Origin of the sequence: Streptomyces muensis (assembly GCF_021474425.1) — a bacterium.
Taxonomy (GTDB): Bacteria; Actinomycetota; Actinomycetes; order Streptomycetales; family Streptomycetaceae; genus Streptomyces; species Streptomyces muensis.
In genome coordinates this window covers 1-57,285 of record NZ_JAKEIP010000012.1, presented here as the reverse complement: position 1 = coordinate 57,285, position 57,285 = coordinate 1, and the positions used below count along the sequence as shown (strand labels likewise).

At 71.9% G+C, this 57,285-nt stretch carries 50 protein-coding genes; 26 read left to right on the top strand and 24 right to left on the bottom strand.

Features of this window, described 5'->3' with window-relative positions; all coding sequences use genetic code 11:
- Positions 1-189 precede the first annotated feature (189 nt).
- The 8 genes from L0P92_RS05700 to L0P92_RS05665 all read left to right on the top strand — a co-directional run bounded on the left by L0P92_RS05700 (position 190) and on the right by L0P92_RS05665 (position 9,518).
- Entirely contained in the window at positions 190-2,316 is a 2,127-nt protein-coding gene (locus tag L0P92_RS05700) for a hypothetical protein (protein WP_234761405.1), read from the top strand.
- A gap of 48 nt (positions 2,317-2,364) precedes the next feature.
- On the top strand, positions 2,365-3,906 hold the full coding sequence (gene pelF, locus L0P92_RS05695) for a GT4 family glycosyltransferase PelF (RefSeq protein ID WP_234761404.1): 1,542 nt from the start codon (positions 2,365-2,367) through the stop codon (positions 3,904-3,906).
- Positions 3,903-5,318, top strand: a complete 1,416-nt coding sequence (locus L0P92_RS05690; protein ID WP_234761403.1) for a hypothetical protein — start codon at positions 3,903-3,905, stop codon at positions 5,316-5,318. Before pelF ends, L0P92_RS05690 begins: the two co-directional genes overlap by 4 nt.
- Before the next feature lie 94 nt (positions 5,319-5,412).
- Entirely contained in the window at positions 5,413-6,414 is a 1,002-nt protein-coding gene (locus L0P92_RS05685) for a GDP-mannose 4,6-dehydratase (protein WP_234761402.1), read from the top strand.
- A 31-nt stretch (positions 6,415-6,445) separates the two neighbouring features.
- Positions 6,446-7,159 carry a nucleotidyltransferase family protein gene (locus L0P92_RS05680; protein ID WP_234761401.1) on the top strand — a complete coding sequence of 238 codons (714 nt, stop codon included), beginning with the start codon at positions 6,446-6,448 and terminating at the stop codon, positions 7,157-7,159.
- Positions 7,160-7,165: 6 nt separating this feature from the next.
- On the top strand, positions 7,166-8,080 hold the full coding sequence (locus L0P92_RS05675; RefSeq protein ID WP_234761400.1) for an NAD-dependent epimerase/dehydratase family protein: 915 nt from the start codon (positions 7,166-7,168) through the stop codon (positions 8,078-8,080).
- The gene (locus L0P92_RS05670; protein WP_234761399.1) at positions 8,077-8,739 is read left to right on the top strand and encodes a spherulation-specific family 4 protein; all 663 of its coding nucleotides are present in this window, start codon (positions 8,077-8,079) and stop codon (positions 8,737-8,739) included. The genes L0P92_RS05675 and L0P92_RS05670 overlap by 4 nt, the downstream gene beginning before the upstream one ends.
- Complete coding sequence (locus tag L0P92_RS05665; RefSeq protein ID WP_372497205.1) at positions 8,736-9,518, top strand: endo alpha-1,4 polygalactosaminidase; 783 nt, start codon at positions 8,736-8,738, stop codon at positions 9,516-9,518. The genes L0P92_RS05670 and L0P92_RS05665 overlap by 4 nt, the downstream gene beginning before the upstream one ends.
- 56 nt (positions 9,519-9,574) lie before the next feature.
- Here L0P92_RS05665 and L0P92_RS05660 read toward each other — a convergent pair whose 3' ends face one another.
- Entirely contained in the window at positions 9,575-10,426 is an 852-nt protein-coding gene (locus L0P92_RS05660; protein WP_234761398.1) for a phosphotransferase enzyme family protein, read from the bottom strand.
- 11 nt (positions 10,427-10,437) lie between these two features.
- The gene (locus L0P92_RS05655) at positions 10,438-13,143 is read right to left on the bottom strand and encodes a SpoIIE family protein phosphatase (RefSeq protein ID WP_234761397.1); all 2,706 of its coding nucleotides are present in this window, start codon (positions 13,141-13,143) and stop codon (positions 10,438-10,440) included.
- A 126-nt stretch (positions 13,144-13,269) separates the two neighbouring features.
- On the opposite strand from L0P92_RS05655, the gene L0P92_RS05650 reads away from it, so the two are divergent.
- A complete protein-coding gene (locus L0P92_RS05650; protein ID WP_237695268.1) occupies positions 13,270-14,403 on the top strand; it encodes a PP2C family protein-serine/threonine phosphatase in 1,134 nt (377 codons plus the stop codon).
- A 15-nt stretch (positions 14,404-14,418) separates the two neighbouring features.
- On the opposite strand, the gene L0P92_RS05645 is transcribed toward L0P92_RS05650, so the two are convergent.
- Both L0P92_RS05645 and L0P92_RS05640 read right to left on the bottom strand, forming a co-directional pair.
- Positions 14,419-15,084: a class I SAM-dependent methyltransferase gene (locus L0P92_RS05645; RefSeq protein WP_234761395.1), complete on the bottom strand. Its 666-nt coding sequence runs from the start codon at positions 15,082-15,084 to the stop codon at positions 14,419-14,421.
- 280 nt (positions 15,085-15,364) lie between these two features.
- On the bottom strand, positions 15,365-16,705 hold the full coding sequence (locus L0P92_RS05640) for a hypothetical protein (protein WP_234761394.1): 1,341 nt from the start codon (positions 16,703-16,705) through the stop codon (positions 15,365-15,367).
- Between the two features lie 114 nt (positions 16,706-16,819).
- Here L0P92_RS05640 and L0P92_RS05635 point away from each other — a divergent pair, with 114 nt between their 5' ends.
- Positions 16,820-18,058, top strand: coding sequence for a molybdopterin-dependent oxidoreductase (locus L0P92_RS05635; protein ID WP_234761393.1), 1,239 nt, complete (start codon positions 16,820-16,822; stop codon positions 18,056-18,058).
- Between the two features lie 316 nt (positions 18,059-18,374).
- On the opposite strand, the gene L0P92_RS05630 is transcribed toward L0P92_RS05635, so the two are convergent.
- The 3 genes from L0P92_RS05630 to L0P92_RS05620 are packed head-to-tail and all read right to left on the bottom strand — an operon-like array spanning position 18,375 to position 20,514.
- Positions 18,375-19,139: a class I SAM-dependent methyltransferase gene (locus tag L0P92_RS05630; RefSeq protein ID WP_234761392.1), complete on the bottom strand. Its 765-nt coding sequence runs from the start codon at positions 19,137-19,139 to the stop codon at positions 18,375-18,377.
- The gene (locus L0P92_RS05625) at positions 19,136-19,822 is read right to left on the bottom strand and encodes a TIGR04282 family arsenosugar biosynthesis glycosyltransferase (RefSeq protein ID WP_234761391.1); all 687 of its coding nucleotides are present in this window, start codon (positions 19,820-19,822) and stop codon (positions 19,136-19,138) included. The genes L0P92_RS05630 and L0P92_RS05625 overlap by 4 nt, the downstream gene beginning before the upstream one ends.
- A complete protein-coding gene (locus tag L0P92_RS05620) occupies positions 19,819-20,514 on the bottom strand; it encodes a glycosyltransferase family 2 protein (protein WP_234761390.1) in 696 nt (231 codons plus the stop codon). Before L0P92_RS05620 ends, L0P92_RS05625 begins: the two co-directional genes overlap by 4 nt.
- 122 nt (positions 20,515-20,636) lie before the next feature.
- On the opposite strand from L0P92_RS05620, the gene L0P92_RS05615 reads away from it, so the two are divergent.
- Entirely contained in the window at positions 20,637-21,380 is a 744-nt protein-coding gene (locus L0P92_RS05615; RefSeq protein ID WP_234761389.1) for a response regulator transcription factor, read from the top strand.
- Positions 21,373-22,485, top strand: coding sequence for a sensor histidine kinase (locus L0P92_RS05610; RefSeq protein ID WP_234761388.1), 1,113 nt, complete (start codon positions 21,373-21,375; stop codon positions 22,483-22,485). The genes L0P92_RS05615 and L0P92_RS05610 overlap by 8 nt, the downstream gene beginning before the upstream one ends.
- Positions 22,486-22,516: 31 nt before the next feature.
- Here L0P92_RS05610 and L0P92_RS05605 read toward each other — a convergent pair whose 3' ends face one another.
- A complete protein-coding gene (locus tag L0P92_RS05605) occupies positions 22,517-23,518 on the bottom strand; it encodes an NAD-dependent epimerase/dehydratase family protein (protein ID WP_234761387.1) in 1,002 nt (333 codons plus the stop codon).
- A gap of 124 nt (positions 23,519-23,642) precedes the next feature.
- Between L0P92_RS05605 and L0P92_RS05600 the strand changes: the two genes are divergently transcribed.
- The 3 genes from L0P92_RS05600 to L0P92_RS05590 all read left to right on the top strand — a co-directional run bounded on the left by L0P92_RS05600 (position 23,643) and on the right by L0P92_RS05590 (position 26,155).
- Positions 23,643-24,374, top strand: a complete 732-nt coding sequence (locus L0P92_RS05600) for a flavodoxin family protein (protein WP_234761386.1) — start codon at positions 23,643-23,645, stop codon at positions 24,372-24,374.
- A gap of 89 nt (positions 24,375-24,463) precedes the next feature.
- A complete protein-coding gene (locus tag L0P92_RS05595; protein ID WP_234761385.1) occupies positions 24,464-25,147 on the top strand; it encodes a HEAT repeat domain-containing protein in 684 nt (227 codons plus the stop codon).
- A gap of 3 nt (positions 25,148-25,150) precedes the next feature.
- Entirely contained in the window at positions 25,151-26,155 is a 1,005-nt protein-coding gene (locus tag L0P92_RS05590) for a MerR family transcriptional regulator (RefSeq protein WP_234761384.1), read from the top strand.
- 100 nt (positions 26,156-26,255) lie between these two features.
- Here L0P92_RS05590 and L0P92_RS05585 read toward each other — a convergent pair whose 3' ends face one another.
- Positions 26,256-26,978 carry a dienelactone hydrolase family protein gene (locus tag L0P92_RS05585; RefSeq protein WP_234761383.1) on the bottom strand — a complete coding sequence of 241 codons (723 nt, stop codon included), beginning with the start codon at positions 26,976-26,978 and terminating at the stop codon, positions 26,256-26,258.
- A 318-nt stretch (positions 26,979-27,296) separates the two neighbouring features.
- Between L0P92_RS05585 and L0P92_RS05580 the strand changes: the two genes are divergently transcribed.
- Entirely contained in the window at positions 27,297-27,671 is a 375-nt protein-coding gene (locus L0P92_RS05580; protein WP_234761382.1) for a VOC family protein, read from the top strand.
- A 135-nt stretch (positions 27,672-27,806) separates the two neighbouring features.
- Positions 27,807-28,550: a hypothetical protein gene (locus L0P92_RS05575; protein WP_234761381.1), complete on the top strand. Its 744-nt coding sequence runs from the start codon at positions 27,807-27,809 to the stop codon at positions 28,548-28,550.
- A 7-nt stretch (positions 28,551-28,557) separates the two neighbouring features.
- Here the strand turns inward: L0P92_RS05575 and L0P92_RS45400 are convergent, their stop codons facing one another.
- The gene (locus tag L0P92_RS45400) at positions 28,558-31,146 is read right to left on the bottom strand and encodes a CHAT domain-containing protein (protein ID WP_308289624.1); all 2,589 of its coding nucleotides are present in this window, start codon (positions 31,144-31,146) and stop codon (positions 28,558-28,560) included.
- Between the two features lie 68 nt (positions 31,147-31,214).
- Between L0P92_RS45400 and L0P92_RS05565 the strand changes: the two genes are divergently transcribed.
- Both L0P92_RS05565 and L0P92_RS05560 read left to right on the top strand, forming a co-directional pair.
- Positions 31,215-33,053, top strand: coding sequence for a glycosyltransferase family 4 protein (locus L0P92_RS05565; RefSeq protein ID WP_234761380.1), 1,839 nt, complete (start codon positions 31,215-31,217; stop codon positions 33,051-33,053).
- A gap of 83 nt (positions 33,054-33,136) precedes the next feature.
- On the top strand, positions 33,137-34,066 hold the full coding sequence (locus L0P92_RS05560; RefSeq protein WP_234761379.1) for a hypothetical protein: 930 nt from the start codon (positions 33,137-33,139) through the stop codon (positions 34,064-34,066).
- Between the two features lie 41 nt (positions 34,067-34,107).
- On the opposite strand, the gene L0P92_RS05555 is transcribed toward L0P92_RS05560, so the two are convergent.
- The 3 genes from L0P92_RS05555 to L0P92_RS05545 form a co-directional block, all read right to left on the bottom strand.
- Entirely contained in the window at positions 34,108-34,683 is a 576-nt protein-coding gene (locus L0P92_RS05555; RefSeq protein ID WP_234761378.1) for a dihydrofolate reductase family protein, read from the bottom strand.
- 131 nt (positions 34,684-34,814) lie between these two features.
- On the bottom strand, positions 34,815-35,894 hold the full coding sequence (locus tag L0P92_RS05550; protein ID WP_234761441.1) for an endonuclease/exonuclease/phosphatase family protein: 1,080 nt from the start codon (positions 35,892-35,894) through the stop codon (positions 34,815-34,817).
- Between the two features lie 23 nt (positions 35,895-35,917).
- Positions 35,918-36,520 (bottom strand): M15 family metallopeptidase, encoded by a 603-nt coding sequence (locus L0P92_RS05545; RefSeq protein ID WP_234761377.1) that lies wholly within the window; start codon positions 36,518-36,520, stop codon positions 35,918-35,920.
- A gap of 129 nt (positions 36,521-36,649) precedes the next feature.
- On the opposite strand from L0P92_RS05545, the gene L0P92_RS05540 reads away from it, so the two are divergent.
- The 4 genes from L0P92_RS05540 to L0P92_RS05525 all read left to right on the top strand — a co-directional run bounded on the left by L0P92_RS05540 (position 36,650) and on the right by L0P92_RS05525 (position 39,789).
- Positions 36,650-37,345 (top strand): response regulator transcription factor, encoded by a 696-nt coding sequence (locus tag L0P92_RS05540; protein WP_234761376.1) that lies wholly within the window; start codon positions 36,650-36,652, stop codon positions 37,343-37,345.
- A gap of 10 nt (positions 37,346-37,355) precedes the next feature.
- On the top strand, positions 37,356-38,462 hold the full coding sequence (locus tag L0P92_RS05535; protein ID WP_237695272.1) for a sensor histidine kinase: 1,107 nt from the start codon (positions 37,356-37,358) through the stop codon (positions 38,460-38,462).
- A gap of 67 nt (positions 38,463-38,529) precedes the next feature.
- Positions 38,530-39,006 carry a plasmid transfer protein KilB gene (kilB, locus tag L0P92_RS05530; protein WP_234761374.1) on the top strand — a complete coding sequence of 159 codons (477 nt, stop codon included), beginning with the start codon at positions 38,530-38,532 and terminating at the stop codon, positions 39,004-39,006.
- 51 nt (positions 39,007-39,057) lie between these two features.
- A complete protein-coding gene (locus L0P92_RS05525; RefSeq protein WP_234761373.1) occupies positions 39,058-39,789 on the top strand; it encodes a hypothetical protein in 732 nt (243 codons plus the stop codon).
- Between the two features lie 51 nt (positions 39,790-39,840).
- On the opposite strand, the gene L0P92_RS05520 is transcribed toward L0P92_RS05525, so the two are convergent.
- The 5 genes from L0P92_RS05520 to L0P92_RS05500 all read right to left on the bottom strand — a co-directional run bounded on the left by L0P92_RS05520 (position 39,841) and on the right by L0P92_RS05500 (position 45,830).
- Positions 39,841-40,611, bottom strand: coding sequence for a DUF4328 domain-containing protein (locus tag L0P92_RS05520; RefSeq protein ID WP_234761372.1), 771 nt, complete (start codon positions 40,609-40,611; stop codon positions 39,841-39,843).
- Between the two features lie 129 nt (positions 40,612-40,740).
- On the bottom strand, positions 40,741-41,703 hold the full coding sequence (locus L0P92_RS05515; RefSeq protein ID WP_234761371.1) for an alpha/beta fold hydrolase: 963 nt from the start codon (positions 41,701-41,703) through the stop codon (positions 40,741-40,743).
- Positions 41,704-41,770: 67 nt separating this feature from the next.
- Positions 41,771-43,747 carry a glycoside hydrolase family 97 protein gene (locus L0P92_RS05510; protein WP_234761370.1) on the bottom strand — a complete coding sequence of 659 codons (1,977 nt, stop codon included), beginning with the start codon at positions 43,745-43,747 and terminating at the stop codon, positions 41,771-41,773.
- A 182-nt stretch (positions 43,748-43,929) separates the two neighbouring features.
- Positions 43,930-44,952: a zinc-dependent alcohol dehydrogenase gene (locus L0P92_RS05505; RefSeq protein ID WP_234761369.1), complete on the bottom strand. Its 1,023-nt coding sequence runs from the start codon at positions 44,950-44,952 to the stop codon at positions 43,930-43,932.
- A gap of 53 nt (positions 44,953-45,005) precedes the next feature.
- Positions 45,006-45,830, bottom strand: coding sequence for an IclR family transcriptional regulator (locus L0P92_RS05500; RefSeq protein ID WP_234761368.1), 825 nt, complete (start codon positions 45,828-45,830; stop codon positions 45,006-45,008).
- A gap of 47 nt (positions 45,831-45,877) precedes the next feature.
- Between L0P92_RS05500 and L0P92_RS05495 the strand changes: the two genes are divergently transcribed.
- Positions 45,878-47,593, top strand: a complete 1,716-nt coding sequence (locus tag L0P92_RS05495; protein WP_234761367.1) for an IlvD/Edd family dehydratase — start codon at positions 45,878-45,880, stop codon at positions 47,591-47,593.
- A gap of 105 nt (positions 47,594-47,698) precedes the next feature.
- On the opposite strand, the gene L0P92_RS05490 is transcribed toward L0P92_RS05495, so the two are convergent.
- A complete protein-coding gene (locus L0P92_RS05490) occupies positions 47,699-48,193 on the bottom strand; it encodes a peptidylprolyl isomerase (RefSeq protein WP_234761366.1) in 495 nt (164 codons plus the stop codon).
- Between the two features lie 82 nt (positions 48,194-48,275).
- On the bottom strand, positions 48,276-49,265 hold the full coding sequence (locus L0P92_RS05485; RefSeq protein ID WP_234761365.1) for an alpha/beta fold hydrolase: 990 nt from the start codon (positions 49,263-49,265) through the stop codon (positions 48,276-48,278).
- A gap of 222 nt (positions 49,266-49,487) precedes the next feature.
- Here L0P92_RS05485 and L0P92_RS05480 point away from each other — a divergent pair, with 222 nt between their 5' ends.
- Entirely contained in the window at positions 49,488-50,048 is a 561-nt protein-coding gene (locus L0P92_RS05480; RefSeq protein WP_234761364.1) for an AAA family ATPase, read from the top strand.
- Between the two features lie 66 nt (positions 50,049-50,114).
- Positions 50,115-51,611, top strand: coding sequence for a HEAT repeat domain-containing protein (locus L0P92_RS05475; protein ID WP_234761363.1), 1,497 nt, complete (start codon positions 50,115-50,117; stop codon positions 51,609-51,611).
- A gap of 12 nt (positions 51,612-51,623) precedes the next feature.
- Here L0P92_RS05475 and L0P92_RS05470 read toward each other — a convergent pair whose 3' ends face one another.
- The 4 genes from L0P92_RS05470 to L0P92_RS05455 all read right to left on the bottom strand — a co-directional run bounded on the left by L0P92_RS05470 (position 51,624) and on the right by L0P92_RS05455 (position 57,249).
- Positions 51,624-53,090: an APC family permease gene (locus L0P92_RS05470; protein ID WP_234761362.1), complete on the bottom strand. Its 1,467-nt coding sequence runs from the start codon at positions 53,088-53,090 to the stop codon at positions 51,624-51,626.
- A complete protein-coding gene (locus L0P92_RS05465) occupies positions 53,087-54,658 on the bottom strand; it encodes a GMC family oxidoreductase (protein ID WP_234761361.1) in 1,572 nt (523 codons plus the stop codon). Before L0P92_RS05465 ends, L0P92_RS05470 begins: the two co-directional genes overlap by 4 nt.
- 73 nt (positions 54,659-54,731) lie before the next feature.
- Entirely contained in the window at positions 54,732-56,198 is a 1,467-nt protein-coding gene (locus L0P92_RS05460; protein ID WP_234761360.1) for an aldehyde dehydrogenase family protein, read from the bottom strand.
- 163 nt (positions 56,199-56,361) lie between these two features.
- Positions 56,362-57,249: a DMT family transporter gene (locus L0P92_RS05455; RefSeq protein WP_234761440.1), complete on the bottom strand. Its 888-nt coding sequence runs from the start codon at positions 57,247-57,249 to the stop codon at positions 56,362-56,364.
- Between the last annotated feature and the right edge of the window lie 36 nt (positions 57,250-57,285).

Sequence of the window (57,285 nt, the reverse complement as noted above, 5' to 3'; positions counted from 1 at the left end):
CGCGTCGCGCACCTGCGTTTTTCCGTCAGGTTCCGCAGCAAGAGCACGAAAGCTCCACAGATACATCACTATTTGACGCGACGGATGGGTCGACGACCGGTGGCCGAGGGGGAAGCCGGCGTCACGCGCGGGGGTGCGTCCGCTCAGCGGAGCCGTACTCACCCCTGCCCTGGGAGGGGACAGCACCGCATGAAGCGGACCTTAGGCACCACCTTGCTCACGACGGGCGCGCTCATAGCGGCGCTCGGCGCACCGGCCGCACACGCGGCGGACCCGCCGCCGCCCCGGATCGATCTGCGGGTGCTCGTCGTCAGCGACGGCGGCCCGGCCACCGACGCCATCGCCGCCGAACTGGACACCGCGGGAACGCCGTACACGGAGATCGACCTCACGCGGCCGGACCGCCCGGTGATCGACGCCGGCTACCTCGCGGACACCGTGGACGGCCGGGACCGCGCCAGGTTCCAGGCCGTCGTGCTGCCCAACGACAACCCGTTCCCGGCGAACTCGCCGGAGATGGCCGCCCTGGCGGCGTACGAGCAGACCTACGACATCCCGCAGGTCGACGCCTACACCTACGCCCGCCCCGAGACCGGGCTGCAGTACCCGGTGTACGGCGGGTACTCGGGCAGCGTCGACGGCGTGCGGGCCCAGGTGACCGACGCCGGGCGGGCGGGCGCCTTCGGCTACCTCGACGGGCCGGTGCCCTTCGAGGACAACTCGCCGACCGTGGGCGAGAGTTACGCCTATCTGTCGACCCCGATGGCCGGTGCCGACTTCACCCCGTACGTGCAGGCGCCGATCCCGGGCACCGCCAAGCAGGGCTCGCTGGTGGGGGAGTACCGGCACGACGGGCGGCGTGAACTCGTCGTCACCTTCGTCTACAACCAGTACCAGCAGCAGTTCCGGCTGCTGGCCCGCGGCATCGTCGAGTGGATGACCGGCGGGGTCCATCTGGGCGCCTCCCGCAACTACTTCGCCGTCCACGTCGACGACGTCCTCGCGGCCGACGACCGCTGGAACTCCACGCTCAACTGCACTCCCGGCGACGTGGACTGCACGGACCCGAACGCCACACCCGACCCCATCAGGATGACGGCCGCCGACGTCGACCACGCCGTCACCTGGCAGCGCGAGCGCGGCTTCACCCTCGACCTCGCCTACAACGCCGCCGGCAGCGTCGACCACCGCGAGGACAACAACGGCGCCGACCCGCTCGCCGACCGGTTCCTCGCCGAGCGGGCCGAGTTCCGCTGGATCAACCACACCTACACGCACGCCTTCCTCGGCTGCGAACAGGACACCTCCGTGGTGCCCTGGCGGTGCGCCACCAACGCCGACGGCAGCACCAAGTGGGTCAGCCGCACCGACGTCGCCGACGAGATCGCCCACAACAGCGCCTGGGGCCGGTCGGCCGGACTCCCGCTGGACGAGGACGAGTTGGTGACCGGCGAGCACTCCGGGCTCCGGGTGCTGCCGCAGCAGCCCACGGACAATCCCAACCTGGCGCTCGCCCTCGCCGACACCGGCGTCTCCTGGCTCGCCTCGGACAACTCCCGCGAACCCGACCAGCGGCAGGTCGGCCCCGCCACCACCATCCCGCGCTATCCGATGAACGTCTTCTACAACGCGGGCCGCGCCGCCGAGCAGGTCGACGAGTACAACTGGATCTACACCAGCCGCGCCCAGGGCGGCAGCGGCATCTGCGAGGACAACCCGGACACCACGACCTGCCTGCCCGAGCCGCTCGACACCGCGACGGGCTACGACCGGCACATCGTGCCCCTGGAACGGCAGATCGCCCTCGGCCACGTCCTGGGCAACGACCCCAAGCCGCACTTCATCCACCAGTCCAACCTGGCCGAGGACCGCATCGCCTACCCGGTCCTGGACGGCGTCCTCGACACCTACGGCACGCTGTTCGCGCAGAACACACCGCTGGTCAACCTGAGAATGAAGGACATCGGCAACGAGCTGAAGCGGCGCGCCTCATGGCGGAGCGCGGTGAACGCCGGTCAGGTCACCGCCTACCGGATCGGCGACACCGTCACCGTCGAGAGCCCCGCCGGCGTCGACGTCCCCGCCACGATGCCCGAGGGCACCACACGGGACGGCTCCGCCTTCGGCGAGGCGTACGCCGGTGAACGGTCCGCGTGGACCGCCGCGACCGCCACCGCGCTCACTCTCACCCTGCCGCAGTCCGCCGCCCCTTCAGTTGGCACCGGCACGGGCGCGTCCGCGCCGGTCACCGCCCCGGCGCCGGACGCCCGGGTGCCCGAGGGCGTGGCCGAGCCCGTCTCTCCCACGGGGAGTTGACCGGCGCGACCGGCACCCCCGCCCGCACCTCGTCCGTGGAGCACATCGATGCACGTTCACCACGGCGCGCGACGCAACCACAGCGCGCGCGTCACCCTGCTGACCGAAGGCACCTACCCACACAGTCATGGCGGTGTGAGCGTCTGGTGCGACCAGCTCGTCACCGGCATGCCCGACATCGAGTTCGACGTCATCGCCGTCACCGGCACCGGACGGGAGCCGATCGTGTGGGACCTGCCCGACCATGTCAGCGGCGTCCGGTCCGTCCCCATGTGGGGCGCCGCACCCGAGGGCCGCCCGCCCCGCGGCCGGTCCCGCAGGCGGCTCGCCGACGCCTACGAGCAGTTCCTGACGGCGCTCGTCGACCCCGGCGCCGAGCACGGCTTCGCACCCGCACTGCACACCCTGGCCCGGGCCGCGGAGAGCGGCGAACTCAGCGCGCTGCTCCGGGGCGACACGGCGATCAGCATCCTGACCGCCGTATGGACGCGTCCCGGGCTGGCCGTGCGCGAGGCGCGGCCCACCCTGCACGACGCGCTCACCGCCACCGCGCTGCTCGAACACGCGCTGCGCCCGCTGGCCGCACCGCCCCCGCGGCAGGGCGTCGCGCACGCCGTCAGCGGAGGCGTCGCCGTCCTGCCGGGGCTGGCCGCCCGCGAACGGCACGGCGTTCCGCTGCTGCTCACCGAGCACGGCGTCTACCTGCGCGAACGCTACCTCGGCTATCGCACCGCGCCCTACCGCTGGCCGGTCAAGGCGGTGATCCTGGGCTTCTTCCGGCTGCTGGCGGAGGAGAGCTACCGCAAGGCGGCGCTGATCACGCCGGGCAACCGCTACAACCGGCTGTGGGAGGAACAGGGCGGCGCCGACCCCGGGGCGATCCGCACCGTCTACAACGGCGTCGACCCCGCCGCCTTCCCACCGGCCGGACCGGAGCCGGGGACCCTCACCCTGAGCTGGGCCGGGCGGGTCGACCCGATCAAGGACCTGGAGACCCTGATCCGCGCCTTCGCTCTCGTCCGGCACCGACTGCCGGACGTCCGCCTGCGGTTGTTCGGCGGCACACCCCGGGGCGGCGAGGCCTACCGGGAGCGCTGCGAAGCCCTCGCCGCCGAGCTGGGGCACGGCGACGCGGTGACCTTCGAAGGCCGCGTCGACGACATCAAGGACGCCTACGCGGCCGGGAACGTGGTGATGCTGTCCAGCATCAGCGAAGGCTTCCCGTTCACGCTGATCGAGGCCATGTCGTGCGGCCGGGCGACCGTCTCCACCGACGTCGGCGGCGTGCGCGAAGCCGTCGGCGACACCGGGCTCGTGGTGCCGCCGCGCGACCCGGCCGCGATGGCCGCCGCCGCGCTGGAACTGCTTGGGGATCCCGTCCGGCGCCGGGCCATGGGCGAGGCGGCCCGGCTGCGGGTCATCGAACAGTTCACCCTGCGCCAGACCATCGACACCTTCCGCGCCATCTACCACGAACTGGCCGCAGGAAAGGCGGAGTTGCCCGCCAGAGTCGTGCTGCCCGCGTCGACGGTCAGTGCTTCGGGGGTCAGCGGCCCGGCGGTCACCGGCACGGGGAGTCTGACCGGATGAGCGGCCCGATATCCCTCGAACCCGGCGACGCGGGACAGGACACCCTCGCCCTGCGGCTGGCCGAACCCCGCCCGCCGCGCCGCCGCCCGCGCTGGGCCCTGGACGACGCCACGCTCGCGATCCGACTGCCCGGTCGCGGCCCCGACGAGGAGGCGGTCAGTACCCTGGCCGCCGAACTCGCCGACGCCATCGGACCCGCCGTCCATCCCTACGAGGTGGCGGCGCTGCTGGAGGCCGAGGGCCTGTCCGCCTCGGTGATCAAGGAGCGGTACGGCCACCCGAACCTCTTCTCCCTGGCGACAGCGCTGTACGAGCGGGTGCCCCGGACGTTCCCCGAGCCGCCCCGCGCCGCCGACCCGTGGCGGCCCGACACCGTGCGCTGCCTCCTGCGCGGCGTCCTGTTCGCGTTGCCGGCCCTGGCCTACCTGCTCACCGCGCCCCTGTGGGCCGTCGAACGGCACGCCCCCGTGCTGATCGTGGCGGGCATCGCCTCCTGGGCGTGGGGGCAGGCACTGGGCCACCGCGCGCATCTGCGCCTGGTGACCGGGCGCCGGGAGGCATCCGGCACGCTGCTGACCGGGTCCCTGCTGGGCGCGGCGGCGGCCACGGCCCTCGCCGCGCTCCCCGGGGGCGGCCCGGTGGCGCTCGCGGTGGCGGCCGCCCAGTCGCTGTACCTGGCCGGCGCGAGCGTGCTGCTGGTCCTGGCCCGGGAGCGGCTGTTGCTGGCCGCGCTGAGCCCGCTGATCGTGGGCGCCGCGGTGCTGCCATGGTGGGAGCCGGGACCGGAACTGCGGGTCGGATTGCCGCTGTTGGCATTCTCGGCCACGTTAGGCGCCGCCGGGTGGGTCCTGCGGCCGGGGCGCGCCGGACCGGCCGCTCCCGACGCCGCGCGGCCGCCGCTTCGCGCGTCCCTGCCGTACGGGCTGTTCGGGCTCGCCGCCGCCGTGCTCGTCATGCTGGAGGGCCGCCGGCAGCCGTACGCGGTGATCGCCCTGACGCTGAGCATGGGCCCGGCCGAGTGGCTGCTGTACCGCTACCGCGGCTGGTCGGTCGCCGCGCTGCGGGTGAGCGCGACCCCGGCCGGATTCCTGCTGCGCTCCGCCGCCGTCCTCGGCCTGTGCCTGACCTGCTACCTGTCCCTGCTGCTGCCCGCGGCACTGCTCACCGGCTCCGACCCGGCCACACCGCTCCTGCTCGCGGCCGTCCTGTGGACCGCCCTGCTGCTCCAGGCGTTCGGGGTGGCCTGGCCACCGGCCGTGCTCTGCCTCGCCGCGGCCGGCACAGCCGGGGCGGTGCTCCTGACGGACCTGCCACCAGGGCAGGCCGTACTGCCCTGGGCCTGCGGCGTGGCCGCCGTCTGTCTGGCGGCCGTCGCGATCCGCCTGCTCGGCCGGCCCTCACCGCACTCCTGACCACGCGCACCACCCGCACGACCCATCGGACCGCAGACCCGCGCCCGTCCGCGCCGGGTCCCCCGTCCGACGACCACGACGAAGGGACCAAGAGTTGACCTCCGCACCGCTCGCCGCCGTCACCGGAGCCGAGGGCTTCATCGGCTCGCATCTCACCGAGGCGCTCGTCGCCTCCGGCCACCGCGTGAGGGCCATGGCCCAGTACAACTCCTTCTCCTCCTACGGCTGGCTGGAGACCCTGCCCTCCGACGTCCTGGACCAGGTCGAGATCGTCCTCGGCGACGTACGCGACCCCGGCTCGGTGCGCGGCCTGCTCGACGGCGCCGACTGCGCCTACCACCTCGCCGCGCTGATCGCGATCCCGTACTCCTACCAGGCCCCGCACAGCTACGTGGACACCAACGTCACCGGCACGCTCAACGTGCTGGAGGCGGTGCGCGCGCTCGGCACGCCGCGGCTGGTGCACACCTCGACCAGCGAGACGTACGGCACCGCGCGGACCGTGCCGATCACCGAGGACCACCCCATCAACACCCAGTCGCCGTACGCCGCTTCGAAGGCGGGCGGGGACCGGCTGGCCGACAGCTACCACGCCAGTTTCGGCACGCCCGTGGTGACCTTGCGGCCGTTCAACACCTTCGGCCCGCGCCAGTCGATGCGCGCCGTCATCCCCACCGTCATCGGCCAGGTGGCGGCCGGGCAGCGCACCATCACCCTCGGCGATCTGCGGCCCACCCGCGACTTCACTTTCGTCGAGGACACCGCGCGGGCGTTCCTCGCGGTCGGCACGGCCGCGGCCGAGCAGGTCGTGGGCCGCACCTTCAACGCCGGGACCGGCGGTGAGATCTCCGTCGGCGACCTGGTCGCGCTGATCGGCAAGGTGATGGACGCCCCGCTCGACGTCCAGGAGGACTCCGCGCGTCTGCGGCCCGCGGCCTCCGAGGTGATGCGGCTCGTCGCCGACGCCACCCGGCTGACCACGGCGACCGGCTGGCGGCCCGCGAGCACGCTGGAGGAGGGACTCGCGCGCACCGCGCGGTGGTTCACCGACCCGGCGAACCTGGCCCGCTACAAGACCGGCATCTACAACATCTGACCCGACCGGCACGTATCGCAGGAGGTACGCCATGCACGCAGTGATCCTGGCCGGTGGAAAGGGCGTCCGGCTACGGCCGTACACCACCGCGCTGCCCAAGCCGCTCGTCCCCATCGGCGACCAGCACGCGATCCTGGAGATCGTGCTGCGCCAGCTGTCCGCCGCCGGCTTCACCCGCTGCACCATCGCCATCGGCCACCTGGGCGAGATCATCCGCGCCTACGTCGGCGACGGCACCCAGTGGGGCCTGAAAGTCGACTACGCCGCCGAGGAGAGCCCGCTCGGCACCATGGGCCCGCTGCTCACCCTGCGCGACCGGCTGCCCGAACACTTCCTTGTCATGAACGGCGACGTCCTCACCGACCTCGACTACGCCGACGTCCTGCGTACGCACGAGGCGTCGGGCACCCCCCTGACCATCGCCACCTACGCCCGCAAGGTCCACATCGACTTCGGCGTGCTCACCACCGACGCCAGCCGGGTGGTCGCCTTCACCGAGAAGCCCAGCATCGACTACCGGGTCTCCATGGGCGTCTATGGTGTCTCCCGCACCACCCTCGACGACTACACGCCCGGGCTGCCGCTCGGCTTCGACGAACTGGTGATGGACCTGCTCGCCGCCGAACGCCCGCCGCACGCCTACGAGTTCGACGGCTACTGGCTCGACATCGGCCGCCCCGACGACTACGACCGGGCCAACGCCGAGTTCACCAGCCGTAAGTCACTGCTGCTCAAGGGGGCCTGAGGGGCCATGCGCATCCTCGTACTCGGCGCCACCGGCTATCTGGGCACGCACGTCGCCGAGCACCTGCGCGCCCGGCCGGACACGCGGGTCCTCCTCGCCGGCCGCTCGCCCGCCGCCGACGTCACCGTGGACCTCGCCGCCGACCGCCCGCGGGCCCTGGCGGCGGCGCTCGCCGAGGCCGCGCCCGACGCCGTCGTCAACTGCGCGGGCGCGACCGGCGGCGACGCCGTCACCCTCGCCGAGGCCAACGCCCGCGGGCCCGCCGCGCTGTGCGCTGCCCTGCGGGAGGCGGCGCCCGGGGCCCGGCTGGTCCATCTGGGCTCGGCCGCCGAGTACGGGCCCACCGAACCAGGAGTACGGGTGACGGAGTCGGCGCCGACCCGGCCGGCCGGCCCGTACGGCGCGACCAAGCTGGCGGGCACGGTGGCCGTGACCGCGTCCGGGCTGGACGCGGTGGTGCTGCGGGTGGGGAACCCGGTCGGCCCGGGCGCCCCGCCCACCGGGCTGCCGGGCCGGGTGGCGCGCCTGCTCGCCGACGCCGGGGACGACCCGGACGCGGAGCTGCGGCTCGGCGACCTGTCCGCGCACCGCGACTTCGTGGACGCACGAGACCTGGCGCGGGCTGTCCGACTGGCGGTCACGGCACCCGGACCGCTGCCGCCCGTGCTGAACATCGGCGGCGGCGACGCCCGCCCGGTCCGCGACCTGATGCGCGCCCTCGCGGACGCGGCCGGCTTCCGGGGCCGGATCGTCGAGGCGGGGGCAGCCGGATCCGCCCGGTCCGCCCAAGTGTCCTGGCAGTGCTCGGACATCACCGCCGCGCGCGACGCCCTCGGCTGGACGCCGACGCGCACCCTCGACGCGTCGGTGGCGGATCTGTGGGCGGCCGCCCGCCCCGTCGAGGGGGTACCGGCGCGGTGAGCCTGCTGATCCCGCTGTACGTGCATCCGGCCGAGGATCCCGGTGCCTGGCACCGGCTCATCACCTGCGCCACCCGCACCTACGCCGTCGTACTGAACCCGGCGAACGGCCCCGGCGGCGCCCCGGACCCGGCGTTCGCCACGGCCGCCCGGGCACTGCGCACAGCGGGAGCCCGTGTGCTGGGCTACGTCGACACCGACTACGGCGCCCGCGACCCCGCACAGGTCACCGAGGACCTGCGCCGGCACCAGGAGTGGTACGCCGTCGACGGCTGCTTCCTGGACCAGGTGACGGCGGCACCGCACGGACTGCCCGACTGCCGTCGCCTGGTCCGCGCCGCCCGCAGGCTCGGCGCCGCCACGGTCGTGCTCAACCCCGGCGTCCACCCCGCGCCCGGCTACGCCCGGCTCGCCGACCTGACCGTCACCTTCGAAGGCCCCTGGTCGCGATACGTGTCGGACTTCAGCCGCCCCGCCTGGACCGAGCGGCTGCCCGCCGAGCGGCTGTGCCACCTGGTCTACGGCGTACCGGAACCGCTCGTGCCGCTCGCCATGCGAACGGCGGGGGAACGGGGCGCGGGAGTGTGCGGACCGGTCACCGGCGACCTGCCCAACCCCTGGTCGCGGTTGACGCCCGCACTGGCGGAGGCGGACCGGTGAGGCGGTTGGCCTCGGCCGTCGTAGCCACCCTGCTGACCCTGACCACCCTGGCCGCCTGCTCCGACGCCCCTGCCCCCGGCGAGCGCTGGCAACCGCGCCCCGGGCTGGCCTGGCAGTGGCAGCTCGACGGCAGGGTCGACCCGTCCGTCGACGTACCCGTCTACGACATCGACGGATTCGAGAACTCCGCCGACGACGTGGCACGCCTGCACCGCGACGGTCGCAAGGTGATCTGCTACGTCAACGTCGGCGCCTGGGAGGACTTCCGCCCCGACCGACGCGCCTTCCCACGCTCGGTCCTCGGCAAGCCCAACGGCTGGCAAGGCGAACGCTGGCTGGACATCCGCCGCCTCTCGCTCCTGCGGCCCCTGATGGAACGCCGCTTCGACATGTGCCGCGACAAGGGCTTCGACGCGGTGGAACCGGACCTCGTCGAGGGCTACGGCAACGACACCGGCTTCCCGCTCACGGCGCGCGACCAGCTCCGGTACAACCGCATGATCGCCGCCCTCGCGCACGAGCGTGGTCTCGCCGTCGGCCTCAAGAACGACCTGGCCCAGATCCCGCACCTGCTGGACGACTTCGACTTCGCGGTCAACGAGGAGTGCGCCCAGTACGACGAGTGCGAGCTGCTGGAGCCGTTCATCTCGGCGGACAAGGCCGTCTTCCACGTGGAGTACGCGGAGCCCACGGCCCGGTTCTGCCCGACGGCCCGCGAACTGCGCCTGTCGTCGATGCGGAAGAAGCCGGAACTGGACACCTGGCGCAGACCGTGCTGAGAGGCAGGCCTTTGCCGGCTCTGGAGCTGTCGGCGATACCCCGACACGACTCCTTGTCAGCCAGGGGCGTCCGGGTCGTCGCGATCGAGTGCCGCCCGGATCTGACCGAGCCATTCCGCGGCCAGTCGGCGCCCGTCCGGGAGCTGGTCGTCGCGGTCCCAGCGCCAGGTCGTGATCATCGCCAGCACCAGGAGCCGGCACTCGCGCAGCAGGTCCGGGTCGACGCCCGGGTAGTGCGCGCCGATGGCGGCGGGCGCATGGGCGAGGTCGAATTCGACGGGGCCGCGGCAACATGTCTCTAGGTCGATGAAGAGGGGCCCGTTCTTGGTGCTGAGCAGGTTGCCCGGGTGCGGCTCGCCGTGCAGGAGTTGCTCGGTGCCGCCGCGCTCGCCGATGGTTCGTCTCAGGGTGCGTAACGTGTCGCCGAGAAGCTCCCGGTCCGGGTCGGCCAGTGCCGGGGTCCGGTCGCGGTCGGCCAGCAGTCGTTGAGCCTGTTCGACGCGATCCGTGAAGTGCGGTGTCGGCACCTTGAGTTCGCGCATGCCGACATGCAACCGCTCAAGTGCGTCGGCGTAGTCGGCCGGTGAGATCTCTCCAGGAGTCACGGGCTCGTAGTAGGTCCACAGCGTGATCACGAAGCCGTCATGCTCATGGACGCGTGGCTCCACCCGAGGATCGACAGCGGCCACCGGGCATCCGGCGTCGACCAGCCGTTGGGCGAGGTCGACTTCGAATCGCGCGACCTGGTTCCCGACCGGTGCCACCCGGGCGAGGACGTCACAGGGCAGCAGACGCAGAGTGAGCTTGTTGGAGTCATGAAGCACGACCGCGTCGTCGACCGCCAGGCCGGCCGACGTCGTGGTCGACATGGCCGTGGCCACCGCCCGCGGCACCTCTGACACCCGCATACCTGAGCACGCTACCAAGGGGCAGCTGGAACGGGCTGTTGGAGGGCCTCGGGGAGGGCCTGTTCGGCCCAGATGACCTTGCCCTGGGGGGTGTAGCGGGTGCCCCAGCGCTCGGCCATCTGGGACACCAGGAACAGGCCCCGGCCGCCCTCGTCCGTCGTCGCCGCGTACCGCAGATGCGGTGAGGTGCTGCTGCCGTCGGCCACCTCGCAGATCAGGGTGCGGTCGCGGATCAGCCGTACGTGGATGGGCGGGGTGCCGTAGCGGATGGCGTTGGTGATGAGTTCGCTGAGGATGAGTTCCATGGTGAAGCCGAACTCCGACAGGCCCCACGCTTCGAGGCGTTCGGACACGGCGTCGCGCATCCCCGAGACGGCGGCCGGATCCGCCGGCACGTCCCATTCGGCGATCCGGTCGGGCGGCAGGGCCCGTGTGCGGGCGACGAGGAGGGCGACGTCGTCCTTGGGACGGCGGGGGAGCAGACTGTCCAGCACGTCCTGGCAGGTCTCCTCGGGCGGCCGGCCGGGGTGGCCGGTGAGCGCCTCGCGCAGCAGTTCCAGTCCCACGTCCAGGTCGCGTCTGCGGTCCTCGATGAGGCCGTCGGTGTACAGCACGAGCTGGGTTCCCTCCGCGAGGCACACCTCCGCGGTCTGGAAGGGCATGCCGCCCAGGCCCAGGGGCGGGCCGGCCGGCACGTCCGGGAAGGTGACGGATCCGTCGGGCCGGACCAGCGCCCGCGCCAGATGCCCGGCACGCGCCACGACGTAGCGGCGCGTCACGGGGTCGTAGATCCCGTACAGGCAGGTGGCCCCCACGACGCCCGCCGCGCTCTCCGCGGCCTCCTTCTGGTCGATGCTCCCGACGAGGTCGTCCAGATGGCTCAGCAGCTCGTCGGGCGGCAGATCGAGGGCGGAGAAGTTGTGCACCGCGGTCCGCAGCCGGCCCATCGTGGCGGCGGCGTGCAGACCGTGGCCGACCACGTCGCCGACGGCCAGTGCCACCCGGCTCCCCGGCAGGGGGATCACGTCGAACCAGTCGCCGCCCACACCCGACTGGGCGGGCAGATAGCGGTAGGCGATGTCGAGGGCGTTCTGCGCGGGCATGGCCTGCGGCAGCAGGCTGCGCTGGAGGGTGACCGCCAGGGTGTGCTCACGAGTGAAGCGGCGGGCGTTGTCGATGCTGATCGCGGCACGGGCCACCAGCTCCTCCGCCAGTGACAGATCCTCCTCGTTGAAACGCTCGTGCTGCCGCGCACGCCAGAAGTTGGCCATGCCCAGCACCACGCCCCGGGCCTGGATGGGGGCGGTGATCAGGGAATGGATGCCGTAGTCGATGATCGCCCTGGCCCGCTCGGGGTCCTGCACCCGCCAGCCCGTGGCGGTCGGCAGGTCGCTCACCAGCTGGGAGCTGCCACTGCCGTAGCCGCGCGCCTGGGGCGTGGAGGGCAGATAGTCGAAGAGCCGGCCCTGCGCGGAGAGCGGATGGTCGTCCCGGATGCCGCACACGGCCGCCCGTCGCATGTCCGTCGCGGTCGGGGCCGGCTCCTCGCCGTGCAGGACGGCGTCGGCCAGGTCCACGGTGACGAAGTCCGCGAAGCGGGGAACGGGAACCCGCGCCAGCTCGCCCGCGGTGCGCAGCACGTCCAGGGAAGTGCCGATGCGCAGTCCGGCGTCGTACAGCAGCCTGAGCCGCTCCCGTGCCACCTCCGCCCTGCCGGTCACGGCCTGGAGCTCGGTGGAGTCGCGCAGCGTGACCACCGTTCCCCTGGGGTCTCCCTCGCGGTCCGTGGGCCGCTGGTTGACCGCGAGCAACCGCTCTCCCGCGAGGTGCACCTCGTCGGTGGCCTCGCGCCCGGAGGCGAGCAGCTCCCGGGTGCCGGGATCGAGGCCCGGCAGTTCCGCGACGGGCCGCCCCTCGACGTCCGAGGGCAGCTCCAGCAGCCGTCTGGCCTCGTCGTTCGCCAGGATCAGCCGTCCGTCGGCGGCGACGATCAGCACGCCTTCCCGGACGGAGTGGAGCACCGTGTCGTGGTGCTCGTACATCAGGCTCATCTCGGCCGGGGCCAGGCTGTGCGTCTGCCGTCGCAGCCGCCTGCCCACCAGGGCCGTCACACCGGTGGACAGCACGAGCGCCCCGGCTCCGGCGCCCAGGATGATCGGCAGTTGCCGGGCCAGCTGGCTCTCGACGTTCTTGACCTTCATCCCGGCCGAGACGAGGCCCACCACCTCGCGGTCGGCGTTCTCGATCGGGACCGTGGACTGCACCTCGCGACCGAGCGGGCCGTTGACGCTCTCCACGTACGTCCGGCCCTCCAGGGACGGCCCGATCTCGCCCACGAACCGCTTCCCGATCCGGTCCGGCAAGGGGTGCGTGTACCGGATGCCCTCGGTGTCCATGACCACGATGAAGTCGACGCCGGCCGCCTTGCGTGCCGCCTCCGTGAGCGGCTGGAGGATCCTGCTCGGATCCGGGGTCCGCAACGCCGCGAGGACGCCCGGTGCGTGCGCGAACGTCTGTGCCACGGCTGTGGAGCGGCGCCTTGCCTCGGCGTTGTTGTCCCGCTCCGACTGGAGGATGAGGGCGAAGACCCCGCAGGCCACGAGCAGCACGACCAGGGCCACCTGGAAGATCAACACCTGCCCGGCCACGCTTCGCGTGCCCTTGCTGATCAGGCGTTTCACCGAGAGGTGCGGAAAACGGGCGAAACGATTCGCCATGCGACCTTTTTAACACCGGTGATCCCAAGTGGCCAGGCCCGCGCGCTCGGCCCCGGCCTGGACGGCAGTGTGCGGTGCTCCCCGCGCCCTATGCCCGCTTGGGTCGATATGATGCATTTTGTGATCATGCCTGGGTGGCTGTGGCGCCGTCGGGCGGCTCCTGCCTATGCCGGCCGATGGGATGCCGCCCGGCTGTCGCCCGTGGTCCTGACCGTCCTCATCGTCGCCCTGGCGTCCTCGACACCCAGGGAGATCGCCTTCAGCCGCCTGCTGCCCGCCGCGCCCGCCCTCGCCGCCGCGATGTGGCCCGTGCTCCCCACCGTTGTGCTGGGGGCGTTCTGCTTCCTGTTCATGATCGTCCTCAGCTTCTTCCACACCGATCTCGGGACGCAGTACACCTCCGCCGCGATCATCGCGGTCACCTTGGCGGCCGCGTACGGCAGCCATGTCCGGCTGCAGCGCGAGGAGATCCTCTTCCAGGTCAGACTCGTCGCCGACGCGGCCCAGAAGGTGCTGCTGCGCCCGCTGCCACGCCGCATCGAGGACGTCGAGATCGAGTCCCTGTATCTCGCGGCCCAGGAACAGGCCCGGATCGGCGGCGACTTCTACGAGGCGATCGGCACCCCGCACGGGGTCCGGCTGCTCATAGGCGACGTGCGGGGCAAGGGCCTGTCCGCGGTCGGGGCCGCCTCGGCGGTGATCAGTTGCTTCCGGGAGGCCGCGTACGACGAACCCGACCTGCACGGCATCATCCACCGCCTGGAGACGACCATCTCGCGCCACAGCGCCGCGTTTCCCATCCAGGACCAGCCCGAGCACTTCGCCACCGCCCTGCTCGCCGAGATCCCGCACGGCGGCGGCCACATACGCATCCTCAACTGCGGACATCCCCCGCCACTGATCGCCCACTGCGGGAAGGTCCGGCTCCTCGAACCCACCATCCCCTCACCGCCCCTCAACCTCGCGGCACTCATCGGTGACCGCTACTGGGTCGACAGGGTCTCCTTCACCCCGGGTGACCAGCTCCTGCTCTACACGGACGGCGTGTCCGAGACCCGGGACCACGCGGGCCAGTTCTTTCCCCTGCCGGACTGGATGCGCGGCCAGGGCGCGGAACAGCCCCGTGAACTCCTCGACCGCCTGCACCGGGATCTGCTCCAGCACAGCGGCGGAAGGCTCGACGACGACATCGCCGCCCTCGCGCTGAGGTGCTCGGGCGCGCAGGACCGGGAAGCGGTGGGCGCCGAGGGTTCGGCGTAGGCCCGGGCGCTCCGCTCACCCGGGGAGGGTCTGCGTGACGCGCCACAGCCGCCGCGGCAGGCCACCCTCCTCGAAGGCGTGCACCTCCTGAAGGCTCCAGCCTTGCGCGAGGGCGTCGACCAGTTCACGGGAGAAGAAGTGGACGGCGAAGCCACCGTGCTCCCAGATGTCGTCGCCGTGCCCCGTCCCCACCCCGTAGTGCGCGTCCGCGGTGTGACGGACGGTGTACACGAAGACTCCGCCCGGCCTCAGGACCCGGCGCACCTCTGCGACCAGGGCGTGGATCTCCTCGGTGGACAGCGCCATGCAGAGCAGCATGTGCGCGAACACGCCGTCCACCGAGGCGTCCGCGAGCGGCAGTGGCTCGCGGACGTCGTGGACCGCCGTCGTGACCCGTTCGGCCAGGCCTCGGGCGGCGGCGGCCTCACGCAGCTGCTCCAGACCCACCGGGCTGAAGTCGGTGGCCAGCACGGTGTAGCCCTCGCGTGCGAAGAACAGCGCGTCACGGCCGTGCCCCGCACCCAGCTCCAGCAGCGCTCCGGCGCGGGCGGCGCGGAAGACCCCGGCGGCGTGGACTGCGGGTTCGGACGGCCTCTCGCCGTACATCCCCGGATGCTCCCCGTACGTCCGCTGCCAGTGCTCACGCTGGACCGCGGCCAGCTCCCGCGCGGACTCCGACATGCTGACGCCCTCCATTCCGGCGTTTCCGGCTGGGTGCACCGCCCCGGTGGCCATGACGCCAGCCTAGGTCGACATCACGTCGTCATCTCGAAGGGCGGTCGCTGGTGCCCGGCTGCTCTCCAGGCACAACCCGTACGGCCCTCCGCGACGGCGAGCCCCACCGGCGGGGGCCACGCCGTCGCGGTGTCGGCCGGGCCGCCGGGGGCGCCACAGGCACGGCCACGTCGGCCTGCGACGCGGCATGGCCGGCCACACCTGGCGCACCACGCCCCCCGTCCGGTCACCACCCGGTCAGCAGCAGATGGTTGAGGAGCAGCGCCAGGAGCGCCTGGGCGGCCAGCCAGGCGCGGGGCCGGTTGAGGAGGGCGCACGCCGGGAGGAGCCAGATCGCGAAGGGCAGCCAGATCCGTTCCGTCTCCGCCTTGCTCATGCCGGACAGGTCGGCGACCAGCAGGGCGAGGAGGGCGGCGGACACGAGGAGGGCGAGGCGGGCCTCGGCGGTCCGGCCGTGGGTGCCGCCACGGGCGCGAACGAGCACCGCACCGGTCCGCCGCAGCCCCGCCACCGTTGCCAGGCCCGTGATGAGCACGGCGCAGGCCAGGTTGGCCCACACCCAGTAGTCGTAGGGGCGGATCCCGCCCACACCCTGGTGGTAGCGCGTCACCAGCAGGCGGTACGCCTCCCACCAGTCGAACCCGGCGAGCGTGAACAGCGCCGGGACCACGGCCAGCCCGGCGAACAGCGGCACCAGCAGGGCGGGCCGCTCCCGCAGCCCGCGCCGGCCGAGCCACAGCACCGCCGCCCCGATCAGCGCGACGAGCGTGAGGCCGTACGACAGATAGCAGGTCAGACCGAACAGCAGGCCGGACGCCCCGGCCCACCACAAGGACCGTCCGGTCACCGCCAGCGCCAGCAGCGCCACCGCCCAGGCAGCCACCGCGGCGAAGTACGCGTCGGCCGAGGTCCCCATCCACACGGCGGCCGGCGCCAGCACGAGAAAGGGGGCCGCCCTGCGCGCGAGCGTCTCGTCGGCCAGGGCGCGGACGGTGACCAGCACGGCCACACAGGCCGTCGCGCCGACGGTGATGCACCACACCCCGGCCCAGCCCCCGCCGCCGAGACCGATCCGGTCGAGCAGGACGAAGGTGAGCGGAGCGGCCGGCGGATGACCGGCGACGTGGGCGGGCCAGTGGTCGGGGGAGCCGAGAAGGATGTGGCCGGTGAAGCCGCGCAATGCGTTCGGGATGTCGTCGAAGCGGTCGATGACCTGGAGGTACTCGTGGCGGCTGGTGAGCCGGCGGGCGATGCCCCGGTGCCAGCCGTCGATCAGGGCGAGGGAGAAGATCCACACCAGGGCCGTGGCCCAGGCCAGCGGGAGCAGCTTCCGCCAGGGGAGACGGGCCGCGAGGGCGGGCCCGTACACCACGGTGCCGATCGCCACGGCGACGGCCGCCGGAGTGCCCGGACCCAGGTGCGGGCCCCAGGTCGCCAGCAGCGGCGGCCAGTTGACGAAGAGGGTGTGGCTGGTCGACTGAATGTGGTGGCCGATCAGCACGGCTGCCGTCACGAGGAGTACGGCGGCCACCGAGGCGTACAGGTCACGGCGCAGGGAGCGGGTCACGCCCGGAACGCTAGGCCGACAGGGCGGGTGCGGACCGCCGTCCGGGCCGGACGTCAGCGTTTCGTCATCGTTTACGCACCCATTCCCGGGCAGGTCCGGGCCTACGGTCGGGCCATGCGAGACGATCCACGCGATACGCGGCTCCCCTCCTCACCGGGCTTCTGGCGCAGCCCGCTGCGCGGCCCCTGGTTCACCTCGGTGCTGGGCCTCGTCCTGCTCGTCGGCATCACCGTGCTGTTCGTGACGGGCCTGGTCTCGTACGCGGCCTACAACCCGGACCTGTCGCCGGTGAACGACAAGACCCCGGACAAGGGGATCCTCGGCTTCTACCTCTTCGCCTGGCCGACGAACCCGCACTGGCTGTACCGGCTCAACCAGGGCGTCCACGTCACCCTCGGCATCACCCTGATCCCCGTCCTGCTCGCCAAGCTGTGGTCCGTCGTACCGAGGCTGTTCGCCCTGCCCCCGGCCCGCTCGCTCACACACGCCCTGGAGCGGATCTCCCTGCTGCTCCTGGTCGGCGGCGGGCTGTTCGAGTTCGTCACCGGGGTGCTCAACGTCCAGCTCGACTACGTCTTCCCCGGCTCCTTCTACCCCCTGCACTTCTACGGCGCCTGGGTGTTCTTCGCCGCGTTCGTCGCCCACGCGCTGCTGAAGATGCCCATCGCGCTGCGCAACCTGCGACAGCTCCGCGAGGAGAAGAACGACCTGGTGTCACCGCGCCCCGCCGACCCGACCGTCTCCCGGCGCGGCGCCCTGTGGTTCGTCGGAGGTGGCTCGCTGCTGCTGTTCGCCACCACGGCCGGGCAGAGCTTCGACGGCCCACTGCGGCGCACCGCGCTCCTCGCACCCCATGGCGGCCGCGAACCCGGCAGCGGACCGAACGGCTTCCAGATCAACAAGACCGCCGCGTACGCCGGCATCGACGCGGCGGAGACGGGCGCCGACGCCTGGCAGCTCGTGGTGACAGGACGCACCGGCACCGTCCGCCTGAGCCGCTCCAGGCTCCTCGAACTCCCCCTGCACAGCTCGGCGTTGCCCATCGCCTGCGTCGAGGGATGGTCGACGTCCGACCAGTGGTGGCGCGGGGTGCGGCTGCGCGACCTCGCGGCGCTCGTCGGCCACGACGACCCGCCCGACCTGTTCGTCGAGTCCCTCCAGCGACGCGGCGCCTTCCGGAAAGCCGCCCTGCGCGCCAACCAGGTGGCCGACCCCCGCTCCCTGCTCGCCCTGTACGTCAACGGCGAGGAGCTGTCCCCCGACCACGGCTACCCGGCACGCATCATCGTGCCCGCCGCACCCGGTGTGCTCAACACCAAGTGGGTGGCCCGGATGACGTTCGGAGACCTGTGATGCGCCCGCCGCGGATCCCCCTCGGAAGCCCCTTCCAACTCCTGCTGCTCGCCTGCTCGTTCGCGCTCGCCGCCTACGCGGGGATCCGGCTCCTCGCGGACGACTGGTTCGGCGTGGCGCTGTGGTTCGTGGGCGCGGCAGTGCTGCACGACCTGGTGCTGCTGCCGCTCTACGCGACCCTGGACCGGGCGACCGTACGGGGACTCGGCGCTGTGCGGCGCCGGGACTGGGCGATGTACGTGCGCGTACCGGCGGCCCTGTCCGGACTGCTCCTTCTCGTGTGGTTTCCGCTGATCAGCGGGAGGGTGGAGCAGCGCTACCCGTCCGCCACCGGGCTGCCGGAGGTCGGGTTCCTCACCCGTTGGCTGCTGATCACCGCCGTCCTCTTCGGCGGCTCGGCACTGCTGCTGGCGGTGCGACTGCGGCGGCTGCGCAGGGCGACGAAGCAGCGTCCGCCCGCCGTCCACTGACCGGCACGCTCCCAGCCCCGCGCGTACCGCAGCAGCGCCATGCTGCCGAGCCGCGCCCAGGGAAAGTGGTCGTCGGCCTCACCGGAGGCGGTGGGGCCGACGACCTGCACCTGGGCGCGTTCGTCGACGTCCACCGGTGCGGTCTCGGCGATCAGCAGGCCGCCGGGGCGCAGCAGCGCGGCCACCCGGTCCAGCAGGGCGCGCGGGTCGCCGCCGATGCCGACGTTGCCGTCCATGAGCAGGACCGTGCCCCAGCGGCCCTCGCCGGGCAGCGGCTCGAAGACCGAGCGCCGCAGCGCCGGGCCGCCGAGCCGCACGGTGCGGTCGACGGCGGCCGCGCTGACGTCGATGCCGAGCACGGCCCGGCCCCGGGTGGCCAGTTCCGCCACCAGCCGTCCCGGCCCGCACCCCACGTCCAGCACGGTGCCCTCGCACCGGTCGAGCACCGCCCGGTCGACCGCGTCGGCCCGGGCGCACCAGCGTTCCACCTCCAGCGGCAGCAGCCAGCCGTCGGTGCGGCGCAGGAACAGCGGGCCGTGGCCGCAGCGCAGGGCGGCCGCGTAGGGGTCGGCGGCCGCCCAGGCGGCGGTGGTGGCGGGCACGGTGCTCATCGGGGGCCGGCCGGGGGCGTGGCCGGCCGCGTTGCCGGCCCGGATTCCCGGGAGGAGTCGGCTCCCGCGACCGCCATGCACCGGGCCAGTCGTGCGGCGAACCGGCTGTGCGGGGCCAGCGCGGCGACGGCGTGGGCGTCGGCGGCGGTGTCGACGTCGCGCATCCGGGGCAGGTCGCGCACCCGCAGCCCCGCGCGGATCAGCCGCTCGCGTTGCAGCGCGCCCGTCACGGCGGTCGACATGGGAACGCCCCGCAGCAGACCGGGGTCGGGTTCGGCCAGTCCGAGCGCCCAGAAGCCGCCGTCCTCGGCAGGCCCGAACCAGGCGTCGCAGTCGGAGAAGTCGACGTCGAGCAGTTCGGGTGTCACCTGCGGGGTGTCCATCCCGATCAGCAGGGCCGGGCCGGCGCAGCGCGCGAAGGCGTCCGCCAGGCGCTCGTCCAGGCCGCCCGCGCACTGCGGTACGACGTCGAAGCGGGGCGGCAGCCAGGGACCGGGGGTGCCGTCGAGGACGAGGACCCGCCGGGCGGCGGATACGGCCGCCACCGCGTGGAGGGTGTCGGCGAGGGCCGCCTCGGCCAGCCCGGCCGCCTCCTCGGGCGTGAACGGCGGGGTGAGCCGGGTCTTGACCCGGCCAGGTCGCGGTTCCTTGGCGATGACGAGCAGCGTGGTCGACACACTCAACGGACGGTTCCTCCTCCATGCGCGGGCGTCTCGCCCAGCACGCGACTCATGTCCCGCACGGCCTGCCAGGTGCCCCGCCAGGTACCCGTCACCTTCGAGGCCCCGGAGCGCGGCAGGTACGGCACGTCGTGCTCCGCGATCCGCCAGCCGGCGTCGGCCGCGCGCACGACCATCTGGAGCGGATAGCCGCTGCGCCGGTCGGTGAGGCCGAGGGCGAGCAGCGGCTCCCGGCGGGCGGCGCGCAGCGGACCGAGGTCGTGCAGTCGCAGTCCGGTGCGGCGGCGCAGCATCCGCGCGAGCGCGAGGTTGCCGACGCGGGCGTGCGCGGGCCACGCGCCCCGCCCCTGCGGGCGTCGCCGGCCCAGCACCAGATCGGCCTCGCCGTCGCGCACTTCGCGTACGAAGGGCACGAGCAGCGACGGGTCGAGGGAGGCGTCGCAGTCGCAGAAGCACACCACGTCGGCGGTGGCGGCCCGCAGCCCGGCGTGGCAGGCGGCGCCGAAGCCCCGGCGCGTCTCGCGCACGACGGTCGCGCCGAGCGCGTGGGCGATGGCGGCCGAGCCGTCGGTGGAACCGTTGTCGACGACGAGTGCGCGCCAGCCCGGCGGGATCCGTTCGAGAACCCAGGGCAGGGCCTCGGCCTCGTTCAGACAGGGCAGCACCACGTCGACGTCGGAAGAAGTCGTCGTCACGCTTTCACCCTACGAACGCGAAGCGGACATAACGGACTCCCGCTCCTTACGAAACGCGGACGTCGAAGGCGAGGTGATGGTCGGACGCGGCATCTCAGGCGGCGCGGTGCGAGGCTGGGGGCATGCAGGAACAGCCGTACGAGCCCCCGGTGGCGCGAGTCCGTGAAGAGGCCCCCCGGATCCTGGTCGTCGACGACGATCCGACCGTCGCCGAGGTCGTCGCCGGATACCTGGACCGCGCCGGTTACGCCGTCGACCGCGCCGACGACGGTCCGACCGCCCTCACCCGTGCCGCCGCGCACTGGCCGGACCTGGTCGTCCTGGATCTGATGCTGCCCGGCATGGACGGCCTGGAGGTGTGCCGGCGCATCCGCGGGCACGGCCCGGTGCCGGTCATCATGCTCACCGCCCGCGGCGACGAGGACGACCGCATCCTGGGCCTGGAGGTCGGCGCCGACGACTACGTCACCAAGCCCTTCAGCCCGCGCGAGCTGGTGCTGCGGGTGGAGTCGGTACTGCGCCGCAGCCGCCCCGCCGACACCGGGCAACGGCTGGCAGCGGCCGGCCTCAGCGTCGACCCCTCGGCCCGCCGCGCCACCAAGAACGGCGTCGAACTCGCCCTCACCCTCAGGGAGTTCGACCTGCTCTCCTTCTTCCTTCGGCATCCGGGGCGGGCGTTCGGCCGCGAGGACCTGATGCGCGAGGTGTGGGGCTGGGACTTCGGCGACCTGTCGACGGTCACCGTCCATGTCCGCCGTCTGCGCGGCAAGGTCGAGGACGACCCGGCCCGGCCCCGGCTGATCCAGACCGTGTGGGGCGTGGGCTACCGCTTCGAGCCCACGGGAGCGGAGGCCGATCATGCGTGACACCCTGCTGATCGCCCTGTACGCCTTCGCCGGCGCGGCCGCCTCCGGTCTGACCGGAGCGGGCGTGCTGCGGCTGATCCGGCGCCGCTCGCTCACCGCCTCGCTCACCGTGGTCGCGGCGGTCGGAGTCGTCGCCATGCTCGCGGGGACGCTCGCCGTCGCCTGGGCGATGTTCCTCTCCCCGCACGACCTGACCGTCGTCACCACCGTCGTCGCCATGGCGGCCGTCGTCTCCCTGGCCACGGCGCTGCTGCTGGGCCGCTGGGTCGTCGCCCGCAGCCACGAACTCGCCATAGCCGCACGCTCCTTCGGCGACGGCGGCGCGTTCCAGGCCCCCGTCGAGCCGGCCACCGCCGAACTGGACACGCTCAGCCGCGAGTTGGCGGCCACCAGCGCCAGACTCGCCGAGTCCCGGGAACGGGAACGCGCCTTGGAGACCTCCCGGCGTGAACTCGTCGCCTGGATCTCGCACGACCTGCGCACCCCACTGGCCGGCCTGCGCGCCATGTCCGAGGCCCTGGAGGACGGCGTCGCCGCCGACCCCGACCGCTATCTGAAGCAGATGCGCACCGAGGTGGAACGCCTCAACGACATGGTCGGCGACCTCTTCGAACTCTCCCGCATCCACGCCGGCACACTCCCGCTGACCCTCGCCCGGATCTCCCTCTACGACCTGGTGGGCGACGCCCTCGCGGGAGCCGACCCGCTCGCCCGGGAATACGGGGTGCGGCTGGTGGGCGGCCGCATCGAGCCGGTCCCCGTGGAGGTGGACGGCAAGGAGATGAGCCGGGTGCTGGGCAACCTGCTGGTCAACGCCATCCGCCGGACCCCGGCCGACGGCACGGTCGCCATCGCAGTGGAGCGTTCCGCCGAGGGCGTGGTGCTGTCGGTGACGGACGGCTGCGGAGGCATCCCGGACGAGGACCTGCCGCGCGTCTTCGACACCGGCTGGCGCGGCACGCACGCCCGGACACCCCCGGCCGGCGCGGGGCTCGGCCTCGCCATCGTCCGCGGGATCGTGGAGGCACACAGCGGCCGGACCACCGTACGCAACATCCCCGGCGGCTGCCGCTTCGAGGTGGTGCTGCCCGCCGCCGCTTCCTGAACGCGGGCAGCACCACCGGTCCGTCAGGGGCCTACGCCCCGCGCATCCCGGACCGGGCGAACTCCGCCATGCCCTCCTCGAACCCGACCTCCGGCTTCCACCCCAGCTCCTCGCGCAGCCGCGACGAGTCCGCCGTGATGTGCCGTACGTCCCCGAGCCGGTACTCACCGGTGACGACCGGATCGGGCCCGCCGTGGGCGGCGGCCAGCGCCCGCGCCATCTCGCCGACGGTGTGCGGCTCACCGCTGCCGGTGTTGTACGCCGTGAGCCCGCCCCGGGCGGCCGCGGCCTCCAACGCCACCACGTTGGCCGCCGCCACGTCCCGGACGTGCACGAAGTCCCGCCGCTGCCGCCCGTCCTCGAACACCCGCGGCGCCTCACCCCGGGCGAGCGCCGAACGGAAGAAGGAGGCGACACCGGCGTACGGGGTGTCGCGGGGCATTCCGGGGCCGTACACGTTGTGGTAGCGCAGCGACACCGCCGATCCGTCGGCGCAGCGGGCCCAGGCGGCGGCCAGGTGTTCCTGGGTGAGCTTGGTCGTCGCGTACACGTTCCGCGGATCGGCCGGGGCGTCCTCGCCGACCAGACCGGGGGAGAGGTCGGCCCCGCACACCGGGCACGTCGGCTCGAACCGGCCCGCGTCGAGGTCGGCGACGGCACGCGGCCCGGGCCGTACGACACCGTGCCGCGGGCACGCGTACCGCCCCTCCCCGTAGACCACCATCGACCCGGCCAGCACGAGACGCCGTACGCCCGCCTCCGCCATGGCGGCGAGCAGCACCGCGGTCCCCAGGTCGTTGCGCGAGACGTACTCGGCCGCGTCGGCGACCCCGTTGCCGAGCCCCACCATCGCGGCCTGATGGCACACGGCGTCCACACCGCGCAGCGCGCGACCCACGGCCACCGGGTCCCGCACGTCCGCGCCGGGATCCTCCCGCACATCGAACACGACAGGCTCGTGCCCGCGTGCCGCGAGCGCCTCGACCACATGGGACCCGATGAACCCGGCACCGCCGGTGACCAGTACACGCATACGGCCACGCTAGGTCCGTACGGGCGCCGCGCCCCTGTTCCACGCCTGCACGTCATGACTCCGTAAGGCATGCGCGGGTGCGTCGGACCGGGACAAAACGGAAGCCCCGCGAGACGCTGCCCGCATGACATCCTCACTCTCGACCGACACCCCGTCCCGCTACGACGACCTGACCGCCCTGTACATCAACTGCACGCTCAAACCGTCCCCGCAGCTCAGCCACACCCAGGGCCTGATCGACAAGAGCCGGGCCGTCATGGAGACCGGCGGCGTGCGAACGGACCTGATCCGCGCCGTCGACCACGACATCGCTCCCGGCGTCTACCCGGACATGACGGAACACGGCTTGGCCACCGACGCCTGGCCGGCCCTGTACGAGAAGGTGATGGCCGCGGACATCCTGGTGCTCGCCGGCCCGATCTGGCTCGGCGACAACAGCTCGGTCACCAAGCGGATCATCGAGCGTCTCTACGCCTGCTCCTCACTGCTCAACTCCCAGGGGCAGTACGCCTACTACGGTCGCGTCGGCGGCTGTCTGATCACCGGCAACGAGGACGGAGTGAAGCACTGCGCGATGAACGTCCTCTACAGCCTCCAGCACCTCGGCTACACGATCCCGCCCCAGGCGGACGCCGGCTGGATCGGTCCTGCCGGGCCCGGGCCGTCGTACCTCGACCCGGGTTCCGGCGGCCCGGAGAACGACTTCACCAACCGCAACACCAGCTTCATGACCTGGAACCTGATGCACATCGCCGCCCTGCTGAAACGCGCCGGCGGCATCCCCGCCCACGGCAACCAGCGCTCACAGTGGGACGCCGGTTGCCGCCCGGGTGCGGACAACCCCGAGCACCGCTGACGTCACCTCGCGGAGCAGGAGCAAGAGGGCCCTGTTTGACCTTGACACCGTGACAAGGCCTTCACTTGGCCGCCGAGGAGGTGGTCGCGATGACGATCACGGGACAGGGCATGAACGCGCACACGGACGCGGAGGGAGCGCTCCAGGGGTTGGCGGACGGCCGTTCGTCCGTACGACTGCGGGCCGCAATGGCGGTCGGCACAAAACCCGACCCGCGTTTCGTCGAAAGGCTCGTCGAGCGATGCGCGATCGAGCCCGAGTTCTTCGTCCGCGACATGCTGACCTGGGCGCTCACCCGCCACCCGGTGTCCGCGACACTGCCCGCGCTGCTCCGCGAAGTCCGCTCGGAGCGCGCGCAGGCACGCAGCCAGGCCCTGCACACGCTGTCCAAGATCGGGGACCGCCAGGCGTGGCCGGCCATCACCTTGTCGCTCCTGACGGACGCCGACGACGAGGTCGCGCGCAGCGCCTGGCGGGCGGCGGTCGTGCTCGTACCGGAAGGAGAGGAGCCCGAGTTGGCCAAGGCCCTGGCGTCGCAGCTCGGACGCGGCGGCCGGGAGACGCAGCTGAGCCTCAGCCGGGCGCTGGTCGCGCTGGGCGAGGTGATCGAGCCGGCCCTGCGCGCCGCGACGACGGCGCCCGACCCGCGCGCCCGCGCGCACGCGCTCGCCACACAACGGCTGCTGCGCGACCCCGACACTGGATTCGAGTACGCGATCGAGGAGGCGAAGCGCGTCGTGGCCCTCGGCGGGTCCGGCGAGGAGGGACGATAGGGCGTGTTGATCGGTGAGGTGGCGCGACGGTCCGGGGTCAGTGCCCGCATGCTCCGGCATTACGAGTCGCTGGGACTGGTGTGTCCTTCGGGCCGTACCGGCTCCGGCTATCGGGAGTATTCCGGGGAGGACATCCAGCGGATCTTCCACATCGAGAGCCTGCGGTCGCTGGGCCTGTCGCTGCGTGAGATCGGACGCGCCCTCGACGACCCCGGCTTCACGCCCTCGGTGCTGGTCGCCGACCTCATCCGCCAGACGCGCGAACGCATCGCGGCGGAGACCGAACTGCTCACACGACTACGCCGGATCGATGCCGCCGACCCCGCCGGCTGGGAAGACGTCCTCCAGGTCGTCGCACTCCTCCAGGCACTCCAGTCCAAGAGCGCCGACGCGCGCCAGCGGGCCGCCCTCTCCGCGGCCGACGACGTTCCGGTCCCGGTGGAGGCCCTGGTCGAGGCGGCACTGAACGAGACGGAGCCGAACGTCGCCGGAGCCCTTCGCTGGGCTCTGGCGCGATCGGGCGACGCCGGCACGGCACTCCTGGCGGAGGGCCTCGACTCCCCGGTGGCCGCGGTACGCGAACGCGCCGTACAGGCCCTTGTCGAGATGCCGGACGGGGAGGCGAACGCGTACCTACGGGATGCCCTCGCGCACTCTGACGCCGTCGTCCGCGCCCACGCCGCCGTGGCACTCGGGACACGGGGCGTGGCCGACGCGGTCCCGACACTCCTCGACATGATCGTGGAGGGACGGAACGACACCGACGCGGCCGACGCACTGAGCGTGCTCGCGATCGACACCGAGACGGCGGACCGGCTCGCGACCGGACTCGCCGACCGCCTCGCCCACGCCGCGACCGAAGCACCTGCCCGCGGACGGCTGACCCAGGCTCTGGCGGGCATTCCGGGGGCGACGGCGTCACGCGCCCTGGCGGAGCTGTCGCATGACGCGGACCGGGCCGTGGCGTTGACCGCGACGTATCTGCTCCAGCTACGGGACGTACGGTGACGATGGCGTCGACCTGCACGACGCCATCGTCCCGTCTCAACCCTCAGCTCTCAGCTCTGGAGTCGTGAGAGCTACCACCGCATGGACGGACGGCCCGGCCTCACTTCAGGTGTCGGTCCAGGAACCGGCACCCGTCCTCCAACTCGAACCACGGCGTGCCGGTGTGCCCGCCCAGGTTGGCGTGCAGGGTCTTCTCCTTGCTGCCGAAGGCGTCGAAGAGGTCCAGGGCCCGTTGCCGGGGGTTCCCTTCGTCGTCCCACTGCAGTAGGAACAGCAGCGGAACGGTGACCTGCCGGGCTTCCTCGCGCTGGGCACGGGGCACGTAGCCCCCGGCGAAGAAGCCCGCGGCCGCGATGCGCGGCTCGACGACCGCCAGCCGGATACCGAGGGCGGTCCATCCTCCGGAGTACCCGACCGGGCCGCCGATCTCGGGCAGTTCAAGGAGGGCGTCCAGCGTGGTCCGCCATTCCGGGACCGCGTTCTCGACCAGCGGCCCGATGAACGACTCGAAGATCTCGTCGACCGGTTCACCGGCCTGCATCGCCCGACGGAGGTCGGCACGGGTCTGCTCGTCGGCGGCGGAACGGGGACGGTCACCGCAACCGGCGGCGTCGATGCTGGCCACCGCGTAGCCGCGCGCCGCGGTGTACCGGGCCCGGGCCACCAGCCTGGGGTCCGCCTTGGGCAGCCCGTTGTTGTGGGCCATCAGGACCAGCGGGGCCGGTGCGGATCCGGAGGTCCACAGTGTGCCGGGGATCTCGCCGAGGGTGAATTCGCGTTGCAGGACGCCGTCGTCGAGGCGCTTTTCAGAAGTGAACTGCATGGTCGTGCCTTTCGGGAGTGCGCGTGAACGGCGCTCCCGGACGACCTGCCTATCGCCCGACCGTGACCCCGGAGGGGAGCACCCATGTCGATACTGCGTTCACGGGTACCACCTCCTCGTTCTCTCGCACGGCCTCCGGGAGACTAGCAACCGCCGCCGTGGCCCGCCAAAGAGTTTTTCCGGAGGCTCGGCCTACTGCCTCAGCACCGTGAACCGCCATGCCAGAAGACTCCGACCTGGGCCTTCGGAAAGTCCGGGCGGCAGGGAATACTCACCGGCATGCGCGGACGACCCGACCACGAGCCCAGTACCCCTCGGATGTCCAGACACGACTGGTGGGGCATCGTGCTTGAAGCGCCCGACCCGCAGGCGCTGGCGCGCTTCTACTCAGAGCTGTTGGGCTGGGAGATCGCCAAGGAGGACCCCGACGGGGCGGCCATCGCGCCGCCCGAGGGCGTCGCCTACCTCGCCTTCCAACTCTCGGACGGTTACATCCCTCCCGTGTGGGCCGCCCAGGAAGGTGCTCAACGGATGACCATGCACCTCGACTTCGAGGTCCTGGATCTGCCCGAGGCCGTGGCGCACGCGGTGGAACTCGGCGCACGGGAGAGTGAGCACCAGCCGCAGGACAACGTCAGAGTGATGATCGACCCGGCCGGCCATCCCTTCTGCCTCTACCAGGACGACAACTGATCGGCTCTCAGAATCGGCACCTGGAGCACTCCGACCTGTCTCTGACCTGTAGCTGCTATGGAAGACAACCGCGCCAACCGGGAGAATGGCCACACACCGACGGCGTCAGACGGTGGACCGACGGAGGGGGCGACGGTGGCGGGGGTCACGCTGAACGTGGCGATCGGGCTGCTCACCAGCATGGTCAGCGGGGGGTTCGTCTGGCTGTGGCAGCGCGGGCGGAACACACGGGCGCTGCACCGCAAGGCACGGTTCTTCGGGATGCGGCCGGGTGAGTCGTGCATCGTCGTCATGAACCACAAGTGGGACCGGCCGGGCGTGGCCGCGCATCATGACGTACAGGCCATGGTCGAGGCCGCGGTGCTGGCCCGCGAACTGGGCTGCGAGGTGTCGATGCGCGTCAGCGGCGACTTCCGCGACAGCAACGGACCGAGCGTGGAGTTCTGCATCGGCGGCCCGGAGAACGGCTCGAACGTACGAACCGCCGGGCACCTGGAGCACAACCTCCCCGGCATCGAGGTGCGGCCCTTCAGCGACCGGCCGGACTCCATGGCCTTCGTGGTGGGGGAGGAGACCTTCCCGTGGGACCGCGGGCGACGCGAGCACGTGCTCGTCGCCAAGTTCCGGCCGGTGTCCGCGACACGGCCCGTGTTCGTCGTCTGCGGCCAGAGCGCCGTCACCAACCACGCGGCGATGGTCTTCCTGCGCCGCTCCCACCGTGAACTGTCCGCCCGGCTCGCGAGCACGGAACGCTTCTGCCTCATCCTGCGGGTCGACGCGATTGCCACGTACGGCGTCCAGGGGACCACGCTCGCCCGGGACGTCTCGGCGGCGGCCTTCGAGCCCCGGCCGGGCCTGCGCACCGCGGTGACCGGCTGACCCGGGATCAGTCTCCGGCCCCCATCACACACATGCCGGCCCAGTCGTACGGGCCGAGTTCGGGATGCCGGTCGCGCAGGGCGCGCGCGGCGGCCCGCAGCGCCGACCGCGCAGGCATCCCCTCGGCGACGTACCGCAGGGTCTCCCCGGCGATACGGGCGGCGGCCTGCTCACCGATCCGGCCGACACCGGCGACGACCGTCCGCGCGCCCCCGAGAAGGCCTCCGACGGCCAGACTCAACGGGTCCCGCCCGTAGCGGCTGGCCGCGGTGGCGCTCCAGCAGCCCACGAGCAGCAGCAGTTCGGGCAGCGGCAGGGTGGCCAGCGAGTCCAGGGTGACCCCGGACGGACCCAGCACCGAGTCACCCGAGTCGCGCGAGTCGCGCGGGGCGGCGCCGTGACCGCTGACGTAGAGCAGGGCCGGGTCCGGGAGCCCCGCCACTTCAGCCAGGGCGCCGAGCGGCCGGTGCCCGCCGGGCCAGGCGTCCAACGCCGCCCGCTCACGCGAGTGCGCGGGCAACGCGTCGTCCAAGAGGCTGCCCGCCGTCCCCACGCCTCGCGCCGCCGTCCCCGCACCTCGTGCCGCCGGGCCGGCCTGCCGGGCCCGGTCACGGACCAGGCACAGGGTGCGCAGGCTCGGCGTCAGCGTCACCTCCGCCACGTCCACCAGCGCGGTCTCGCCGCGCAGCAGGGCACCGTAGGGCACATGCCACAGACGGGGATCCGGGCAGATCACGACGGACCGCGGGACTTCGGGCGTGCCCTGCCAGATCTCCGGGGCGGGCATCAGCAACTCGCCCAGCGCCTGCCACACGGCCCGTGCCACGCCCCGTGGCGGCAGCGGCGTACCGGCGGCCATCCGCCCGATCCACGCGTCCAGCCGCTCAGGCACCGGCTCCACCGTCGCGCGCCACCGGCCACCCCGCTCCCGCACGGCCGTCGACGACCACCAGCCCGCGGTGCCGTGGCCCAGCTGCACCATCACGACCACGTCCGCGAGCCCGTCCAGGTCCTCGGGTGACGGCAGCCCGCCCGGCAGGGGCAGGACACCGATCTCGTCGGCGCTCCCGCCCGCCAGCACCCGCGCCACGTCCGAGCCCAGCGCGAACAGGTCGTCCAGCCGGCCGTCGTCGGCCGGCGGCGGCAGCAGCGGCAGCCCGGTCAGCGGGCGGGTCAGTGAACTCCCGTCCAGCAGCACCCGGTTGAGCACATCGGCCCGGCCCAGCTCCATCACCTGGGCCACGGCGCCGTGATCCGCGACGGCGCAGTGCAGCCGGATCGCCGCGGCGTACACCTCCTCGCGCTCCGCGTGCACACCCCAGCGGGCCTCAGGGGCGCTCAGCAGGTCGCGTTGCAGTTCCGCGCCGGTCAGCGCGCCGCGTCCGGCGGCGAACCAGACGGCGGAGGGCAGCACCGACTCGTCGGAGATCGACAGCGCCTCGTGGAGGGCCTGCCAGGTGCGCGCCAGATCCTGGCGGTCCGGGCGGCAGGCGGTCGTGAGGATCACGCCCAGATGCGCTGCGGCCTCGCGCTGGTCCCCGCCGGAGGCGAGCAGGGCACGCGCCAGGTGCCGCCGCCAGCGCAGCGCTTCGAGGGAGTCGTCGTCCTGCCGCTCCTGCCCGGCCCGCCGTGCCGTGGCGGCCGCGCCCGCGAAGTCCCCCGTCGCGTACTGGATGTCGGCCCGCTCCAGCAGAACCTGTCCGAGCCGGGCGTGCTCACCGGCCCGTTCGCACTCCTCGGCCAGTTCGTCCGCCAGTGCCAGGGCGTCCGCGGTGCGTCCCAGCGCCCTCAGACAGTCGATCCGGGAAATCCGGGTGATCACGAGGTTGTCCGCGCTCACCCCGGTGAACAGGGACTCGGCGCGCAGATAGGCGGCAAGGCCCGTCCGCGGATCCCCGACCATGACGTACAGCCGCGCCTCGCGTACGGCGATCATGCCGCGCGTCAGATCGTTCACCTCACTCTCGTGCGCCTCGGCCAGGTTCCGTGCCTCGGCGAGCGTCGCGAGCGCGAGGTCCAGCCGTCCCGACAGCCGTTCGCCCAGGCTGCGTTCGAGCAGAACCTGTACGTGGATCAGCGCCATGCCGGGCCGGTCAGCGAAGGCGCGGCACACCTCGAGCGCCTGCTCGCACTGGGCGATGCCCTCCTGGTACCCCCCGGTCAGCCCCCGCAGCGTGGCCAGTTCACGCCGGGCCACCGCGTGCGCCCTGGCCATCGACTCGTCGAGGGGGCGGGCGAGTTGGGCGTGGTCCCACGCCTCGGCGACCACGAAGCCGCCCCGCAGCCGGTGACGCATGGCCAGCAGGCTCGTGACGGCGACGACCTTCGCGCCGTCGCCCGCCCGGACCGCGGCCACGCGGGCGGCCAGCAGCAACCGAAGGCTCCGCCGATACCGACCCTCCCGCCACGCGTCATCGGCCAGATCGCCGTAGAACCCGGCGAGTTCGCCCCACTGCCCGAGCCCGTGCAGCCCGGCCGCGGCCCGCGCAGCGCGCTGCCAGATCTCCGGGTCCGGCGGCTCGCCCGGCATGCCGCGGAACACGGCCCGAGGCTCCAACAGGGCGTCCAGAAGCGGGGTTTGGGGACGTGTTGCCACGTGGTCATGCAATCACGAGGAGTGGGACAAGGGAGGGCGAAACCGTGGTTCTCTGACATCATCAGGGCATGGACCCGGTGATCGTGTCTTTGATCGTCCAGTCCGCCTCGGGCGTGATCGGCGAACAGATCAAAGTCCTCTACGCACGTTTCCGCGCGTCGGGACTCTCGGCGAAGCCCGGCCTCGACCTGGGCGATCGTGGCCCCGAGCGGGCGGGCGGACACGCCGTCACCGCCGTCGTGGTCAACGCGTTCGGCGTGACAGGGAAGGACGGCGAACGTGAACTCGGGCGAGCGTCCCGGGAGATCGTCCGATGGCTGGCGTCGGCTCCGCCCGCGGTGGCCGGCTGGGTCCGCGTCGAAGTGGTCAACCAGCAGACGGGCGCCGTGGCGAGGATCGACAGCGAGACCCCCACCGAGGCCGCCGCGCTCCTGGGCCCGATCCTCGGCAGCGAGTGGGCGAGCGCGCCCATGGTGTGGAACGGGTCGGCGTGGACCGAGGAGACGGAGCCGACCGGCTCGGACGACGCGCCGGCCGAGGCCGCTCTGCCGACGGAGGTTCAGGCACAGGCCGTCCTGCGGGAACAGGCGACACCGGCGTCCCCGCCGCCCGGATCCCTCGCGCCGAAAACCCCGGCGGCGGAGCCGGACACGTCCGCGGCCGCCCCGGCCAAGGGCTCCTCGGGGCAGCGGGTGCTGCTGGTGGTCGCCGACGAGTGGCTGCCCGCCAAGGGCGGGCTGAGCGCGATGAGCCGCTACCTGTGCCGGGCGTTCGCCGCGCTGTCCCTGGAGACGTACTGCGTGGTGCCCGAGCTCTCGGCGAAGGACACGGAGGACGCCGAAGCCGGCGAGGTACGGCTGATCGCCGCACCGGTGGAGAAGGGGCGGCCGCGCCACGAAGGCCTCATGCGGAGGCCGGAACTGCCCGACGGTGTGGAGCCGGACATCATCATCGGCCACAGCTGGATCACCGGCTACTACGCCTGCGAGATGCAGCGCCATTTCCCTGACGCGCAGCGGGTGCACTTCATCCACATGTCCGCCGACGACACTCCTTTCCACAAGCAGCACGAGCCGGGCGCCACCGTGGACGAGGCGGCGGTGGCCGAGGAACGGGGGAAAGCCGAGGAAGCGCTGGCACGGGGCGCGAATCTGACGGTGTGCGTCGGGCCGCTGCTGCACGACTGGTTCAGCAGGCATGTGCACGAGAAGGGGGGGATCGCGGCCCCGGTACGGCTCGACCCCGGCTTCGACGACCCCGACGGATTCGGTGCGGAGCCCCGCACCCGACCGCCGGGCATCCCCAGGATCCTGCTCTTCGGGCGGCTCTCCGACGAAGGGATCAAGGGTGTCGACCTGGCGGCGCGCGCGGTCGGCGCGGCCATGCGCGGTCGCAGCCCGCACCGGGAGGTGGAACTCCTGGTCCGCGGGGCGAGGCCGGGGGAGGGCAGGGCGCTGAAGGAGCGGCTCGAGGACATCGCCGACTGCCCTGCGGTCACGGTGCTGCCCCGCAACTTCACCGACGATCTGACGGACGTCCGCAACGACCTGCGTACCTCCAGCCTGGTCCTGATGCCCTCACGGGTCGAGGGGTTCGGCCTGGCCGGCCTGGAGGCGATCACCTCGGGCACCCCCGTCCTGATCAGCGGCGCCAGCGGTCTGGGCCGGCTGGTGGAGGAGCTGCTCTCCCAGGACATGCCCGAGATGATCAACCGACTCGTGGTGCCGGTGCGGAACGGGAAGCGGCATGAGGACGCCAACGTCGACGACTGGCGTGTCGCGATCTCGATGGCCCTCGGCAATCTGGACGCCGCGTTCGCCGACGCCGCCACCGTACGCGCGGCCCTGGCCGAGAAGCGGACCTGGGCGATGGCGGCCACCCGGCTGCTGGACGAGCTCAGGCGCTGACCGCTCGGACCTCACGGTGATGCCCACGATCTGAGTACGCGTACTCATGCTGCCCAGGACGCCGGGCTGACAGGCTCCGCGCCATGACAAGCGGCAGAGCGGCCCTCACGGCCCTGCATCTCCTCCTGGTCTGGGCCATGACGGCGGCCATGATGCCGGTGCTCGGCTTCGGGATCGTGGCCTCGGCGTGGGGCGGCGGTACCGGCGCGACAGTGCCGGTCTTCCTGCTCGGCGTACCGCTGACGGTGGGTCTGCTGGCCGTGGCAGGTCTGCCGGCGAGGACCGTGGTGCCGCTGTGCGACTCCGCGTCGCGGCGGCTCGGTTGGGCGGTGCTGGTCTTCGTCCTCGGTACGGCGGGCGTCGCGGCAGGTCTGGCCGCCTACGCCGCGGACGTCGACCTGGGAGGCGCCGGCACCCGGATCGCGCTGACCGGGGTGCCGTACGCGGTGGCCGCGGCGTTCTTCGTGCCCAGCCGGGGGGTGCGGCTGGCGGCGCTGGCCGTGCTCGCGGCCGGGGTGGCCTACGGCGGCTTCGTCGGCCCCGCGCAGGCGCGGCAGCGCCAGTACGACGCGGAGGTCGCGCGGTACCGGGAGAACCCGGAGTTGCTGTACCTGGGTGCCACGCCGCCCGGCATGCAACTGTCCCGTGCCGAGGTCGGCCCGGCCTCCTTCACCGTCGAGTACGGCCCCGCCCGCGCGGGGTACGAACTCGGGTACGTGGGCCTCGTGGTGCTCTCACCGTCCACAACGGAACCTCTGCGATGCCCCGAGCCCGTGGAGCAGGACGCGACCTGCACGGTGGACGGCCACGGTGAGCTGGCCAGGGTCCGCGACCTGCCCGGCGACACCCACGACATCACCCTCGTACGCCGCCACCGGGACGCGGAGGTCCAGGTCAGCAGCCAGTTCCTCGACGAACCGGGGCTGCGTCGACTCCTCGACACTCTGCACCCGCTGTCGGACGGTGAGCTGGCGAAGCTGATAGAGGAAAAGAAGATCGACTACAGACTGTGAGCCGGGCCGCGATCATCACCAGGACGCACAGGGAAGCTCGTTCAATGGAGGACGGGGCGGTAGACGAGTTCCTGGATGTGTCCGTCGAGCGTCCGGTTCTCCAGCAGCTCCAGGTCGAAGTCGGCGGCCCCCCGGAAGATCGGGTCCAAGCCGGTCCGACCGGTGACGACCGGGAACAGCGTCACCTGCAAGCGGTCGACCAGGCCCGCGGCCATCAGCGCCCGGTTCAACGACAGGCTGCCGTGCGAGCGCAACGGCACCTCGGACTCCTCCTTGAGACGGGCGACGACATCCACTGCGTCACCGCTCGCCAGCGTCGCGTCCGGCCAGTCGAGAGGACCTTCCAGGGTCGTCGAAACGACCGTTGCCGGCAGGTTCCTCATCCGGGTGACCCAAGGGTCACGCACGTCGGAGTCCTCGGTGCTCTCGGCCAGCATCTGCGCGAAGGCCCGGTAGGTGTTGGCGCCGAACACCATCCGCTGCTCCCCGCCGTACAGGGCGAGGCGGTGGTCGAGCAGCTCGGGCCCCTGCTTGCCCCAGTAGCCGGTCCAGTCGCCGCCGGCGGCGCCGTAGCCGTCGAGGCTGGAGAACACGTCGAACGTGTAGGTAGCGGTCATGCAGTCCTCCTCAAGCGCGGTTCATCGCTGCGTAGACCCAGCGTGCTGCCGAAACTCATCGCTGTGCCGACCACAGGCCGCGCTGACACTCCAATGGCGCTTCATCGATCCAATGGCACGTCGTCGATGGCTCACCAGCTGATCGCGGCCGCCACCGGCAGGTGATCGCTCCCGGTGGCGGGCAGCACCCACGAACTCGTCGGCTCCACGCCACGGACCAGGATCTGGTCGATCCGCACCACCGGAAACGTCGCCGGCCAGCTGAAGCCGAAGCCGTCCCCGGCCTCCTCCTGGGCCGAGCGCAACCGCGAGGTGAGACCGTCGAACGCCCGGTCGTCCACGGCGCCGTTCAGGTCGCCGAGCACCACCACCCGCTCGTTGCGCTCGGCGGCGACGGCCCTGCCCAGCGCCTGCGCGTTCCTGTCCCGCGAGTCCGTCCAGAAGCCCGCCCGCGGATTCACCCGTACCGACCCCAGGTGGGCCACGTACACCGCCAGCGGTCCCTGGTCGGTGGCCACCGTGGTGCGCAGCGCCCGGTTGCCGGCCAGCTTGACGTCGGCCGGCTTGGTGGCCGCCAGCGGCCCGTAGTCCGTCTCGATCTCGACGGGCCGGGTGTCCGACAGCGGCAGCCTGCTCCACAGCCCGACCGTGCCCAGCACCGTGTGGTACGGGTACGTCTTCGCCAGCCGCTCCTCGTAGGTGCCCCTGTCCTGTGACGTGATCTCCTCCAGGGCCAGCACGTCCGCGCCGGAGGCGATCAGGTCGCGGGCGGTGCCGGCCGGGTCGGGGTTGTCGGCGCCGACGTTGTGACTGACCAGGGTGAGGTCGCCGCCCGGCTGGGACTTGTCGCCGAGGAGCCCGCCGAAGAGGTTCAGCCACACGATGACCGGCAGCAGCAGCGCGGCCACCGCCACGGCGGAACGGCGCCACAGCGCCCCGGCCAGCAGCACCGGAACGAACAGACCGAACCACGGCAGGAGGTTCTCCACCAGGCTGCCGAGGTGCCCGATCCGGTTCGGGATCCTCGCGTGCAGCGACATGAGCAGGCCGAGCAGCAGCGCCAGCGCCGTGAGGACCGGGCCGCGCCTCCAGGGCTCCGGCCGGGAGCCGAGGCGGACAGCTCTGCGGATGCCCGAACGCCAGGTCCCGGAGGCGGTGCCCCGGCGGCCGGCGCCGCCCTGTCCGGTCTCCGCCGTGTCGACCTGCACCATCGTCTGTCCTCGCTCGCTCTCGGTCACTTGCGCATCCTGGGATCCTGGGTGGGGTCGGCATACATGGGCGGGCAGCCACGGTCGACCGCCGTGGCGCGCAGTTCGTAATGCCAGGGTTCGTTCCGGTAGATCTGGCACAGTCCGTACGCGGCGCCCTGCCGGGACAGCCATGCCGTCGCGTCGGAGTGCCCGAGGTCGACCGCGTCCCCCGTCACATGGGGAGACGTCCCCGCGGTGGCCACCCATCGGGCGGCCTCGTACTCGGAGCCGTATTCGATGATCGCCTCGCGAAGCAGCTGGTTCTGGTACGCCGCGGAACGCCAGCCGCTGTTGACGTGGATCGTCACTCCGTCGTCCGCTGCCGCCGTCGCGGCCCGGCGAAGGGCCTTGAGCAGCCCCGGGTCGAGTCCGGTCACGGCCGGGGTCGTGTCGTCGAAGACCGTCACGCCGTCGGGAACGACACCGTCAGCCTCCCCGAGCGGACCGCCGAGCTCACCGCGATCAGCGTGCGTGGGTAATGCGGTCGAGGGAGGCGAGGGCGACGAGGACCTGGGTATCCGGGAGCCGAGGGCGGCGGTGATCACGGCGATGACCACGATCAGGCCGACGACAAGGAGCCGGCGCATCCGGCGGATCTTCGTTGCTGCCGATGGCGGGGTTCGAGTCATGCCGTCAGTCAAGGCAGCGCGGGGTTGCCGGCGCGTATGCGGTTTTGGATATGCCGACGATATGCGCCGACTCGTAGCCTTGACGACATGCGTGTGCTGATCGTCGAGGACGAGCCCTATCTGGCGGAAGCCATCCGCGACGGCCTGCGCCTCGAAGCCATCGCGGCCGACATCGCGGGTGACGGCGACACCGCTCTGGAGCTGCTGAGCGTCAACGTCTACGACATCGCCGTCCTCGACCGTGACATCCCCGGACCGTCCGGTGACGAGATCGCCAAGCGCATCGTCGCCTCCGGCAGCGGCATGCCGATCCTCATGCTCACCGCGGCCGACCGTCTCGACGACAAGGCATCCGGATTCGAACTCGGCGCGGACGACTACCTCACGAAACCCTTTGAACTCCGGGAACTCGCGCTCAGGCTCAGAGCGCTGGACCGCAGACGCGCCCACAGCAGACCGCCCGTGCGGGAGCTCGAAGGTCTGCGGCTGGACCCGTTCCGCCGCGAGGTCTACCGGGACGACCGCTATGTCGCGCTGACCAGGAAGCAGTTCGCCGTGCTCGAAGTCCTCGTCGCCGCCGAGGGCGGTGTCGTCAGCGCCGAGGAGCTGCTGGAACGGGCGTGGGACGAGAACGCGGACCCGTTCACGAACGCCGTCCGCATCACCGTCTCGGCCCTGCGCAAACGGCTCGGCGAACCCTGGATCATCGCCACCGTGCCGGGCGTCGGCTACCGGATCGACACGCAACCGGCGGCCGGACAGGAGGGAGACGAACGTGGATAGGGCAGCCGGGCTGAGCGTTCGCGTCAAACTCACCCTGAGCTACGCCGGGTTCCTCATGCTCGCGGGCGGCCTGCTGCTCGCGGCGGTGTGGGTGTTCCTGCTGCGTTACGTCCCCGACCGAGCGATGCTCTACAACCCCGATGACCAACCCACGAACGGTGTCTTTCCCGTCCGGTCCGCCCTCCTGGAGGTCTTCGCTCCCAGGGCAGCCGCCGTCATGGCCTTCCTGCTGCTGTTCGGCCTCCTGGGGGGATGGATCCTCGCCGGCCGCATGCTCGCCCCTCTGACCCGCATCACGGACGCCACCCGCACGGCCGCGAACGGGACCCTTTCCCACCGGATCCGGCTGTCGGGACGTAAGGACGAGTTCCGTGAACTCGCCGACGCCTTCGACACGATGCTCGCCCGGCTCGAATCACACGTCGCCGAACAGCAGCGCTTCGCCGCCAACGCCTCGCACGAACTGCGCACCCCGCTCGCGATCTCCAAGGCCCTCCTCGACGTGGCCCGCACCGACCCGAACAACGACACCCGCGAACTCGTCGACCGCCTCCACGCCGTCAACACCCGGGCGATCGACCTCACCGAGGCGCTGCTCCTGCTCAGCCGCGCCGAACAGCGGACCTTCACCCGAGAACCCGTCGACCTGTCCCTGCTGGCGGAGGAAGCCACCGAAACCCTTCTCCCGCTCGCCGAGAAGCACGGCGTCACCATCGAGACCCGCGGCGACATCGCCCCCACGACCGGCTCGCCGACGCTCCTGCTTCAGCTGACCACGAACCTCGTGCACAACGCCATCGTCCACAACCTGCCCGAGCAGGGCACCGTATGGGTGACCACCCGCGCCCACCGGGACACGGTGACGCTCACGGTAGAGAACACCGGCGAGACGCTGACCCCGGAGCTGGCCTCCACCCTCACCGAACCGTTCCGTCGCGGCACCGAACGCATACACACCGACCACGCGGGCGTCGGCCTCGGCCTGGCGATCGTCAGAACCATCACCCAGGCACACGAGGGAACCCTCACCCTGACCCCGCGCTCCGAGGGCGGGGTCCGGGTCATGGTGGAACTGGCGGCAGCCCCACCACAGGCGTCCGCGCACCGGAACCTGTGAACAGGGAGGTTCACGGGCGGGAACTATGCTGTGGCCTGCGGCCGGACGCCGACCAGGAAAGCAGCCAGTGATCACCACTCTTTTCGCCGTCATCGGAACGCTCCTCGGATCGATCGTCACCGGCACGTTCCAACACCTGGCGGCCGGCCGCGCCGAACGCGCAGCCGCGGCCGAGCAGTTGCGCCGCGACCGGCTCGACGCGGTGACCACACTCGCCTCCGCCGGCTCCGACCACCGTCGGGCCCTGTGGATGCGTGGAGAGGCCCGGCTGCGCGGCGCCGGCGACGATGAACTCGCAGAGCTGCGGGCCAAGTCCCATCTCACCCGCTCCGCCATCACCCGCCCGCTGGTCGCCCTGCGGCTCCTCGTGCCCGACCCGACCGTCCACGCCACCGCCCAGGCGATGGTCGTCGCCACCTACGACATGGTCGATGCCGCCACGAGCATCGAAGAGCTCACCGCCGCGCAGGACACCGCCAGGACCGCACACGACCGCTTCATCGAAGCCGCCGCTGCCTACTTCGATGCCCACACCCGGCCATGAGGCAAGTGGACGCCGGGTCGTTGTCAGTGGCTAGCCCTATGCTGCTGACTCATGATCGAGAACAGGCTTGGCGGCTTGCTGGAAGCCGGATTCACCGACCGTCTGGGCGAGCGCGACAGGATGCTGCTCGCCCGCAGGGCTCTGCTCAAGTCCTGCTACGAGGAACCTGCCCCGCTTGTCCCGGACGGTTGGTGGTACGCGGTTCCCGGCGAGCGCTACGAGGGTCTGTTCACGGCGTTGGACCTGCACGACCGGTTCCCTGTCACGCTCGACGAGGGGATGGATGTGGCGGGGTTGCCGAACAGGCCGGGAGCGTATCCGGTGTTCGTCACGCCGGAGATCGACGGCTGGCGGCTGATCATGGGAAACCTCGATGTCGCGGTCGGCGTCGACTGGGACGAGTGGATGAGCGCGCTGGAACGGCTGAGTGCCCGGTGCGGCGAAGCCCAGATGTTCTTCGACGACGAAGCGGGTGGCTCGAACGTCTGGGCGGTCGCAGAGGAGGGACGCATCCGACGCCGGTACACGCGCGAGGACGACCCCGAGTGGGTCGGTGAGCCACTGCCGTGGGAAGCCATGCGCGTCGACGACGAGCACTTCGATCCGGAGCATGACGAGGCCGAGCCCAACGAGGGCACGGCGGACGCCCTCACCGCTTGCTCCCATCTGTCGGTCGACCCCGACCGGATCGGCGCCGGCACCCGGATACGCGGCCATGGCTGGCTGGCGCTGAGCGCACCAGGAGTGGGCCACGAGGACTTGGGCGGTCTCGTCCGCGGCTGAGGGTGTCATCGACAACTCCCAGGCCGCCCCCCGTTGGCAGCCGCCCCGACGTCAGGTGGAGACGGGCACGGACACGCCCGGTCCGCTGCGGGCCTTCTCGTCCTGCATCCTGGTCAGCGCGAGGACGAAGAGAATGGCGAGGACGGCGGCGACGACGTCCACCGCGTCCGTGAACAGCACCTGCCCCATGGCCCGCCGAATCTCCGGCGCGGTCTCGGCATTGCGGTACGAGGTGGAGGCGATCCGGCCGGCCAGCAGGCTGATCACCCAGGCCGTCCACCAGCCGTTCAGGAGACCGTGCGGCCGGGACCGGTCCCAGGGACTGCTGGCATCCCAGATGTCCTGCGCGATGCGGCGGGGGAACCACAGGTTCACGACCGGCACGAACCAGCCGCCCACGGCCCAGCCACGCTTCTTGCGGTGCCCGAACGGATCGAACACCTCGGCGTTGACCCGTACCCGATGGAACCAGACCAGGAAGACCACCGCCGTGGCGAGAAGCGCGACCGTCTGTGCGACACCGGCCGCCGCGTAGAGCGAGTCAGCCCGGTCGGCTCTGCGCCGCACGGCCGCGCTGTACTCGCCGTCCATGAGGGCGCCCAGCACGTCGTACGACATGACGTCCACATAGACGGCGAACAGGTCGGTGACGATGACCAGTCCGAGCAGTACGGCGACGGCCCTGCCGAGGCCGACGGGCGAGCTGAGCGAGGCGTTGTGGCCGTGCGGCGGCGCCATCAGCGGCGCCCCGGCAGCGGCACAGTGGGCACAGACGACCCCGTCCGGTGCCGCCTCGAATCGGCGGCATCGCGTGCACAGCATGGTGGAGTTGTCCCCCCGTGTCCGAATCCAACAGAACCATGCGCGGTCCTCCCCAGAACCTCACGCACGGTATGCGGAAGATACGGCTCACCACCCCTGTACGTCCACCGGCTCAAGCCGCGTCCAGACTCACGAACAACCCTTGAGGAATTCGATGAGCGCCGCGTTCACCTCTGCCGGGCGTTCCTGCTGGGTCCAATGTCCGCAGCCCGCCAGCTTGAGCGGCTCGCGCCGGAGGTCGGGCATGAGGTCGGGAAGCTGCTCGATGAGTTCGGGTGTGCCGGGGAACGCGGGGACCAGGTCGCGGTCGCCGTAGATGTACAGAGCGGGCGAGGTGACGACGGCGCCGTGCCACGGAGCGGTCAGTTCCCAGTTGCGGTCGAGGTTGCGGTACCAGTTGAGGGCGCCGGTGAAACCCCGCGAGAAGCTCTCGGTGAGCGCGTCGAGGTCGTCCTCGGTGAGCCAGGCCGGCAGTACTTCGGGGTCCGGCATGTCCGCGAGCCAGCCGCGCTCGGGGTCGACCAGCGGCTGATTGCCCTCGGCGGTGCCGGGAGCGTCGCCGGACGCCGAGTAGAAGAACTTCCGCAGGGTGGTACGGGTGTCCCTCGCGAACTCGGCGTCGGCGACCCCGGGACGGCTGAAGTAGTTCCAGTAGAACCGGCCGCCGAACCGCTCCTCCACGGTGGCCAGCGGAGGACGCGTCCCGCGGAAGGGCGGCGGCACGCTCAGCCCGGCCACCCCGAGCACCATGTCCGGCCGCAGCAGCGCGGTGTGCCAGGCGACCGGCGCACCCCAGTCGTGCCCGACCACGTACGCCTTCTCCTCGCCCAACGCCTGAATCAGACCTACGACGTCGCCGACCAGATGGAGGATGGTGTACGCGTCCGCGTCCTCGGGATGGTCGCTGCGTCCGTATCCGCGCTGGTCGGGGGCGACGACCCGGAAGCCCCCGTCGGCCAGCGGCCCGAACTGGTGCTGCCAGGAGTGCCACGACTCGGGGAAGCCGTGCAGCAGCACCACCAGGGGCCCGTCGCCCTGCTCGGCGATGTGCAGCCGGATGCCGTTCACGTCAACTGTCCGATGCTCAACCATGCGGACGAGCGTACGTGCCGTGATCGAGACAGCCGCACCGCACCTGAGCGACCGGTCAGCTGCTCGGTCAGCTGCTCGGCCGGAGGATCACCGCCTGGCCGCCGGCCGGGGCCATGGCCACGTCCAGCACGGTCTCCGAGGTGACGGCGCGCGTGCCGACGACCACCGGCGTCTGGTACGGATTGGCGCCCGGCGTCCCGTCGGAGTAGATCGTCGCCGTGTACGTTCCGCTGCCCAGGAACGACAGCGGGAGCGACAGGGTCCGGGACGTCTCGTCGGTCATCGCCCCGAGGTACCAGGTGGCGCCGTCGCGCCGGGCCACGGCCACGTACTCGCCGATCGACCCGGCCAGGGTGAGGCTCTCGTCCCAGGTCGTGGGGATGGCGTTGAACCAGGGGAGACCGGGCCAGTTCGCGGGGTTGTTGTACTTGGACGGTTTGTCGTACCAGAAAAGGAAGTTGAGGGGCTGGTAGTACACCGCGGCCATCGCCATCTGGTGGGCGTTGGTCGTCTTGTCGCGCGACTGGCCGTAGCAGATCGTGTAGTCCATCGGGCCGCCGACGTTGCGGGCGAAGGGCAGGGTCACATTGTGCGTGGCGGTCGGGAACTGCTCGTTGCCCCGGACGCCTTCCAGACTGATGTAGTTGGGATACGTCCGCTCGAAGCCGAACGGCCGGACGTCGTCGTGCATGTCGATCAGCAGCTCGTACTTGGCGGCCGTCGCCGCCCACGCGATGATCTGGTCGGTCATCGAACGCGTACCGTCGTTGATGAAGCCGAGCTTGATGCCCGCGACACCCCAGCTCTTGTACAGGCCGAACAGCGCGTCCGCGTCGGTCAGGGCGAGCCGGTTGACGTAGAGGAAGACGCCGATGCCCCGGCCCGTCGCATACGAGATGACCGACGGCAGATCGATGGCGGCGACGGGCTTCGTCGCGTCGACGGTGGAGAACTCGGGGCCGTACCACCCGGCGTCGTACTCGATGTACTGAAGTCCGCGGGCCACGGCGAAGTCGACCCCCGCCAGACCGGCCGCGGTGCTGAGTTCACAGCGGAAGACCTTGCCCGGCTTGATCCACGAGGTGTCCTCAAGGGCGCTCTTCGGGGCAAGGTTGAGCACCAGCTCGGCGTTGTCGACGAGTTCGGCGTGGGTGGAGCCGATGACGACGGCGCGCCAGGGCGTGGTGAACGGTGTGGTGACGGTCGTGGTCGGCTCGACGGGGCCGGTACCGCGGGCGGTGTGCTCCATGAGGAAGGCGGACAGGGCGTTGGGCTGCCCGGGGACCGAACTGAGCATCAGACGGGGGAAGTTCACCCGCGCCGACTCGCAGACGCAGGCGATGAGCCCGCCCGAGAGGGTGGCCGTGAGCGGGAGGTCGGTGAGAGGGCCGTTGTCCGTGCTGGACGTTCCCGTGACGGGTATCGCGTCGGGGGCGACCGGTTCGTAGGCGTTCTCGTCGCGGGCGCTGTAGACGGTGGTGCCGTCCGGGAAGACGAACGTCGTCAGCTCGTCGGCGATGGTCGCCGTGCCCTTGTCCAGCAGTACGTAACGCAGGGCCACGCCGGTCCGGTACGCCCGGACCCGGACCCCGAACCGGATCCCCGAGGACCTGTCCCGGAGGTCCAAGACCTGCTCCTGGAAGTGGTCGACGACCCGCGCGTTGCGCCCGTACACGGGGGACCAGACGCGGTGAACGTTCTCCTTCCGGCTTCCCGTCACCGTCACATCACCGCCGAGGACGGTCCCGTCGCTCAGCCTGAGACCGAGGGCGGAGACGTCGACGACCGTGCTGCCGTGGCGCTCGGCGGACCAGTGAAGGGCGCCGTCCACCAAGGAGAGCGTGATGGAGTTTCCGCCCATGCGGGCGGTGGCGCTGCACGAGGGCCGCGCCTCCACCGCGTGCGCCGGACCGGCCGCACCGAGCCCCACCGTCGCCATCCCGACACCGACGGCCGAGCCCTTGAGCATCTTCCGCCGTGACAGCGCCGCCGAGCTGCCGACTCTCCCGGCCGCGGGCTCTTCCCGGTCCTGTGGGCTTCTCATCGTGCCGAGCCTCTCCGTTGAGAGCCGCGGCGACGCACGGCTCGATCGGGGCGAAGACATTGTGTAGTAAACGCTTTCTGCTGGGGGATGTTGTACGCGCCGTCGCGAGGTGGGGTCAAGACCTGTGAAGCTTCGGAGCGTTGTTCCGGAGTGCCCGGCCCTGCGGCGCAGGGCGAGTGGCGCTATCGGACCCCGAGTCGGGGATCCACGTGGATCTTGGGGCCGGGGCCCGCGCCCCGTGGACGTACGCCCGCCAGGACCGGGCCGGTCTCGTCGAGGCCGACGGTGGCCGCGACGAGAGGGCGGGGGTCGACCGTTCCGGACGCGTAGGCCTGGATGGTGGCGTCCAGGCCGGGGGAGGCGGAGAGGATGCCCACCGCCGTCACGTCCTTCAGCGCGAGCGTACGGGTGTCGACCCTGCTGGGCTCGCCGGCGAGTCCGATGTAGACGACACGGCCGGACGGTTCCACCAACTCCAGTGCCCTCTCGGGCAGATGGGCCGCGTTCGAGGCGGCGACGACCGCGTCGAAGGGCAGGTCCGGAAGGGAGTGCTCGTCCCACACGTGCTCGAAGCCGAGGTCCCGGGCGAAGGCGGGGGAGGCGTCGGCACGGTCCAGGAGGTGGACTTCCGCGCCCGCTGCCCGCAGGAACATCGCGACCAGGAGGCCGATGGTCCCGGGCCCCAGGACGAGAACGCGGTCCCCGGTCCGGGCGGCGGTCGCGCGCGCCGCGCGCAGGGCATTGCCGCCCGGCTCCACGAGCGCCCCGAGCACGGCGTCGACCGAGTCGGGCAGGGCGTGCAACGACGATGCAGGCACCGCGAGCTGCTCCGCCAAGGCCCCGGCCCGCGCCCCGCGGATCCCGACCTCCTGGCGCTTCTCGCACACGTGCTGACGGCCCCGGACACAGCGGCGGCAACTCCCGCAGCCGAGCATCGTGTCACCCATGACACGGCGTCCGATCCAGCCGGGGTCGACTCCGTCACCAACCGCCGCCACCCGCCCCGCCCACTCGTGCCCGGGCCGCATCGGATAGGAGGAGTGCCCTTGATGCAGATAGGCCATGGCACCGGTGAAGAACTCCATGTCGGTGCCGCACACGCCGACCCGCTCGACGTCGACGACGACCTCACCGGGCACGGGCAGCGGCGCCGGAAGCTCCTGGACCTCGTACGCGCCGGGGGCGTTCAGGACGAACGCGCGCATCAGACGGCCTCGGCAGGGCGGCGTACGGGGTACACGGCGGTTGCTCTCCAAGGTCAGCTGCCGGGTTCGCCGAGCGAGCCGAGCACGGCCCGGATCTCGTCACGGGCGTCGACGAGAGCGTCCAGCGGCGTCCGGTAGGCCAGCGCGCTCACGCTCACGGCGCCTGCGGGGACCGTGGGCGAGGTCGGATAGACGGCGAGCGCCAGGCAGTTGACGCCGGTCTCGTTCTCCTGGTCGTCGATGCCGTAGCCCCTCTCGCGCGTGGCCGCCAGCTCCTGGTGCAATGCGGCGGCCGTGCACAGCGAGCGTGCCGTACGACGCTCCAGCGGGGAGCCGCCGATCCACGCCTCGACCTCCGCCACGGTGCCCAACCGCCGCGCCAGCAGCAGCTTTCCGACGGCCGTCGTGTGCGCGGGGTTGCGCCCGCCGATCGTCGACGTCAGCCGGACGGCACCGGTGGGCGGGTCGACCTTGGCGCGGTAGACGACCTCACGGCCGTCGAGCACCGCGTAGTGCGCGGTCTCGCCGAACCGTCGCGCCAGCGCGTCGAGCACCGGCCGCAGCCGGACCTGCTCGGGACGCGCCTCGTGATGGGCGAACGCCATCCGCAGGAACTCGTCCCCCAGTACATAGCGGCCCCGGGCGTCCTGCTCGGCCAGCCCGGCCCGCCGCAGCGCCCCCAGCGCCCGGTGCACCGTCGGCTTGGGACTGGCGACGACCCGGGTCAGCTCCTCCAGCCCCACCCCGCCGGGATACCGGGCCAGCTCCTTGAGGACGGCGAGCACCCGGTCCGAGCCCACAAGACGGTGGCCGCCGACGGCAGTCGGCTGGTCGTCGCCGGGGTCTGTCGATCCGTCGTACGGCTGCGTATGCTCCATGGCGTTCCAGACTGTAGACCTCCGTACCGACTGCTGGAAGAGGTCCCATGGTGAGCCTGCGCAGCGCACACTGGTACGAGGGTCAGGACCGCAATGCCTACATCCACCGCGCGTGGATGCGCAGAGGCGTACCCGGCGACGCCTTCACCGGCCGGCCGCAGATCGCCATCGCCAACACGGCCTCGGACCTGACCCCTTGCAACGCCCATCTCCACGAGGTCGCCTCCTCCGTCCGCGACGGCGTGTACGAGGCCGGCGGCATCCCGCTGGACCTTCCCGTGGTCTCGCTCGGCGAGACGAACGTACGGCCCACCGCCATGCTCTGGCGCAACATGGCCGCCATGGCCACGGAGGAGATGCTGCGGGCCAACCCCATCGACGGCGTCGTCCTGCTGGGCGGCTGCGACAAGACCATCCCCTCGCTGCTCATGGCCGCCGCGTCGGTGGACCTGCCCGCCGTCGTCGTGCCCGGCGGCCCGATGCTGACCGGGACGTTCCGCGGCACGCCGCTGGGCTGCGGCACCGACGTGTGGCGACTGTCGGAGGAGGTCCGCGCGGGCACCCTCTCGCAGGAGCAGTTCACCCGCTCCGAGTCGGCGATGATCCGCAGCCGCGGCCACTGCAACACCATGGGCACCGCCTCCACGATGGCCCTGGTCGCCGAGGCCCTGGGCACCGTCGTCCCCGGCGTGGCGGGGACCCCGGCCCCCGACAGTCGGCTGCTGGAGGCCGCGCACCACGCCGGCCGCCTGGCCGTCGACATGGTGGGTGCCGACCGGCGGCCCGGCAGCTTCCTCACCAAGGCGTCCTTCCACAACGCGATCGTCGCCCTGGCCGCCGTCGGCGGCTCCACCAACGCCGTCGTCCACCTGCTGGCCATCGCCGGCCGGCTGGGCGTCGACCTCTGCCTCGACGACTTCGACCGCATCGGCTCCCGCGTCCCGGTCCTGGTCGACCTCCAGCCGGCCGGCCGCTTCCTCATGGAGGACTTCCACCGCGCCGGAGGCCTGCTCGCCGTGCTGCGCGAGGTTCGCGACCTGCTCGACCCCGACGCCCTCACCGTCACCGGCAAACCCCTGGTCGACGCGCTCGACGACGCCCCGATCTGGGACACCGACGTCATCCGGACCCGCGCCGAACCCCTGGTCGCCGAGGGAGGGATCGCCGTCCTGCGCGGCAACCTCGCCCCCGACGGCGCGATCGTCAAACCGGCCGCCGCCTCCCCGCACCTGCTGCGCCACCGCGGCCGGGCCGTCGTCTTCGACTCCATCGAGGACTTCCACGCCCGCATCGACGACCCGGACCTGGACGTCGACGCCGACTCCGTCCTCGTCCTGCGCGGCTGCGGCCCCAAGGGCTACCCCGGTATGCCCGAGGTCTCCAACATGCCCCTGCCGAAGAAGCTCCTCGAACAGGGCGTACGCGACATGGTCCGCGTCTGCGACGGCCGGATGAGCGGCACGGCGTACGGCACGGTCGTCCTGCACGTGGCGCCGGAAGCCGCCGCGGGCGGGCCACTGGCCCTCGTCCGCACCGGGGACGTCGTCGCCCTGGACGTCGAGGCCCGCCGTATCGACGTCGACGTACCCGCCGAAGAACTCGCCCGCAGAAGCCCGAGCACGGCCACCGTCGACGCCTACGCCAGCCCACGGCGCGGCTGGGAGCGGCTCTACGTCGACCACGTCCTCCAGGCCGACACCGGCGCCGACCTCGACTTCCTGCTCGGGTCCAGCGGCTCGGAGGTGAGCCGCGAGTCGCACTGACGGCGGGGACGGTGCGCCGCCCGGCCGGGGAATGGAACAGGTCCACCAGGCCGCCGTGCGGGGGCCTGATGGACCTGAATGGACCGGATGTGCGCTACGGCAGGGTCAGGCGACGACGCCGCAGTCCTCGACGACGATCTTCTTGCTGGTCGCGCCGGAGCGGCTGCCCAGGGCCTCGACCGCCTTGACCACGTCCTCGCCCTCGACGACCTCGCCGAACACGACGTGCTTGCCGTCCAGCCACGGCGTCACCACGGTGGTGACGAAGAACTGCGAGCCGTTGGTGGCCGGGCCCGCGTTGGCCATGCTGAGCAGGAACGGCCGGTCGTGCTTCAGCTGGAAGTTCTCGTCCGCGAACGTCTCACCGTAGATGCTCTTGCCACCGGTGCCGTTGCCGTTGGTGAAGTCACCGCCCTGGAGCATGAACTCCGGGATGACCCGGTGGAAGGGGGAACCCTTGTACCCGAACCCGTTCTGACCGGTCGCCAGCTCACGGAAGTTGCGTGCCGTCTTGGGCACGACGTCGTCGAACAGTCGGAAGACAATGCGGCCGAGATTCTCGCCGTTAGCCGAAACCTCGAAGAATACGTTCTCGCTCATGACCTTGATTCTCCACAAGAGGCGGGCCCAGGTCGAACCGGCGGGGTGTCGCGCGCCGCGAACCGGAGCGCCGGCCGCCGTTTCAGCCGCCGAGCAGGGGCGCCGAGAGACGGCAGTCCACGGGCTCGGCATGGGCGGGGTCCAGTGCGTTCAGGACGAGTTGCATGGCGTTGGAGTCGTAGGCGATCGAGATGTGCTCGGACAGGTCCTGGGGACAGATGTCCTGGATCGTGATGTTGCGCACCTTCGCGCCCCGTCCCGCCGTGAGGAACTGGTTGTGGTACGGCGTGACCACCTCGTCGTACCGGGTGGCGATGACGGTGTAGTCGACGCCCGGCTGGGTGTCGCCGCCCCGATCGAGTCTCCTGTTCACGTCGGACCCCACCATCTGGTCCGCGTACGCCTGCCCCGCCACGGCGGACACGGTTTCATTGAGGCCGAGCGCGGTGGTGAGGGTGCCCAGACCGGACACGCCGGCACCGTGGTTGGACGGGGCCAGACCGATGAGCCTGCGCACCTTGTTGCGCGACGGCTTCGCCGGGTTCGTACCCCCTTCGAACCGCAGGTACCAGCGGGGCAGCACTCCGCCGCCCTGGGAGTGCCCCACCAGGTCGACCTGCCGGGCACCGGTGGCCTTGAGCACCCGGTCGACGAAACGGGCGACCTCGCGGGCCGAGTCGGGGATGTGGCCCGTGGCCTTGAACGGAACTCCCGGTTTCCCGCCGTAGTTCGGCGCGAAGACGCAGTATCCCTCGTCCTTGAGCAGGGGCGACAGCATGCTCCAGTTCATGTGGGCGTTCGTCAGGGTCGCGTGCAGCAGGACGACGGGGCGGGGGTGCGCTGCGGTCGGCCGGCACTTCCAGTCGTTCGCGCCCGCCGGCGGGGCGTCCGGCTGGAGGGTTCCCCGGATCAGGGCCGCGGGGGCGGCGGTGACCCCCTCGGACGGGGGCGGGCCGTCAGCCGCGCCCGCGGTGCCCGGCAGACCGAGTGCCAGAGCCGTGACGGCGCCGATCGTCGCCCACCAGGTGATCAGGCGGGAACGCGGCACGGGCCGGGCAGGGGGATGGGACATACTTCCGCTCCTCGTCAGGTTCGGTCACGAACGACGATCAAGATCCTCAAGGAGCGGCAGCCGGTGCCGTGGCCGAACCGCACCGCAGACGCCCGTCCGAGTAGCGGCTTTCATTCGTGCGGCTCTGCCGCGGGGCCATCAGGTGTGATGCTCCTGGGGGTCGGGCAGGCTCAGCGGAAACGCGGTTGCCGGGCACCGGGGCGCGCTGACACGATCGACGGCGTGATCGGCGCTGGGACACGGGACTGTGTGATCGTGACGGGGATGCCGGGGGCGGGGAAGTCGACGGTGACCCGGCTCATCGCCGAGCGTCTGCCGTACTCGGCCCGGCTCGACGGCGACTTCGTCAGCAGACTGATCGTCAGCGGTCGCGTCTGGGCCCTCGGCGAACCCGCCGAGGAGGCGGCGCGCCAGATGGAGCTGTGCAATCGCAACCTCTGCATGCTGGCGAACAACTTCTCCGACGCCGGCTTCACCCCCGTGATCGACTGGGTGATTCCCGACCGTGCGCAGCTGGACTTCTTCCTCTCCCTCCTCCCTGCTCGACGCGTCCTGTTCGTCGTCCTCGCACCGGGCATCGAGACATGCCGGTACCGCAACAGCATCCGCGATCCGCGGGAGCAGTTCGCCTTCGACGGCTACGAGGATCTCGAAGCCCAGATGCGGCGCGAACTCGGCGACGCCGGATGGTGGCTGGACAGCGCGGCCCTCACCGCCGAGGAGACCGCCGACCTCATCCTCCGATCGGGCGGTGTCACGAGGAGCCCCGAGATCCCGGCCTGACGCGCCCGCGACCGTACTCCGGTACAACCTCCGGCCCGCTCGCCAGTCCAACTCATCGGGGTGTTCATGGGAGCGGAACAGCAAATCGCCTTCTTCCTGAGGGAGTTGAAGGACGGCGACACCTGGCGGCGAGCGGCCGCGGCGAAAGGGCTGGGCAGGGTCGGACGGGACGAGCACGCGTGGGTGCTCGTCGCATCGGCCGACGACCGTGCGCCCGAGGTGCGTGAGGCCGCCGCGGCGGGACTCGGCCGGCTCGGGGTGGCCGAGGCAGGCCGTACGGTGCTGCCTGCCCTGATGGGAGATCAGGACCCATGGGTACGGCGCCGGGCCTCGCGTGCCGCCATCCGGCTAGGGCTGGACGGCCCGGCGATCGTGGACGCCTACACCCACCTGCTGGGCGATCCGGACCGGCACCTGCGGATCAACGCCCTCGACGGTTTGGGAGCCCTGGGCGTGCCCGGGCACGCTCCCGCGTTGGTGGCGCTTCTGGGCGACCCGGACTCAGCCGTGTGGGGACGCGCCCGCACCCTGCTGTACCGCTTCCGGGACGACCCGGCCGTCAGCGCCGAGGTCGTGCGCATGGCCGAGCAGGGCACCGGAGACGCTCGCGTACGCGCCCTCGAACTGCTTCCCGGGCAGTGGACCGAGCGCCTGTGCGACGCACTGGTCACAGGGCTCGGCGATGTGTCCCCTCAGGTGCGGATCGCGGTGGCCGGCCGGTTGTTCGACGTCGAGGCCACGCGGACGCGGGACACCCTGGTCGGGGCACTGGAGGCGGAACGGGACGCGAACGTCGCCGCCGCGCTGCTGCGGGGGCTCGGCCGACGCGGCGAGGAACGGGTGACCGGGCCGGCGACGCGGTGGCTCGGCGATGCCGCCGCCGGCCCTTCGGCCGCGTATGCGCTGGGAGCCGCCGGAACACGGGCCGCCGCCGGAGCGCTGCGTACCGCCCTCAACGACCCCGCGCTGCCCGGCCGTACGCGTGCGGCGGCCGCGAGAGCCATCGGGCAGGCGGGCCGATGGGACGCCGTCTGGCTGCTGCTTCCACTGCTGGACGACCCCGACGGCGAGGTGCGCGTGGGTGCCGTCGACGGCCTGGACGCACGGGTGGACGGCGGACTGCGCCCCTGGGAACGACGTTCCGTGGCCGAGGCGTTGGTGGCCCACCTCGCCGCCGACCCCACCACGCTCTGGAAGACGCACAACGCGCTCATCGGCCTCACGGAAGCGCTGCCCGGCCTGAGGCACACAGCCGACCGCACCCCTTCGGCCGACGTCCGCGCCGCCGCGCTCTCACTCCTCGACCCGCACAACGTCACCGACGACGACACCGGCGCCGACCTGGGCCGGTTCGTTCACGCCCTGGACCACCCGGACCAGACGGTCCGCTTCCACGCCACGGAGGGGCTGGCCCACTGGCTGGCGTACACCGGGACACCGCCGCGCGACGAGACGCGGCTGCGCACCCGGCTCACCGCCCTCGCCTCGGACGACTCGGAGACGGCGCCGACCCGCGCGGCGGCGGACGACGCCCTGCGAGCGCTGGACGAGTCCCACCCGTGAGGGCGACGGAACTCAGCTCTCCGGCACGGCGTCGCCGGAGGGCGCGTCGCCCCGGCCGTAATGGTGCGTGGTGAACATGTAGAGCAGCCCCGTGCCCAGCACCACCGCGCCGCAGAGCAGGACGATCCAGTTCTCCCACCACGGCTTCTCCGGCGTGCGGGCCCAGCAGATGTTGACGATCGCGAAGATGCCGTAGGCCAGCGCACCGATGTTCACCGCGAGACCCCAGCGGCCCAGCGTGAACTCTCCTGCCGGACGCCAGCCCTTGAGCCGGGCCCGCAGCGCCGCCAGGACCACCATCTGGAACGAGGCGTAGATACCGAGGATCGCGAACGAGACGATGTTGGTGAGAGCGTCCTCGGAGAACAGCGAGGCGAACGCGATGAGCAGCGGTACGACGGCGGACACCAGCAGCGCGTAGCCGGGCACCGCGCGGGCGTGCGCGAACCGGCGCAGCAACTGGTGCCCGACGATCATCTCGTCGCGGGCGTACGAGTAGATGAGCCGCCCCGCGGCCGCCTGGAGGCTGATCGTGCAGGACAGGAAGGAGATCAGCACCACCGCCATCACCAGCCGGGCGCCGGTCTCGCCCATGGCGTCGTACAGCACGTCCACCACCGGGTCGGCCTGCTCGCCCGAGATGACCGCGCCGTAGTCCGTGACCGACAGCAGCAGCGACATACAGGTGAACGTGGCCGCCGCGCCGCCGATGTAGATGGTGCGGCGCATCGCCCGCGGGATGACACGGCCCGGGTGGGCGACCTCCTCGGCGGTGTCGCCGCAGGCCTCGAAGCCGTAGTACTGGTAGAAGCCGATGATGGCCGCGGCGAGGAACACCGGCAAGTAGGAGCCGTCGCCCTCGGTGCCGTAGGTGTCGAAGACGACGCCGATGCCGTGGTGGCGGTGGGTGGACAGCAGGTAGATGCCGACGACCAGGGCGCCGATGAGTTCGCCGGCGAAGCCGATCACGGCCGCCGCCGAAAGCGCCTTGGTGCCCATGTAGTTGATGAGGACGGCGACGACGATGAGCACCGCCGTGCACAGCACGGTGTTGTGCACGGTCGGGTCGAAGCCGAAGAGGATGGCGATGTAGGGACCGGCACCGTAGGCGACCGAGGTGATGGTCACCAGTAGCGCCCACATGTACACCCAACCCGTCATCCACGCCCAGCGTTTGCCCCACAGCCGCCGGGCCCACGGGTAGACGCCGCCGGCGATGGGGTACTGCGCGACGACCTCGCCGAAGATCAGCGCGACCAGGAACTGGCCGCAGCCCGCGAGCACGAACGCCCAGATCATCGGTGGCCCGCCCTCGGCGAGCGCGGTACCGAAGAGCGTGTAGGTGCTCACCACCGGCGAGAGGTAGGTGAAGCCGAGGGCGAAGTTCGCCCACGGTCCCATGTCCTTGCGGAACTCCGAGCCCGGCTCCCCGCCGGGCGCGGCGGACGCCGGGGCGGGCGGCCGCTCGGCGCCGGTCACCGCCCGGCCCCGCGTGCCGCCGGCCCGGGACGGCCGGTGATCAGGTCGGCGGCGCGTTCCGCGGCGAGCAGGACCGTCACCATCGGGTTGATGGTGGGCATCGTCGGGAACACCGACGCGTCCACGATCCGTACGCCCTCGAAGCCGCGCAGCCTCAACTCCGGGTCGCAGACGGCCATACGGTCGTCCGGGGCGCCCATACGGCACGTGCCCGCCGGGTGGTAGACGGTGTGCGCGGCACGGCGCCCGTACTCCGACAGATCGGCGTCGGAGACCACGTCCGGGCCGGGCGCGACCTCCCGGACCAGCCAGTCGCGCAACGGGTCGGTCGCGGCCACCTCGCGGGCCACTCTCAGTCCGTCCACGATCGTGCGCTCGTCGTGGCCCTCGGGGTCGGTGAAGTACCGGAAGTCCAGGGCGGGTTGCTCGGCGGGATCGGCGCTGCGCAGCCACATCCGGCCGGTGGAGCGGGCCCGCGGCACGTTCGGCGTCATACAGACCCCGTACCGCGGCACGGGGTAGCCCAGACGTTCGGTGTTGACGGTGAACGGCACCTGGTAGAAGTGGAACATCAGGTCCGGGCGCGGCTGGCCCTTGTCGCGGCGCAGGAACAGGCCGGCGTCCGAGTCCATCGCGGAGTTCGGCGGCAGCGGACCCGCGGTCTCCCAGACGATCACGGACTCGGGGTGGTCCAGCAGGTTCTCGCCCACGCCGGGCAGGTCGGCCCGTACGTCGATGCCCAGGCCGCGCAGCTCGTCGGCCGGACCGATGCCGGAGAGCAGCAGCAGGCGCGGGGTGTCGATGGCGCCCGCGCACAGCAGCAGTTCACGCTCGGCCCGCACGGTGGCCGGCCGTCCGTCGGCGTCGCGGACGGCGACCCGCGTCAGCCGCCCCGCTTCGTCGGTGAGCAACTCGTGCGCCCAGGTCTCCAGGAGCAGAGTGAGGTTGGGACGGTCCAGGACGGGGTGGAGGTAGGCGACGGACGCGGAGGAGCGCAGGTTGCCCTCCGGCTGGTAGGCCAGCGAGAAGAAGCCGGCGCCGTCGGCGAAGGGTTCGGCGTTGAAGTCGTCGACGACGGGGACGCCGAACGCGCGGGCGGCCGCGGTGACGAAGTCCTGGGCGATGGGGTTACGGTCCGCCTCGGCCACCGGGACGATGTCGGTGAGCAGTCTGTCGCGGTAGGGCAGGACCGTCGCCGGGTCCCAGCCGGAGCAGCCCAGGCTCACCCAGTCGTCGAGGTCCTGCGGCAGCGGCAGAAAGCTGATCAGCGTGTTGTGCGAGGAGCAGCCGCCGAGCACACGGGCGCGTGAGTGCAGGATGTGCGAGTTGCTGCGCGGCTGCTCGACGGTGGTGTAGCCGTAGTCGAACTCCGAGCCGAGCAGGTTGATCCAGTTGCGCAGACGCAGGATGCGTTCGTCGCCCACGTCGCTGGGGCCGCCCTCGACGACGCAGACTCGGCAGTCGGGGTCCTCGCTCAGCCGGGCGGCGAGCACACAGCCGGCGGTGCCGCCGCCGACGATGACGTAGTCGTAGGCGGACTCGGCGCCGTGCGCGTCAGTGGTGGCCATGCGGTGCCTTTCTTCGGTGGCCGGTGCGCCACGGGTTCATCGGCGCCGCTGTGGCGCGCGAAGGGGGCTGTGGTCAGCCCTTGAACCAGCCGGAGGGGGCGGGGGAGAGGTTCTGGTAGATGTGCTTGGCCTCCTGGTACTCCCGCAGCCCCGTCGGACCGAGCTCGCGCCCGACGCCGGAGCGGCCGAACCCGCCCCACTCGGCCTGCGGTACGTAGGGGTGGAAGTCGTTGATCCACACGGTGCCGTGCCGCAGCCGCTGGGCGACCCGCTGGGCGCGGCCGGCGTCGGACGTCCACACGCCGCCGGCCAGGCCGTAGCGGGTGTCGTTGGCCAGTTCCACCGCCTCGTCCTCGGAGCGGAACCGCTCGACGGTGACGACCGGGCCGAAGACCTCCTCCTGGACGATGCGCATGGACCGGTCGCAGTCGGCGAAGATCGTCGGCAGCAGGAAGAAGCCACGGCTCAGCGCCGGGTCGTCGGGCCGGGTGCCGCCGGTGACGAGCCGGGCGCCCTCCTCCTTGCCGACGGCGACGTACCGTTCGACCTTCTCGCGGTGCTCGGCGGAGCTGAGCGGACCGCTCTCCGTGCCCTCCTCCAGGCCGTTGCCGAGCCGGATCGCCCGGGCGCGCTCGGCGTACGCCTCGACGAACCGGTCGTGCAGGGAGTCCTCGACGAGCAGTCGCGAACCGGCCGAGCAGACCTGCCCCGAGTGCAGGAAGGCGGCGTCCAGTGCGTAGTCCACGGCGGCTTCGAAGTCGGCGTCCGCGAACACGATGTTGGGGTTCTTGCCGCCGAGTTCCAGGGCGATGTTCCGCGGTCCCTCGGAGGCGCTGGCCATGATGGCGCGCCCGGTGTGCAGACCGCCCGTGAAGGACACCAGGTCGACCTCGGGATGGCTGGTCAGGGCCGCGCCGACGGTCGCCCCGGAGCCCAGCACCAGGTTGGCGACGCCGGGCGGTGCGCCGGCCTCCTCGATGAGCCGGATCATGGCGATCGTGGTGAGCGGGGTCGTCTCGCTCGGCTTGAGGACGAAGGTGTTGCCGGCCGCGAGCGCCGGGGCGACCTTCCAGGAGGCCTGCAGCAGCGGGTAGTTCCAGGGCGCGATGAGCGCGCACACGCCGACCGGCTGGTAGACGACCCGGCTGAGGACGTCCGGCCCCACGTCCACGACCCGGCCGCCGTCCTTGCCCACGAGCTCGGCGAAGTAACGGAACGCGTTCGCCACGTCCTCCACGTCGATACGGGCCTCGGTCAGCGTCTTCCCGGTGTCGAGGGTCTCGGTGCGGGCGATGTCCTCCCGGTCCCGCAGCAGCAGGTCCCGGACGCGCAGCAGCAGGTCGGCACGGCGACGGGAGGGAGCGTTCGCCCAGTCCTCCTCGACGAAGGCACGCCGCGCGGCACGCACAGCGCGGTCCACATCGGCGGCGTCGGCCTCGTCGACGCTGGTGACCACCGAGGCGTCGTACGGGTTGACCACCTCCCGCCGCCCACCCGCCACCGCCGGTGTCCATTCGCCGTCGATGTACAGCTCACCCACCGCGGGGCCTCCTTCGCATCCGCCCGGTGCCGATCGGCTCGACCGTCAGCAACATGGCCCATCGAAGGGGCGGCGGCCACGGGACGCACCGCCGCGACGGCGTCCCGGCGGTGCAGAGGACCCGGGTGGGCTAGGACATCGCGTCACGTCACGCCGGCACCGGCTACCCCTCCCGGGGCTCCTCCTCGGGCGCCACCAGCGCCTGAGTGAGCGGGATCCGCGACAGGGCGAGCACCCCGACGGCGATCAGCGCCACACCGAACAACTGCGGCACCAGCCACCACCCCGAACGGATCTCCTCCTCGTACAGGGTGATGCCGAGGGCGAGGCTCACCAGCGCGTCGCCCAGGGTGAGCGCCGGCTGCGAGGCGACCAGCGGGCCGGCCTGCATCGCGTTCTCCAGCAGGAACAGCGCGCACACGCCGGTCGCGGCGAACGCGTACGTCTGCCAGGCGGAGAAGAACCCCGCGAGCCCCTGCTCCTGAAGGATGTGCGTGGCGGCCTTCATCAACGCCGCGGTCACCGCGTAGCTGATCGCCGTAGCGGCACCCAGACACGCCGCCCGGGCGCGGCCTTCGGGGCGCCGCAGGGCGGCCAGGGCGAGGGCGACGACCAGCCCCATGCACACGGCGAGCGCGGGAATCCAGCGGTCCAGCGCCACATGGGTGCGATTACCGGTGGGGGACGCGGCGAACAGCGCGACCGCCAGCCCCGCCACCACCACCGTCACCGCCAGCCAGCCCGTGCCCGGCAGATGCCGGTGCATCAGCAGCGAGGCGACGATCAGGGTGAGCGGCAGCTCCAGCACGAACAACGGCTGCACGATGGTCAGCGGCCCGGTGGCGAGCGCCAGCGCCTGGCAGACGGCGGCGGCGATCACCGCGAGGATGCCGACCAGCCACACGGGCCGTCGCAACAGGTCGAGCATCAGCCCGGCCCGCAGCCCCGCGGAGCGCGGCACGGTGAGCGCCGCCTTGCGCTGGAGCACCGTCGCGACGGCGTTGCTGAGGGCAGCGCAGAGCGCGAAGACGACGGAGAGCGGGGTGTGCAGCGGGGCCACCTCCCGGGGCGGCGGACGGGGCTGAGG

Coding starts and splice junctions, on each gene's coding strand:
- L0P92_RS05700 (WP_234761405.1), top strand. CDS start 190: ATGAAGCGGACCTTAGGCACCACCTTGCTCACGACGGGCGCGCTCATA.
- pelF (WP_234761404.1), top strand. CDS start 2,365: ATGCACGTTCACCACGGCGCGCGACGCAACCACAGCGCGCGCGTCACC.
- L0P92_RS05690 (WP_234761403.1), top strand. CDS start 3,903: ATGAGCGGCCCGATATCCCTCGAACCCGGCGACGCGGGACAGGACACC.
- L0P92_RS05680 (WP_234761401.1), top strand. CDS start 6,446: ATGCACGCAGTGATCCTGGCCGGTGGAAAGGGCGTCCGGCTACGGCCG.
- L0P92_RS05675 (WP_234761400.1), top strand. CDS start 7,166: ATGCGCATCCTCGTACTCGGCGCCACCGGCTATCTGGGCACGCACGTC.
- L0P92_RS05660 (WP_234761398.1), bottom strand. CDS start 10,426: ATGCGGGTGTCAGAGGTGCCGCGGGCGGTGGCCACGGCCATGTCGACC.
- L0P92_RS05655 (WP_234761397.1), bottom strand. CDS start 13,143: ATGGCGAATCGTTTCGCCCGTTTTCCGCACCTCTCGGTGAAACGCCTG.
- L0P92_RS05650 (WP_237695268.1), top strand. CDS start 13,270: ATGCCTGGGTGGCTGTGGCGCCGTCGGGCGGCTCCTGCCTATGCCGGC.
- L0P92_RS05645 (WP_234761395.1), bottom strand. CDS start 15,084: ATGTCGGAGTCCGCGCGGGAGCTGGCCGCGGTCCAGCGTGAGCACTGG.
- L0P92_RS05635 (WP_234761393.1), top strand. CDS start 16,820: ATGCGAGACGATCCACGCGATACGCGGCTCCCCTCCTCACCGGGCTTC.
- L0P92_RS05630 (WP_234761392.1), bottom strand. CDS start 19,139: ATGAGCACCGTGCCCGCCACCACCGCCGCCTGGGCGGCCGCCGACCCC.
- L0P92_RS05615 (WP_234761389.1), top strand. CDS start 20,637: ATGCAGGAACAGCCGTACGAGCCCCCGGTGGCGCGAGTCCGTGAAGAG.
- L0P92_RS05610 (WP_234761388.1), top strand. CDS start 21,373: ATGCGTGACACCCTGCTGATCGCCCTGTACGCCTTCGCCGGCGCGGCC.
- L0P92_RS05605 (WP_234761387.1), bottom strand. CDS start 23,518: ATGCGTGTACTGGTCACCGGCGGTGCCGGGTTCATCGGGTCCCATGTG.
- L0P92_RS05600 (WP_234761386.1), top strand. CDS start 23,643: ATGACATCCTCACTCTCGACCGACACCCCGTCCCGCTACGACGACCTG.
- L0P92_RS05595 (WP_234761385.1), top strand. CDS start 24,464: ATGACGATCACGGGACAGGGCATGAACGCGCACACGGACGCGGAGGGA.
- L0P92_RS05585 (WP_234761383.1), bottom strand. CDS start 26,978: ATGCAGTTCACTTCTGAAAAGCGCCTCGACGACGGCGTCCTGCAACGC.
- L0P92_RS05580 (WP_234761382.1), top strand. CDS start 27,297: ATGTCCAGACACGACTGGTGGGGCATCGTGCTTGAAGCGCCCGACCCG.
- L0P92_RS05565 (WP_234761380.1), top strand. CDS start 31,215: ATGGACCCGGTGATCGTGTCTTTGATCGTCCAGTCCGCCTCGGGCGTG.
- L0P92_RS05560 (WP_234761379.1), top strand. CDS start 33,137: ATGACAAGCGGCAGAGCGGCCCTCACGGCCCTGCATCTCCTCCTGGTC.
- L0P92_RS05555 (WP_234761378.1), bottom strand. CDS start 34,683: ATGACCGCTACCTACACGTTCGACGTGTTCTCCAGCCTCGACGGCTAC.
- L0P92_RS05550 (WP_234761441.1), bottom strand. CDS start 35,894: ATGGTGCAGGTCGACACGGCGGAGACCGGACAGGGCGGCGCCGGCCGC.
- L0P92_RS05545 (WP_234761377.1), bottom strand. CDS start 36,520: ATGCGCCGGCTCCTTGTCGTCGGCCTGATCGTGGTCATCGCCGTGATC.
- L0P92_RS05540 (WP_234761376.1), top strand. CDS start 36,650: ATGCGTGTGCTGATCGTCGAGGACGAGCCCTATCTGGCGGAAGCCATC.
- L0P92_RS05525 (WP_234761373.1), top strand. CDS start 39,058: ATGATCGAGAACAGGCTTGGCGGCTTGCTGGAAGCCGGATTCACCGAC.
- L0P92_RS05520 (WP_234761372.1), bottom strand. CDS start 40,611: ATGCTGTGCACGCGATGCCGCCGATTCGAGGCGGCACCGGACGGGGTC.
- L0P92_RS05515 (WP_234761371.1), bottom strand. CDS start 41,703: ATGGTTGAGCATCGGACAGTTGACGTGAACGGCATCCGGCTGCACATC.
- L0P92_RS05510 (WP_234761370.1), bottom strand. CDS start 43,747: ATGAGAAGCCCACAGGACCGGGAAGAGCCCGCGGCCGGGAGAGTCGGC.
- L0P92_RS05505 (WP_234761369.1), bottom strand. CDS start 44,952: ATGCGCGCGTTCGTCCTGAACGCCCCCGGCGCGTACGAGGTCCAGGAG.
- L0P92_RS05500 (WP_234761368.1), bottom strand. CDS start 45,830: ATGGAGCATACGCAGCCGTACGACGGATCGACAGACCCCGGCGACGAC.
- L0P92_RS05495 (WP_234761367.1), top strand. CDS start 45,878: ATGGTGAGCCTGCGCAGCGCACACTGGTACGAGGGTCAGGACCGCAAT.
- L0P92_RS05490 (WP_234761366.1), bottom strand. CDS start 48,193: ATGAGCGAGAACGTATTCTTCGAGGTTTCGGCTAACGGCGAGAATCTC.
- L0P92_RS05485 (WP_234761365.1), bottom strand. CDS start 49,265: ATGTCCCATCCCCCTGCCCGGCCCGTGCCGCGTTCCCGCCTGATCACC.
- L0P92_RS05475 (WP_234761363.1), top strand. CDS start 50,115: ATGGGAGCGGAACAGCAAATCGCCTTCTTCCTGAGGGAGTTGAAGGAC.
- L0P92_RS05465 (WP_234761361.1), bottom strand. CDS start 54,658: ATGGCCACCACTGACGCGCACGGCGCCGAGTCCGCCTACGACTACGTC.